General features: G+C 69.6%; 37 protein-coding genes (1 of these 37 running past the window's edge). 27 read left to right on the top strand and 10 right to left on the bottom strand.

The genetic code is table 11. The features are described from left to right. Together FMP39_RS12650 and FMP39_RS12655 are read left to right on the top strand one after the other, a co-directional pair. A protein-coding gene (locus FMP39_RS12650) for a hypothetical protein (RefSeq protein WP_228557940.1) crosses the window boundary here: on the top strand, positions 1-1,531 show its 3' portion. The gene continues 353 nt to the left of window position 1, outside the view; the window shows 1,531 of its 1,884 coding nt (coding positions 354-1,884); its start codon lies beyond the left edge, outside the window; it ends in the stop codon at positions 1,529-1,531. Between the two features lie 17 nt (positions 1,532-1,548). Then, positions 1,549-2,646: a hypothetical protein gene (locus tag FMP39_RS12655; RefSeq protein ID WP_141590159.1), complete on the top strand. Its 1,098-nt coding sequence runs from the start codon at positions 1,549-1,551 to the stop codon at positions 2,644-2,646. 22 nt (positions 2,647-2,668) lie between these two features. On the opposite strand, the gene FMP39_RS12660 is transcribed toward FMP39_RS12655, so the two are convergent. After that, complete coding sequence (locus tag FMP39_RS12660; protein WP_228557941.1) at positions 2,669-3,946, bottom strand: TldD/PmbA family protein; 1,278 nt, start codon at positions 3,944-3,946, stop codon at positions 2,669-2,671. 257 nt (positions 3,947-4,203) lie between these two features. Between FMP39_RS12660 and FMP39_RS12665 the strand changes: the two genes are divergently transcribed. The 4 genes from FMP39_RS12665 (at position 4,204) to FMP39_RS12680 (ending at position 7,216) form a co-directional block, all read left to right on the top strand. Beyond that, entirely contained in the window at positions 4,204-5,586 is a 1,383-nt protein-coding gene (locus tag FMP39_RS12665) for a metallopeptidase TldD-related protein (RefSeq protein ID WP_228557942.1), read from the top strand. A 168-nt stretch (positions 5,587-5,754) separates the two neighbouring features. Next, positions 5,755-6,399 carry a hypothetical protein gene (locus FMP39_RS12670; protein ID WP_090484184.1) on the top strand — a complete coding sequence of 215 codons (645 nt, stop codon included), beginning with the start codon at positions 5,755-5,757 and terminating at the stop codon, positions 6,397-6,399. 352 nt (positions 6,400-6,751) lie between these two features. Continuing rightward, positions 6,752-6,958: a cold-shock protein gene (locus tag FMP39_RS12675; protein WP_011551728.1), complete on the top strand. Its 207-nt coding sequence runs from the start codon at positions 6,752-6,754 to the stop codon at positions 6,956-6,958. Between the two features lie 75 nt (positions 6,959-7,033). Further along, positions 7,034-7,216 carry a hypothetical protein gene (locus tag FMP39_RS12680; protein ID WP_011551729.1) on the top strand — a complete coding sequence of 61 codons (183 nt, stop codon included), beginning with the start codon at positions 7,034-7,036 and terminating at the stop codon, positions 7,214-7,216. 138 nt (positions 7,217-7,354) lie between these two features. Here the strand turns inward: FMP39_RS12680 and FMP39_RS12685 are convergent, their stop codons facing one another. Beyond that, a complete protein-coding gene (locus FMP39_RS12685; RefSeq protein WP_141590188.1) occupies positions 7,355-7,999 on the bottom strand; it encodes a YafY family protein in 645 nt (214 codons plus the stop codon). A 138-nt stretch (positions 8,000-8,137) separates the two neighbouring features. On the opposite strand from FMP39_RS12685, the gene FMP39_RS12690 reads away from it, so the two are divergent. Then, the gene (locus tag FMP39_RS12690; protein ID WP_141590162.1) at positions 8,138-10,552 is read left to right on the top strand and encodes a DNA polymerase domain-containing protein; all 2,415 of its coding nucleotides are present in this window, start codon (positions 8,138-8,140) and stop codon (positions 10,550-10,552) included. Between the two features lie 16 nt (positions 10,553-10,568). On the opposite strand, the gene FMP39_RS12695 is transcribed toward FMP39_RS12690, so the two are convergent. Then, positions 10,569-11,462 carry a hypothetical protein gene (locus FMP39_RS12695; RefSeq protein WP_141590163.1) on the bottom strand — a complete coding sequence of 298 codons (894 nt, stop codon included), beginning with the start codon at positions 11,460-11,462 and terminating at the stop codon, positions 10,569-10,571. Then, complete coding sequence (locus tag FMP39_RS12700) at positions 11,459-11,677, bottom strand: hypothetical protein (RefSeq protein ID WP_002639318.1); 219 nt, start codon at positions 11,675-11,677, stop codon at positions 11,459-11,461. Before FMP39_RS12700 ends, FMP39_RS12695 begins: the two co-directional genes overlap by 4 nt. Before the next feature lie 278 nt (positions 11,678-11,955). On the opposite strand from FMP39_RS12700, the gene FMP39_RS12705 reads away from it, so the two are divergent. The 5 genes from FMP39_RS12705 to FMP39_RS12725 all read left to right on the top strand — a co-directional run bounded on the left by FMP39_RS12705 (position 11,956) and on the right by FMP39_RS12725 (position 16,924). Further along, positions 11,956-12,579 carry a hypothetical protein gene (locus FMP39_RS12705; RefSeq protein WP_228557943.1) on the top strand — a complete coding sequence of 208 codons (624 nt, stop codon included), beginning with the start codon at positions 11,956-11,958 and terminating at the stop codon, positions 12,577-12,579. Between the two features lie 127 nt (positions 12,580-12,706). Continuing rightward, the gene (locus tag FMP39_RS12710) at positions 12,707-14,143 is read left to right on the top strand and encodes a pitrilysin family protein (protein ID WP_141590165.1); all 1,437 of its coding nucleotides are present in this window, start codon (positions 12,707-12,709) and stop codon (positions 14,141-14,143) included. Between the two features lie 12 nt (positions 14,144-14,155). Then, the gene (locus FMP39_RS12715) at positions 14,156-15,577 is read left to right on the top strand and encodes a pitrilysin family protein (protein ID WP_141590166.1); all 1,422 of its coding nucleotides are present in this window, start codon (positions 14,156-14,158) and stop codon (positions 15,575-15,577) included. A gap of 143 nt (positions 15,578-15,720) precedes the next feature. Next, positions 15,721-16,332, top strand: a complete 612-nt coding sequence (locus FMP39_RS12720) for a hypothetical protein (protein ID WP_141590168.1) — start codon at positions 15,721-15,723, stop codon at positions 16,330-16,332. 43 nt (positions 16,333-16,375) lie between these two features. Then, positions 16,376-16,924 (top strand): SMI1/KNR4 family protein, encoded by a 549-nt coding sequence (locus tag FMP39_RS12725; RefSeq protein WP_141590169.1) that lies wholly within the window; start codon positions 16,376-16,378, stop codon positions 16,922-16,924. A 51-nt stretch (positions 16,925-16,975) separates the two neighbouring features. Here FMP39_RS12725 and FMP39_RS12730 read toward each other — a convergent pair whose 3' ends face one another. The 3 genes from FMP39_RS12730 to FMP39_RS12740 all read right to left on the bottom strand — a co-directional run bounded on the left by FMP39_RS12730 (position 16,976) and on the right by FMP39_RS12740 (position 21,942). Further along, a complete protein-coding gene (locus FMP39_RS12730) occupies positions 16,976-17,470 on the bottom strand; it encodes a hypothetical protein (protein ID WP_141590170.1) in 495 nt (164 codons plus the stop codon). Between the two features lie 629 nt (positions 17,471-18,099). Further along, complete coding sequence (locus tag FMP39_RS12735) at positions 18,100-19,983, bottom strand: glycosyl hydrolase family 18 protein (RefSeq protein WP_141590171.1); 1,884 nt, start codon at positions 19,981-19,983, stop codon at positions 18,100-18,102. A gap of 447 nt (positions 19,984-20,430) precedes the next feature. Continuing rightward, the gene (locus FMP39_RS12740; protein ID WP_141590172.1) at positions 20,431-21,942 is read right to left on the bottom strand and encodes a right-handed parallel beta-helix repeat-containing protein; all 1,512 of its coding nucleotides are present in this window, start codon (positions 21,940-21,942) and stop codon (positions 20,431-20,433) included. Between the two features lie 457 nt (positions 21,943-22,399). Between FMP39_RS12740 and FMP39_RS12745 the strand changes: the two genes are divergently transcribed. Continuing rightward, entirely contained in the window at positions 22,400-25,000 is a 2,601-nt protein-coding gene (locus FMP39_RS12745) for a right-handed parallel beta-helix repeat-containing protein (RefSeq protein WP_228557945.1), read from the top strand. A 147-nt stretch (positions 25,001-25,147) separates the two neighbouring features. Beyond that, positions 25,148-25,780 carry a GNAT family N-acetyltransferase gene (locus tag FMP39_RS12750; RefSeq protein ID WP_141590174.1) on the top strand — a complete coding sequence of 211 codons (633 nt, stop codon included), beginning with the start codon at positions 25,148-25,150 and terminating at the stop codon, positions 25,778-25,780. Positions 25,781-25,884: 104 nt separating this feature from the next. Here FMP39_RS12750 and FMP39_RS12755 read toward each other — a convergent pair whose 3' ends face one another. Beyond that, positions 25,885-27,852 carry an APC family permease gene (locus FMP39_RS12755; RefSeq protein ID WP_141590175.1) on the bottom strand — a complete coding sequence of 656 codons (1,968 nt, stop codon included), beginning with the start codon at positions 27,850-27,852 and terminating at the stop codon, positions 25,885-25,887. 126 nt (positions 27,853-27,978) lie between these two features. On the opposite strand from FMP39_RS12755, the gene FMP39_RS12760 reads away from it, so the two are divergent. Continuing rightward, positions 27,979-28,716: a TIGR04290 family methyltransferase gene (locus FMP39_RS12760; RefSeq protein ID WP_141590176.1), complete on the top strand. Its 738-nt coding sequence runs from the start codon at positions 27,979-27,981 to the stop codon at positions 28,714-28,716. Beyond that, a complete protein-coding gene (locus FMP39_RS12765) occupies positions 28,713-29,600 on the top strand; it encodes a glycosyl hydrolase (RefSeq protein ID WP_141590177.1) in 888 nt (295 codons plus the stop codon). The genes FMP39_RS12760 and FMP39_RS12765 overlap by 4 nt, the downstream gene beginning before the upstream one ends. A gap of 6 nt (positions 29,601-29,606) precedes the next feature. Here FMP39_RS12765 and FMP39_RS12770 read toward each other — a convergent pair whose 3' ends face one another. Both FMP39_RS12770 and FMP39_RS12775 read right to left on the bottom strand, forming a co-directional pair. Next, positions 29,607-31,370 carry a hypothetical protein gene (locus FMP39_RS12770; protein WP_141590178.1) on the bottom strand — a complete coding sequence of 588 codons (1,764 nt, stop codon included), beginning with the start codon at positions 31,368-31,370 and terminating at the stop codon, positions 29,607-29,609. Between the two features lie 3 nt (positions 31,371-31,373). Beyond that, the gene (locus FMP39_RS12775; protein ID WP_225888974.1) at positions 31,374-31,838 is read right to left on the bottom strand and encodes a dual specificity protein phosphatase family protein; all 465 of its coding nucleotides are present in this window, start codon (positions 31,836-31,838) and stop codon (positions 31,374-31,376) included. Between the two features lie 383 nt (positions 31,839-32,221). Here FMP39_RS12775 and FMP39_RS12780 point away from each other — a divergent pair, with 383 nt between their 5' ends. From FMP39_RS12780 to FMP39_RS12830, 11 genes are all read left to right on the top strand, one after another. Then, complete coding sequence (locus tag FMP39_RS12780) at positions 32,222-33,136, top strand: zinc-binding dehydrogenase (protein WP_228557946.1); 915 nt, start codon at positions 32,222-32,224, stop codon at positions 33,134-33,136. Further along, on the top strand, positions 33,133-34,131 hold the full coding sequence (locus FMP39_RS12785) for a Gfo/Idh/MocA family protein (RefSeq protein ID WP_228557947.1): 999 nt from the start codon (positions 33,133-33,135) through the stop codon (positions 34,129-34,131). The genes FMP39_RS12780 and FMP39_RS12785 overlap by 4 nt, the downstream gene beginning before the upstream one ends. A 95-nt stretch (positions 34,132-34,226) precedes the next feature. Continuing rightward, positions 34,227-36,020: an ABC transporter ATP-binding protein gene (locus FMP39_RS12790; protein WP_141590180.1), complete on the top strand. Its 1,794-nt coding sequence runs from the start codon at positions 34,227-34,229 to the stop codon at positions 36,018-36,020. A gap of 157 nt (positions 36,021-36,177) precedes the next feature. Then, positions 36,178-37,347 (top strand): NAD-dependent epimerase/dehydratase family protein, encoded by a 1,170-nt coding sequence (locus tag FMP39_RS12795; protein WP_305036068.1) that lies wholly within the window; start codon positions 36,178-36,180, stop codon positions 37,345-37,347. After that, on the top strand, positions 37,344-38,444 hold the full coding sequence (locus FMP39_RS12800) for an NAD-dependent epimerase/dehydratase family protein (RefSeq protein ID WP_141590181.1): 1,101 nt from the start codon (positions 37,344-37,346) through the stop codon (positions 38,442-38,444). The genes FMP39_RS12795 and FMP39_RS12800 overlap by 4 nt, the downstream gene beginning before the upstream one ends. After that, positions 38,425-39,570, top strand: coding sequence for a glycosyltransferase family 4 protein (locus FMP39_RS12805; RefSeq protein ID WP_228557948.1), 1,146 nt, complete (start codon positions 38,425-38,427; stop codon positions 39,568-39,570). Before FMP39_RS12800 ends, FMP39_RS12805 begins: the two co-directional genes overlap by 20 nt. A gap of 20 nt (positions 39,571-39,590) precedes the next feature. Further along, on the top strand, positions 39,591-40,730 hold the full coding sequence (locus tag FMP39_RS12810; protein ID WP_141590182.1) for a glycosyltransferase: 1,140 nt from the start codon (positions 39,591-39,593) through the stop codon (positions 40,728-40,730). After that, complete coding sequence (locus FMP39_RS12815; RefSeq protein ID WP_141590183.1) at positions 40,727-41,842, top strand: glycosyltransferase; 1,116 nt, start codon at positions 40,727-40,729, stop codon at positions 41,840-41,842. Before FMP39_RS12810 ends, FMP39_RS12815 begins: the two co-directional genes overlap by 4 nt. Positions 41,843-41,861: 19 nt before the next feature. Continuing rightward, positions 41,862-42,929 carry a glycosyltransferase gene (locus FMP39_RS12820; RefSeq protein ID WP_141590193.1) on the top strand — a complete coding sequence of 356 codons (1,068 nt, stop codon included), beginning with the start codon at positions 41,862-41,864 and terminating at the stop codon, positions 42,927-42,929. Positions 42,930-42,952: 23 nt separating this feature from the next. Further along, the gene (locus FMP39_RS12825) at positions 42,953-44,251 is read left to right on the top strand and encodes a UDP-glucose/GDP-mannose dehydrogenase family protein (RefSeq protein ID WP_141590184.1); all 1,299 of its coding nucleotides are present in this window, start codon (positions 42,953-42,955) and stop codon (positions 44,249-44,251) included. Between the two features lie 57 nt (positions 44,252-44,308). Then, positions 44,309-44,893, top strand: a 585-nt coding sequence (locus FMP39_RS12830; RefSeq protein WP_194858374.1) for a glycosyltransferase family 39 protein, incomplete at its 3' end; no start/stop codon positions are given.

The raw sequence follows: 44,893 nt of genomic DNA on the forward strand, positions 1-44,893 counted from the left end.
CGACGTCCACACCGACTTCAAGAACCAGCACGCCCCGTCCTTCTGGATGCGCAAGGAGTCGCGCTTCAAGGACCTGGACTGGTCGGGCGTGACGGTGGGCCGGGACGAGTGGACGAACGACTTCGACTCCACCTTCCAACGCGAGACGTACTACGAGAACGCCGCGTGGATGCGCTCGCTGGACGACACCTTCCTCATCGAGGTGCTCGACGCGGACGGCGCCGTGCGCACCTCCATCAACTACAGCCGCCGTGACTTCATGGGTGAGAGCGCCACCACGGGCCGCACGCGCGCCAGCTGGCTGGTGACGGACCTGGCGCGGCCTCGCTTCCCGGGAGACCCGGAGGTGAGCCTGCTGCCGGACGGCACCGAGCCCACCTACAAGACGATGGTGAAGGCGTCCTTCGCCGGCGCCACCAACCCGTTCAAGACGCTGACCATGCCGCAGCTCTCCGGCGAGGGACTCATCCGCGTCACCTGGAGCCAGCTGCCCCTCAAGCCCTTCCTCTTCCCCATCGTCTTCACCCCCGAGGCGGAGCGTCCGGCCACCTGCTACCGGCTGGATGAAAGCGGGCTGGCCACCGACGAACAGGTGCCTTGTGGCTTCGGCCTGACGCAGGCGGTGCGCGTCAACCGCCCGGCCAACGGCAGCTACTTCATGCCCGGTGACTCGGTGGACTTCATGGTGTCGCTGCGCGACGGGGACGGCAACGGCCTGCATCCGCGCAACCGGATGCCCAGCTACAACGAATACATGGGCGAGTCCTCCAACGGCCTCGCGTACTTCAACGAGGAGATGCTGCTGACCTACCGCGAGGCCAGCTCCTCGGAGTCCGGCTTCAAGGTGGTGGGCCCGCTGCAGGACCTGCAGGTGTCGCGCGGTTCCTACACGCTGCCGTACTTCTCCTTCCCGCTGTTCAGCGAGCCGCACTTCTACCTGCCGCCCGGCTCCAACCTGCTCGCGGGCGGCGGTGATGCCCAGCCGCCCACGCACTACTCGGTGACGCTGCCGCCGAACGCGAAGGCGGGCACCTACGCCATCATCCTCAAGGGGCACCGCACCTTCATGGGCGAGCGCCTCAACCGGCTGGACCCCTTCTTCTTCCAGGTGGGCCAGGCCCAGCCCACCACGTACCCGGGCCGCGTGGGCAACTGCCAGGTGTGCCACAACGGGGTGAACTCGCTCTCCAACGTGCACCACGGCATGTCCGTGGACCACGTGGAGGCGTGCAAGACGTGCCACATCGAGGAGGGTTACGGCTACCTGCCGGACATCATCCACCGCATCCACAACAGCTCGCGCAAGTACAACCAGAACAAGGGTGACTGCACCATGTGTCACCTGACGCGGGAGAGCACGCTGTGGCCCAGCCTGATGAGCTGCAATGGCTGCCACGTGGCGTCGCACGGCACGGAGTACTTCGACCTGCGCTTCGAGCCCATGCAGAACACGCCCAACGGCTACGGCAACTGCGCCGAGTCGTGCCACGTCACCACGCCGCCGGCCGAGCACATCCTCCCGCCTCGCTGAGCCCTCAGAGGAACGCCATGAAGGTTCGCTCTCTCATTGCCTCGACCCTGTCCGCCGCCGTGCTGAGCGCGTGCGCTGATAGCAGCGCACCGCCTCCGCCCAAGCTGGACGCCGAGGCGCCCTACACCGACCTGCCCGACCGGCGGGTGCCCGTCTCCGGCGTCATCTTCGATCCGGAGGCGATGTTCTATACCTTCGTCATGTGGCCGCCCGACCCGGAGGACCCGGATGCCGGGCCGCCGCTGCCGGCGCTGCTGTATGGCATGCCCACGGTGATGCGCGCGTCCGTATGGGGCGCGCAGGTCAGCATGGTGGGGCCCACCGGCGAGGTGGTCGACACCAGCGGCCCCGCGATGCCGCCCTGGGGCAACTTCCAGACGGAGGGCATTCCCTCCGACCCGACGGTGCCGTACCTCATCCGCGCCGAGCCTGCGCCCGGGCTCTCCGTGGGGGCCGCCGACATGTTCCCGGAGGAGGAGGGCCACGCGCCCATTCCTGCGGTGCCGTACTACGCCACCACCAGCCTGCGGCCCATCGCGGCCACCGGGACGCAGTGCCTCATCCAGTCGCCGGCCATCGTCGGCGAGGCGGGCGCGCTCGGCGCGCTGGCGCAGGTGATTTCCGAGGAGACGGGGACGTCCGTCTCCCCAGCCAGCCTGGCGGATGCCTCGTCGGGCCGCTCGGTGGCGCTGCTGTGGGTCTACTCGCCCAGCCCGGTGCTGGACGCGTTCCTGTTCCCCAGCGGTGACATCGCGGCGGAGACGACGGCGGGCACGCTGTACGCCATTGACTGGGCGCCGCCGGGCTCGTTCCCGGGCCAGACGGAGATGGGCTACTACGCCATCCCCGCCGGCATGAGCAGCCTGGGCTACTACGCCCTGGTGGTGCAGCCGGGCGCCCCGAGCGCGCTGACGGTGAGCTTCGTGGACACCCTGGAGGACGAGGAGGAGGGCCGGCCCTGGGAGGTGCCTCCCTTCTTCGTCGAGGGCCTGCCGCCGGGCGTGTCCTTCACGCGCCTGTTCGCCATGGAGGCCTCGCCGCCCGTGGAGGAGAACCCCTACGAAGAGCCCGCGCCGCCGCCGGACTTCGGCTTCCTCTGCTACCCGGAGGGGTGACGCACCCAGGCGCCCACGGCGCTCACCGCGAGGGCTCCACCGCGAGCCCCCGGAAGCGCACCGTGGGCTGCCCGAAGGACACCGGAAGCGGGCCGTGGTCCAGCTTCCGGCAGCCGCGCGTGGCGAAGAGGTTCTTCGTGTCCTCGCCCACCGCGTCGATGGCGGCCAGCGCCTCCAGCCCGTTGCCCCGGAGGATGCCGGGGCCCACGCGGCGCCCAGGCCGTCCGTTTCGAATCTCCCGCGCCTCCACGATGTAGAAGCTGAAGTCGCCCGACAGCAGGTCCATCTGCCGGGGCGTGAGGTGCTGCACCAGCAGCCCGTGCGGAATGTCCGCCATCAGCGCCTCCAGGTGGCCTTGGTGCGCGTCCACGCGCGTGTGGGCCATGCGAGGCAGGGGCGGGTGCCGGTAGCTGACGCGCCGCCCGTGTCCGTTGGGCACGCGGCCCAGCGCGGCGGCGCTGCGAGCATCCAGCAGAGGCGCGTCCACCCGGCCCTCGCGGATGAGTGTCACAGGGAGCGCGGCATGGCCTTCATCGTCCCAGGCGAAGCCGAGCGCGCCGTGGCCATCCGTCGGGTCGTCCGAGACACTGAGGTGCGCACCGGCCACCTGCTGCCCCAGTCGCCGCGCCAGGTATGAGCCGCCGCGCGCGACGACGTCTCCCTCCAGGGGATGTCCGCACACCTCGTGGAAGAAGCAGCCGGAGGCGGCGCCCGGTGGAAAGACGATGGGCAGCACGTCGCGGGGGCAGGGCACCATGGGGGTCGTGTCCCGCAGCTCCCGCGCCATGCGCTCCACGAGCGCTTCCAACGAGGCCAGCGCGGTGCGTGCCCCGGTGACGTCCGGCCAGGCGGCGCAGCGCCACAGCTCAGCCATGCCCGCGCCGGTGTCGTGGAAGGCCTTCACTTCGAGCAGGGCATGGCGCTGGTGGTCTTCTCGCTGGTGCGCGTCGCTGGCGGACAGCGTGCGCCGCTCCACTTCGCGCAGCAGCACGTCCAGGTGCTGGGCGCCCGCGGCCCGCGCTGTCGCCTCCAGTTGGCGGGCGAGCGACACCATGGCCTCCGTGTCGCTCGCGAGCCGGGGCTCGGCGTCGAGCAGGGGGCGGGCCTGGTGTGCCAGCGCCTCCGGCATGAGGCCGTGCTTCCATCGGGCGCCGGCCACCTGGGCCCACTGCCAGGTCATGCTGTCCGGGGTGAGCTGTCCCATGGACCAGCCCTGGTCGAGCACGGGGGGGATGACGCGGAGCCCGGAACGCTGATGGAGGACCTCGGTGACTTCGCGCCGCTCCACGAACCAATCCAAGCGAGTGTCCTCCGGCCGGGCACCACGCGGGCTGGCCGTGGCGGCGGTGACGCCCACCGTGAAACGGCGGGCACAGGTTCAGGAGCATACGCCAGACGGCGAGGCGGACCCATGCACGCGCCTGGATTGCGTGCACGCACGGACGGACGGTTGAACCACCGATACGGATTTCGCGCGACGACGTGGAGCGTCCCCACGGGAGGACGGAGACCGGTATCCTCGCGCGCAGTCCCAGCGTGTGTCGGCGGAGGCAGTGGATGCGGGGCGGTTCCGGTTCCGAGGAGGACAGTGGGGTGGCGGCATGCGCGGGCCTTCAGCCTCGCGAATGGCTGACGTCCGCTGGCGAAGCGCTGGAGGCCTTCACGCGGCACCACGCACCCTCGCAGGCCGAGCTGTTCCTCGCCGCGGAGCGCAGGCTGTCGTTCGAATACGACGCAGGGACGGGGCGCTCCATCGTCAACCAGGGGGAGACCCTGGATGCCATGGCGCGCGTGAGCTGGGACGCGCGACAGGGCCTGCTGACCGCGCCAGTGGGTGAGGCAGGCGCGCTGCCGCTGCTCCTGGAGCGCACCGCGCGACACGCCACTTCAGGACGTGCGAGTCCACTGCCAGCGCTGCCAGCTCAGAGCGATTCCCCGAGTGTCCCGAGTCCTCCTCCGCTCCAGCCAGAGCGAGCGGCGCGCCGGATGAAACACTTCATCGAGACCGCCGTGCCCCCTGGCAGCGTCGTGCAGGCCGCGCTGCTCACCCAGGTGTCCACGTGGCGCGCCCTGGTGCGCGCATGTGGCGCGCGCCGTGCTCGCACGGAATGGCGCGAGGAACTGTTCGTGCGCTGTGAGACGCCGCGCGGCGCCGTGGTGGATGCGGTGGCGTTTCCCGAAACGGTGGCGGACGACACGGTCATCATTCCGCTGCGCCATCGACTCGCGGAGGCTGTAGAGGCCCTCACGGGCCCCGCGGAGTCGCTGGACCGCGACCTCCCCCTGGTGCTGCGGCCTGCGGTGGCCGCGCCTCTCGCGGCGGGGCTCATCTGGTTGCTACGGGGCGACGTGGCCGCGGCCACGCCCGCGCTGGCCCGGGCCGTGGGGCGCAAGGTGTTCCCCTCGGTCCTGAGCGTGGTGGACGACCCGAACGACCCCACGGGCACGCGGCGCGTACCCATGGATGACGAAGGACTCTCCACAGACACGCTGTCGCTGGTCGACGCGGGCGTGCTGCGAGGCTTTCTTCACGCCTCCGACACCGCATCGCGGCTCGGTGCGCCGCTCAACGGGCGCGGCTTCCGCACCAGCATGTCACCACCCACGCCCGAAGCCGTGAATCCCTTCCTCGTGCCCGGTGCGACCGCCGTGCTCCCCGCGCACTACACGGAACTCGTCGCGCGCGTGGAGACCTTCACCACCATGCCGCGTCCCGGCACCGTCACGTTGGTGGCGGGCGGCTGGGAGGTACGCGACGGCCGTCGTGTGCGCCGCATCGCTCCGGTGGAACTGGAGCTCCCCGTGTTGGAGACCTTCCGCGCGCTGCGCGGCGTGGGGACGGACCTGACCTTCTTCCCCACCGCCGAGGGCTGTGGCACGCCGACGCTCGTCTTCCCGCCCCTGCTGTCGGGTGCCCAGGGAGGGCAGGCGGCCAGGTGATGTCCACGTCCCTGGGGACGGCGCGGGGCCAGCCAGGCGACGCGAGCCCGCCTGCCCTGCGAGCAGGACGCGCGCTGGCTCTGAATCCGGTGCATGCTGCGCGCACGACGCTGGGCTGCCGGTACGAGGCCCCCAGGCCCAGGGAGGCGGCGTCACGGGAGGACACGGATGTCGGGTCAGTCGCTGGCGGCGAAGATGCTGGAAGGGGCGAGGGAGTGGGCGAAGCGATTGCCGAATGCGCTCTCCAACGACATGGCGGTGGACGTGAGCCGCAGGCGGGTGCGCCTGTCGCATGCGCGCGTGGAGACCGTGGTGAGCCAGCTGCTGGCCCGGCTGAAGAACTTCGAGCTGCGGGAGTGGTCCTCGCGGGAGAACGTCTATGACATCCGCTTCTCCGTGCACGGCTGGAAGCTGCGCGTGGAGACGGCACTGGAGCGCGTGGAGCTGGCCTCCGGGCGCTACCGGCTGTGGTTGAAGACGCCGGGCGTGGTGGAGCTGGAGGAGTCCCGCACGGCTTCGTCGCTGATGATGGGCGTGCTTCGCGCGGGGGCGGGCCGGGCCGCGATGCGGGTGTTGGCGGAGCGGCTGCTGCCTCCCGGCATTCGTTGGGACGGTCAGGTGTTACAGGTGGAAGGGCCGTTGCCCGAAGAGGGCGTGCTGCCCGCCCGGCTGTTCGACTCGGCCTCCCTGGCCATGACCGCGGAGCATCAGTCCGAGGGCCTGTGGCTGGCCGCCGAGGCCTGGCCCGGGCTCATGGACCTGCTCCAGGTGGTGTTTGGCACGGAACTTCCGCGCACGCCCCCCGGCGCCTAGGGGGGCCAGGCCAGGAAGCCAGCGCCTGCCTGCTCCTCGTTCCGGGAGGGCGGGAGGCCAGTGGTGTCCAGGAATGTGCCCTCCAGGGCGCTCCCCAGGGGCCGCGGGCGCCCCCACATTGAAGGAACGTCCGGCGATGAAGGGGCGCCAGACGATTTTCGGGGCGTGGTGCCACGAGTCAAGGGGCTGGAATTCTTCGGTTCTACGCCACGTTTCCTTCACGCGGCGAACAGCCGGTGGAGATTCGGGGCCTTCCACATTCGACATTGGCCCCTCGACAGGCTAGAGGCTGCCTGTCTCGCTCTATGGGACGGGCTGCGGTCTCGCGCCGCACGCAGAAAGAAGAAGAAACATGGCAACTGGCACCGTGAAATGGTTCAACGACGCGAAGGGCTTTGGCTTTATCGCCCAGGACGACGGTGGGGCCGACGTGTTCTGCCACCACACCGCCATCCAGACGGATGGCTTCCGTACCCTGGCCGAAGGCCAGAAGGTGGAGTTCGAGACCCGGAAGGGCCCCAAGGGCCTCCAGGCCGAGAACGTCCGCGTCGTCGGCTGAGAGCTCAGGCTCAGCACCATCAGCCCGGTCTCCTCACTGCGAGGCCGGGCTTTTGTTTTCAGCGAGGGAGGCTCAATGCAAGGCAGATCCACGAAGCGCCAGAAAGAGCAGGCGCGCAAGCAGCACCAGCAGGAGAAGAACGCGAAGCGCGAGGAGCGCAAGAAGGTCAAGTCCGAGCGCGGGCCGCGTCAGCCGGGTGAGGTCGACCCCGATATCGCGGACATCATCCCCGGTCCCCAGCCGCCGCTGGAGATTTGAGCCCAGTATCGTGCCGCCTGGGCTTGCCACGCAGTCCGTGGTGCCCAGGGCAACCTTCCGGGACGGCGCCTCCGCCCCCGGAAGGACGCAGTAGCCACTTCCCCTCACGTCAACGCAGCCAGCGCTCCTGGGCGGCCTTCACGGTCCGGCGGCGCGCAGCACCTCGGCGCGGGTGATGTGGTCCAGGCGGAAGTGGCGGCGCTCCCCGGTGGTGAGGTCCTCCCCGTCGACGCGTGTCTCGTGCCGGTTCATGATGACGGACATCACCCGTATGTCGCGGACCGTCTCCAGGAAGTTGCTGTCGACGTAGGTGATGCGCAACGGCTGCTGCTCGAACCACGCCCGCTCCAATGCTTCCCGGACGGGCTTCTTGCTCGGCAGTGAGGGCACGCCAATGAACGCCAGCTCCCTCAGCCGGGTGAGCAGCTCGCGCTGGGCGGAGGTGGAGAGCGCCGCGCGCACCTTGTCCAGCGCCGACTCCAGCGTGCCCGCGAAGGGCATCAGCCGCATGTCGATGGCGAAGCGCCCCAGCGCGACGACGAGCGCCGCTTCGCGCGCGGTGAAGTTCACCGGCGGCAGGCTGTAGCTGCGATCCAACGCGTAGCCACCGCCACGGCCACGCTCGGCGGACACCGGCATCGACGAGGCGCGCAGCGAATCCAGGTCCCGGTAGATGGTTCGCACCGTGACGCCGAACCGCTCGGCGAGCACTTCCGCCGTGACACCGGTACGGCGGCCCCGGAGGTATTCGGCGAGGGCGAAGAGACGCTCGGTGCGCTGCATGGAGAGGAAACCTGACATACCACTGTCACACCCCTCCCTCAAGCTGGCGTGATGTCCCTGGAGCAACGTGCCTTGCATCCCACGCCGCGAGCGGCTTGCATCGCGCGCGTTCACGGCACTTCCGCCCGGAGGGACTCCATGGAGGACGAGTGGCTCTGGGGCTGGGACCCCACGCCGGGCATCGTCTCCGTGTGGGCGGAGCCCGACGGCCGCGCCTTCGTCTGGCGCCGCGTCCCGAAGACGGGGGAGCTGCTTCGCGAGGACGTGCGCTTCCGCCCGTGGCTGCTGCTCGCGTCCCTGGAGGACCTGGCGCACCTGGGGCCTCGGCTGCGTCCGGAGTCGGATGGCCCCGCGCGCTACCGGGTGACGTGGCAGGAGCTCGAAGGGCCCGGGGCGTTGCGCTACCTGGTCCGCGGAGATGACGGCCGCGCGCTCACCAGCGCGGTGCTGGAAGGCGCGTCACGCCGCCTGGGCCAGCCGGTGAGTCACCTGAAGGAGCTGGGCGCGAACACGGTGCTCGCGCTGCCTCCGGAGGAGCAGTACCTCACGATGTCGGGCCGCACGTATTTCCGCGACCTCGCCTTCGATGCGCTGCGCCGCATGCAGTTCGACCTGGAGACCACCGGGTTGGACCCGGCGCACCACCGCGTCTTCCTGGTGGCGCTGCGAGGCCCGGACGGCGCGACGGAGACACTCGAAGCCCAGGGGGATGACGACTCGGCGGAGGCGGACCTGCTCTACCACCTGGCGGAGCGCGTGCGCGCCTGGGACCCCGACGTCATCGAGAACCACAACCTGCACGGCTTCGACCTGCCGTTCCTCGCGCGGCGAGCCAGACACCTGGGCGTGTCCTTGGCGCTGGGCCGCGCGGGGGCACCGGGCTTGCGGCACCGTCCGTCCGCCAGGGGGGCCGCGCTGGGACGGCCCGTGCCCGGCGCGCCTCCGGATGCGATGCGCCGCGCGCGCTACACCGTGCCCGGCCGTGAGTTCATCGACACGCTGGACGCGGTGCTGCGGCATGACTTCTCCACGAGGGATTTGCCGGGCCATGGCCTCAAGGCCGTCGCGAAGCACCTGGGCCTGGCGGGGCCCGAGCGCGAGCACATCCCCGGTGCCCGCGTGTATGACGTCTTCCGCACGGACCCGGCGCGCGTGCGGCGCTATGCGCGTGATGACGTGACGGAGGCGGGCGGCCTCGCGAGGATGCTCGGGGGCGCGGCCTTCGCGCTCGCGCGCATGGCGCCCCGCCGCTACGAGCGACTGGCGGACGCGGGGCCGGCCACCGGCGTGTTGGACCCGCTGCTCGTCCGGGCCTATCTCCGGGAGGGCGCGGCGCTGCCCGCGCACCAGGAGGGGGACGGCACGTCACACAGCGGCGCGGCGCTCCACCTGTTCGCCACGGGCGTGGCCCGGCGCATCGTGAAGGCGGACGTCGCCAGCCTCTATCCCTCCCTGATGCGACAGTACCGGATTGGCCCCAAGCGGGACAGGCTGGGCGTGCTGCTGGCGTTGGTGGACCGCCTGGTGGACCAGCGGCTGGCGGCGAAGGGCAGGGCGCGTGCCGCGGCGCCTGGCTCGCAGGAGCGCTTCACGAACGAGGCGCTGTCGGCGGCGATGAAAATCGTCGTCAACTCCGCCTACGGCTATCTGGGCGCGGTGGGGCTCACGCGCTTCTCGGACGTGCACGCGGCCAACGAGGTGACGCGCCAGGGCCGCGAGGTGCTGGGCCTCCTCTGCCGGGAGCTGGCTCGCCGGGGCGTCACGCTGCTGGAGGCGGACACGGACGGCGTGTACTTCGCCGTCCCGGAGGACTGGCGGGAGGTCGACGAGCGCCGGGTCGTCTCGGAGGTCGCCGCGCTGCTCCCGCCCCGGGTGCAACTGGAGTTCGACGGGCGCTACGCCGCCATGCTGTCGCACGAACCGAAGAACTACGCGCTCCAGCCGTATGACGGACCGCTGGTGCTCCGGGGCGTGGCCTTCCGCTCCAGCCGCGCGGAGCCCTTCGGCGAGGCCTTCCTGCGCCGCGCGCTGCGCTGTCTCCTGGCGGGAGACATCCCGGGCGTGCGTGAGGTGTACGTCGCGACGGTGATGGCCCTGCGCCGCCGGGAGCTGCCCACGCCGGAGGTCTGCGCACACGTCCGCCTGACGAAGACGGGCGCCCAGTACCTCGCCCTCCGGCCCCGCCGGCGCGAGCTCCCCTACGAGGCCATGCTGGCCAGCGGCCGGAAGGAATGGCCTTTGGGTGAGCAGGTCCGCGTCTACCGTGCCGTGGGAGGCCGGGCGGGTCTGCTCCCCATTCCAGAGGCGGATGACCCGGGCACGGCGCGGCCCCTGTCACGCGAGGAGGACCCGCGCGACTACGACGTGGAGTACTACGTGCGGCTCCTGCGCGAGACGTTCGCCGCGCGGCTGGTGCGCGCGCTGACACCGGAGGACTTCCGGACGGTGTTCGACGACCCTGGCCAGCCCTCCCTCTTCGCGCCCTCGCTCGAGGACGCGAAGCCCATCCTCACGGTGCTGACGGAGCCGGCGGCCGCGCTGGAGGGGGCGTAGCCGCGCGCGGGACGGCTCAGGACACCCCGGCGTGCGTCTGGGCGGAGGATTCGGCCGCGGGGACCTGCTGCGGCGCCAGGGCGGTGCGCTGCAGCCAGCCCGCGAGCCCCAGGAGCACCAGGCCCGACGTGCGCAGCGTACGGAGCAGCTCCGCGTTTTGCGCCGCGTCTCCGGGCAGCAGGGGCCCCAGCCACACGCGGGCGTCGTAGAAGAGCCACATGGCGCCGGAGATGCCCATGGCCCACCACACCCAGGCCAGCCGTCCGCCGCGCAGCATGTACGCGACGCCCAGGATGGGGGCCACCAGCAGGATGGTCGTCATGTCGGCCAGCGTCGACGCCAGGCTGATGACGGCGGACATGGTGCTGATGGCGTCCGTGCCCAGGTGGCGGACCTCGGTGGCCAGCACGGGCACGCCCACGGCCAGCGCGGCCACGGCCGTTCCCACCCACAGCGCGTTGGAGCGGACGCTGGACGGCGGCTGGAGTCCGGACTGCCGGTACGTCATCGCCAGCAGGATGAGCGCGTACGTCGTGCTGACGTTCGCGAGCACGACGACGAGCATGCGGACGGGCAGCAGCGGTGACTGGGTGAAGGGCACGTCCGGCACCGCGTGGAGCCAGTAGCTGCGCAGCGCGGTGCTGACCAGCGACAGGAGCGCGCCCGCGGCCAGGCCGCCCCACACCTTGCGCAGGTAGTCGCCCTGGGCGAACGAACGGGCCGCCGCCAGCGTCCCGAGTACGGCCAGCACGCCGCTGCCCCAACCGGCGACGTCATGCACGAGCGAGAGCGAACGCGGCGCGTCCAGCGCGGAGGCCGCCGCGAAGGCGTGCGCCAACTGGAGCACGAGCACCGCGCCGAACCAGGGCACGATGCTTCCGGCCGCGCGGCCCGTCGACTGAGTGCTCATCGCAGCTTCTCCAAGGAGGCGGAAATCTCCGCCAGGATGACCTTCGCGTGCAGGGCGCCGATGAAGGTGTTCAGCATGGGTTTGAGGCCTTCGAGCAACTGCGGGAGGTCTTCTCGCTTGAGCTGCTCGGGGGGCCGCTTGAGCGTCCGAAGGGCGGCGGTCTGGATGGCCATCTTCGCGGTGAACCCGCCGAGGAGCGGTTCCAGGTGTCGCACGAGCGTGTCGTGCCAGCCGGCGGGGGAGGTCTGGGAGGTCGAAGGGAGAATCGCGCCACCTCCTGGTGGAAACCTGGAGCGTAGGCAGATTCCAGCCCGCACACGAGGGGCACACCCTGTCTGGCCATGCGGAATCCCTCTCGTTATGCAGGTTTTTCTTTGAGAACATGGAGCTGAGCCGGCCCCGGCGGGCGGGAGCTGCGGTGCTGACTGTTTTTCCCGGAGGTGACGCGCCGGGGGCGCCCCCTAGAATGCGCCGGCTCGTTCCGCGAGAACCCATGAACGCCCCACATCTTCGTGATGCCCCGCCGCCCTCCGTGACAGCCGTCCCCCGTCCGCATGCCGTTCGAGCACCCGCGCCGCGGAGGTACTGGGACTGGCTCAAGATGGGGCTGGGGGCCCTGGTGGCCCTGTGGGGGGCGAACCTCGTCTTCGTCGGCGCGCTGGGCGTGATGGTGGGCGCTGTGCAAAGCGTCTCTCCGGACGAGGGGAGGACGACCTCGGATGGCGTGGGCATCCTGCTGGTAGCGGCGGTGTTCGTCGCCGTGGGCCGCTTCGCGTGGAAGAAGGGGCTGTCTCCCTTCCGGGCCGCGCGCCGCCGCGAGCAGTTGCTGGGCTTCATCCGAGCGCAGACGCGCATCCGCGTCAGTGACGTGGCCTCGCAGCTCCGGTTCCCGGAGGAGGAGGTCGCGGCGATACTCACCACGCTCATCGCCCGTCACGAGGTGGACCTCGTCTACCTCGCCGACTCGCGCGTTTACCTCCACCGCGAAGCTTTGGAGCGGGGGAAGAATGTCGCCCGGCGTTGTCCTTCGTGTGATGCCCCCGTGAGCGCGGAGGCCGTCCAGCCGGGGGACAAGGTGGTTTGCTCCTACTGCTCCACGCCCTTCCTCGTGACGTAGGACAACAGACCTTCCCTTGCGGTGCGTTCGGGTTGCCGGGACACTGAATCTTTGGCAATCGGAAGGCGCACAGCGCCGTAGTGGCTCCGTCATTCGACGAGATGCCAGGTCATCCAGGGGAGGTCCGATGAGGAAAGTATTCGGAGCGGTAGCACTGGCCGCGTTCACCGGCTGCGCGACCACGCAGGAAGCCCAGAAGCCGGAGACACCGCCCGCCGTCGAAACGGCGAAGGTGGAAGCCCCCGCGGAACAGCCGAAGCTTCAGGTTCCCGTGGACTACTACAAGCTCGACAACGGCTTGAAGGTGGTCCTCTCGCGCGACAGCTCGGCGCCCAAGGCCGTCGTCGCCGTGTATTACAACATCGGCTTCCGCATCGAGCCGAAGGACCGCACCGGGTTCGCGCACCTGTTCGAGCACATGATGTTCCAGGGCTCGACGAACCTCGGGAAGATGGAGTTCATCCGCCTCATCCAGAAGAACGGCGGCGTGCTCAACGGCTCCACCCGCTTCGACTTCACCAACTACTTTGAAGTCATCCCCTCCAACGCGCTGGAGCCCATCCTCTGGGCCGAGGCCGACCGCATGCGCGGGCTCGACGTGACGGAGGAGAACCTGAAGAACCAGCAGGGCGTGGTGACGAACGAGGTGAAGGTCAACGTCCTCAACCAGCCTTATGGCGGCTTCCCGTGGCTGGACATGCCGCAGGTGGCGAACACCAACTGGTACAACGCCCATAACTTCTACGGCGACTTGAAGGACCTGGAGGCCGCCTCGCTGGAGGACGTGCGCGCCTTCTTCAAGACGTACTACGCGCCCAGCAACGCGGCGCTGGTCATCGTCGGTGACTTCGAGCCGGACCAGGTGAAGGGCTGGATTCAAAAGTACTTCGGGCCGCTGCCCACCGTGGCGCAGCCGTCGAAGCCGGACATCTCCGAGCCTCGCCAGACGAAGGAGAAGCGCCACGACAAGCAGGACAAGCTGGCGCAGCGTCCGGCGCTCGCGGTGGGCTACCACATGCCCGACGTGGGGACGCCCGAGTACTTCGCCATGGCGCTGGTCGACGAGGTCCTCCTGCGCGGCAACGACAGCGCGCTCTACCAGCAGCTCGTGCAGAAGAAGGGCCTGACGGGCGAGGTCTCCGGCGGGGTGAACCAGCTGGGCAACCACTGGAACTACAACGGCCCCATGCAGTGGACCGCGTACCTGTTCCATGACGCGGACACGACCACGGAAACCATCCTCGCGGAGTTCGACGGCGTGGTGGCGCAGCTGCAGAATCAGCCCATCGACGCGGCGACGCTGGAGCGGGCGCGGGTGAAGGCGCGCTCGCGGCTGTATGGCCAGCTGGAGGGCCTCTTCGGCTTCGGCCGCGCGGACCTGCTGGCGTCCTTCGCGCTCTTCTTCGACGACCCGGCGCGCATCAACCGGCTGGAGTCGGAGCTGATGAAGGTGACGCCGGAGCTCATCCAGAAGACGGCGAAGGAGTATCTGCGCCGTGAGAACCGCACCGTGCTGACGGTGACGCCCGCCGCGGCGACCGCCACCCAGACGCAGGCCCCCTGAGGACACGCACCCATGACCACGCACTCAATTCGCACCCGCCTTGTCGCGCCCGCGCTGATGGTGCTCGGGATGCTGTCCGCGCCTGCCTTCGCGGCCGCTCCCGCCCCGGCGTCCACCAGGGAAGCGCCTCCGGCCGCCGCCGCGCCCAAGCCCTTCAAGGTTCCCGTCCGCACGCAGTTCAAGCTCGACAACGGGCTGGAAGTCTCGCTGCTGCCCTATGGCGACATGCCGAAGGTCGCCATCCAGTTGGCCATCGACACCGGCAACATCCACGAGAAGGCCACGGAGACGTGGCTGGCGGACCTGACCGGCAAGCTGCTGTCGGAGGGCACCACGACCCGTTCCGCGGAGCAGATTGCCCAGGCGGCCGCGCAACTGGGTGGTTCGCTCAACATCGGCACGACGATGGACCAGACCTATGTTGGTCTGGAGGTACTCTCCGAGTCGGCGCCGGACGCCGTGGCCCTCATCGCGGACGTCATCCAGAACCCGGCCTTCCCGCCGGCGGAGGTCGAGCGCGTCAAGGGCGACCTCGTGCGGGAGATGGCCATCTACAAGAGCCGGCCGGGCACGCTCGCCGACGAGCGGCTGCTCCAGTCGCTCTACGGTGACCACCCGTATGGCCGCTACTTCCCGCCGGAGGCCCAGCTCAAGGGTTACACGCCGGAGGCCGTCCGCGCGCACTACGACGCCAACATCGGCGCGGCCCGGGCGCGGCTGTACGTCGTCGGCCGGTTCGAGCCGGCGCCGGTGGAGAAGGCCATCCGGGACGCGTTCACCGGCTGGAAGGCCGGCGCGGCACGGCTCAAGAACGTGCCCAAGCAGAAGGTGGCGAAGGCGGTCCAGTTCATCGACCGCCCCGGCTCGGTGCAGTCCACGGTGCGCGTGGCGGTGAAGGGCCTGCCGCCCTCCAGCCCGGACTACGTCAAGCAGACGGTGATGAACACGCTGCTCGGTGGCTACTTCAGCTCGCGCATCACCGCGAACATCCGCGAGGCGAAGGGCTACACGTATTCGCCCTACAGCGAGGTGTCCACGCACCTGGAGGACGCCTACTGGGTGCAGAACGCGGACGTGACGACGGCGGTCACCGGCGAGTCGTTGAAGGAGATCCTCAAGGAGGTGGCCACCCTGCGCAAGACGCCGCCGCCCGCGGACGAGCTGCGCGCTGTCCAGAGCTACCTGGCGGGCTCCTTCCTGCTCCAGAACGCGTCGCGCAACGGCATCATCTACCAGCTCCGCTTCGTGGACCTGCACGGCCTGCCGGATTCGTACTCGCAGAACTACGTGCAGGCGGTGATGGCCGTCACGCCGGAGCAGGTGCAGCAGCTGGCCGCGAAGATGCTGACACGTGAGGCGATGACCTTCATCGTCGTGGGCGACCAGAAGGTGGTGGCGCCGCAGCTGAAGGTCGTGTCCCCCGCGCTGAAGTAAGTCCCGGGAGGGCGGAGGCCACACCTGGGCCTCCGCCCTTCATGCATTCCTGGTCACGGAGCTGCGTCCCCTGCGAGCGCCCGGGCCGCCAACCCTGTCTGGAGCATTGAGCGTCCAGGTCCACCGTGCCTTGATACGCGGCCATGGCCCTGCTCAATGACTTGCTCAAGAAAGGCTCGCTCCACACGCCCTGCGGCACGGCGGCGCGGCGGGCTGCGCTCAAGGCGAAGCTGACGAACTCCGGCGCCACGGAGGTGGTGTCCAAAGACCTGAAGCTCTCCGAGGGCGATGACCGCGTCCTGGAAGCGTCACGCGTCGTGGTGAAGGGGAACCTCGTCCTGGAGGACCAGTCCCGGCTGCTCGTCGCGGGCGACCTGCTGGTGGAGGGCAGCATCATCCACGAGGGCTTCGACTACGCGCTGCTCTTCACGGGCGGCGCGCTCTCCGCGAAGAACCTGCTCTTTCACGGTGAACTGGTGTCGCTGGGCCCCATCACCGTGCAGCAGGTGGCGTGGACCTACTACAACGACTACTCGACCTACGCGGATTCTCTGAAGGCGAGAATCGTCGTGGCGGCTGACCGCTTCGACGCGGTGGATGACGTGCAGGCGGACCACCACTTCAATGGACACCCCAGTGACATTCGTGAGGCGCTGGCGAAGCAGCTGAGCGCGGACGTGGTGGACGCTGACGGCGACTGGTCCTACGAAGAAATCGCGAAGCACCTTCTTCGCGGGCGAGCCCTGCTTCGCTGAAGGGGCTTGGCGGGGCACACGGATTCGCTAGCGTGCGCGCATCATGGCCCATGCGTCGAATGAGAATGCGGTGGCGGAAGCAGTGAAGCGGCTCAAGTCCCTGGCGGAGGAGATCGAGGACATGAGCATCGAGTTCTCCACGCCCGTGACTGCCGACGAGGTGGCGCAGCTGGAGAAGAAGTTCAAACTGAAGCTGCCTCCCAGCTACGTGCACTTCATCAGCACCTACGGCACCTTCAAGGTGCTGCATGGTGGGCGGGAGCTCATCGGCATGGAGGAGCCGGGCTTCCTGCGCGCGGCGGCGCCGGACCCGTCGGACGCGGTCAACGGTGACGACCCGGAGGTGGAGGAGGCCATCAACCAGGCCCTGTTCTTCCAGCGCGCGGATGACGACGCGGTGGACAACTTCTGGTGCTTCAACCCGCGCGACGTCACGCCGGAAGGCGAGCTGGGCGTCGTCGGCTACTACCACGACGAGGCCTTCGACCTTTCCCCGCGCCTGGGAACGGAGGACGCCGAGCACTTCCGGGACTTCTCGGCGCACATCGTCAGGGTCATCGACGCGCTCATCGAGAACTTCGCGGAAGCGTAAGGCACGGCGGAAGCCCGTGCTGCTGCACGGGCTTCGTCGAGGCTTCGTGACTCAGAGGCAGTTGCCCAGACCGTCGTAGAGGGTGGTCTGGGTGCGCGGCAGCGTGGCGTAGAGCGGAGACGTGCCCGCGAGCGCCGTCAGGAACTCCTGAATCGTGGTGCGCGGGGCGACAGGCGCCTGGCAGGCCCAGGTCCGCGCATCCACCGTCACCGCGCCCGTCGCCGGGTCGACGTCCTCGTTGCTGGCGGCGAAGACCCAGACGCACTGGCCCATCCGGCCCGTCAGGGCATTCACGGAGCAGCGGAAGCGCAGCGACTCGATGTTGCTGTATTCGCCCTCGCAGAACGTGTCGCCGCAGATGTCATCGAAGTTCTGCTTCAGCGAGGCCCGGAGTTGGTACCACGCCTCGATGTCCGCCTCCGATGTCAGGTAGGAGGAGACGTCCACATACTGGCTGGTGACCGTGTCCCCGGATGCCAGGGCAGACATCGGCGCAAGAAAAGACAGACTCAGGGCGGCAATGGAAAGCGGGGAGGAGAGGGTCATGCGGCCTATTTAGTCCGTCCTCCACGTTTGCGAATCCACCCCCCATGGGCTGACACGGAGTTTTGACTGCACTCCGATAGGAATTCTCCATTCCTGGCACCCCGGCCGAGGCCCAGGCTTTGTGGGCCTGGGCCTCGGCCGGGGGAGGGCCGCCTCAGTCCTTCTTCAGCTGGAGGAGCTCCCAGCCGCCGTCCGGATGGAGATTCATCGGGTTCGCGGTGCCGACGTCGAGCGCCTTCTTGCCGCTCACCCGCGTGCGAACGCCGTCATTCATGTCGTTGCCCAAGCCCCTCAGCGATTCCGCCACCGCGCTCTTTCTGCCCCCATGTGCTGCCCTGGCGCTCGCGATGCCCGCTGTAGACAGTCTCGCCTCCATCGTGGGCAGCCATGAGCAATCGGGGTGCCGTTCCAAGGGTGTCGGTGGGAAGATTCGTGTCCCCGTCCCGGGGGCAGACGAGCACGGCGCTCGCGCCCCCGGGAACAGGTGTGATGGTGTCTCGTCAATGCCCGCGCGCGTCGGCAGTGGCCGTTGCTTCACACGGGGGGCGCTTTGACGCCCCAGGGAGGGCATTTCTTGCGGAGTCATGGGTCGCGCTGCGTGCACAGCGCGGTCCCTTGCCCTCTCCGGGTCATGGCAGGAAGGCGTTCTTCACCGCGTCGAGCAGCGGATTGGCGCCAGTCTGTGGGTCGGTGCATCCCTGGTTGATGGTCCAGATGATGGTGCCACCGTATCCGTTGTCATGGGCGAAGGCGCCCTTGGCGGCAATGGTTTGCGGTGAGTCATACGAAATCCACCGCACCGTGCCGTCCTCCACGGGGACGTCGAAGGTGACGTAGCTGGCCTTCGCCGCCTCGTCCCAGTGGTAGACGCCCGTCGCCGACAGCTGGAGAATCTTGCTGTATGTGAAGGAATTGTCGCTGCCCACGTAGTCGGACCAGTCCGTGTACGGCTGATACGGGCCGGTGATGTTCCGCCACGCCATGCCATAGAACGGGATGCCCATGCCCAGCTTGCTCTTGGGGATGCCCGCGTTGGCCCAGGCGCTGAGGCTGGAGGATACGGACGTGGGATGGTTGCCCGCCTCGCCTGTGAGCGCGGAGGTGTACCAGGACAGCCAGCCGCCCCAGGGGCCCGTCATCTCGTAGGTCATCACGTTCATCTGGTCCAGGTAGGGGACCAGGTTGGTGAACCACGGGTCCGCATCCTCGGGGAAGTTGCTGTTGACCCAGCCGATGGGCATGGTGAGCAGCATCTGCGGCCGGGCCGCGCGCAGCGCCTGTATCAGCGCGAGCAACGCCGGCTTGTCCGCCTGTTCCACCGGCTCCCAGTCGATATCCAGGCCGTCATAGCCAAAGGTATCCATCGCGTTGAGCAGGTTCTGGACGAACAGGGCGCGGTTCGCGTTGGACGCCGCACCCACCCAGCCGTCGTGCTCACCCGCGCCGCCCACCATGATGATGGCCTTGCGTCCGGCCGCGTGCGCCCGCGTGGACAGCGTCCGCGCGATGGCCGGGCCATTCGAGTTGTCGAACTGGGTGTTCACCGTCCCATCCGGATTGGGAGTGACGCGGCCGACGAGGATGTGCGTAAGCGCGGAGAAGTCCACCTTCTCCGGCGGGTACATGTCGGCGTTCCAGCCGGTGTAGTAGCCCGACACCCACGTGCCGCTCGGCGGGGGCGTGTTCGGGACGGTGACGGTGGCCACCGCCGACTTCGTGGGGTCGGCCTGGCTCGTCGCGACAACGTGGTAGGTGCCCGCGATGGCCGGAGCGGTGTACAGGCCCGCCGGCGTGACGGTGCCTCCCGCCGCGCCCTCCTGCACGGACCACGTCACCGCCGTGTTGGTGCTGCCCGTCACCGTGGCCGTGAAGGCCTGCGTCCCCCCGGCTGGAACCGTGGCGGAGGCGGGGGTGATGGCCACCTCCACGGGCGGAGGCGGCGCGGCCATGCCACGCACGCCCAGCTCGTCGAAGTAGAGCGTGGGCAGGCTCAGTCCCCGGCCTTCCTGGAGCGCCAGGCCCGTCAGCCGAGCCCCTTCCGGCGCCAGGAGGGAGATGGGAACGGTGCACGTCACCCAGGTGTTGGCGCGGATGCGGCCTCCGGTGCAGTACGGCCCCAGCTCGGTGCCAGGCGTGAAGGCGCCATTCACCACGGCCCGGGCCAGCACCACCGCGTTGTTGCCGCCCGTCCCGCCATGCACGCGCAGGGTGAGCGTCATGCCCGCGTTCGAGGTGATTGGCGATGTATTGAAATACAGCGCCTCCCAGGCGCGCATCGTCACGGAGATGGAGTAGCGCCCCGCCGCGACAGGGGAGGTGTTGGTGAGCGAGTGGGGGGCCCAGGAGTAGTCCTGCCACGGTGCTTCCATGGCATCGCGGTAGATCCAACTCGTCGTGACGGGGACCAGCTCGGGGGGCTCGCCTTCGTTCCCGTCAACCACTGCCGCGGGAGGCCTTGCCTCCGCCTGGGCGGCCCACGCCGCGCTGCCGCCAGAAGCCAGGACCATGGCCATCCATGAAACCAACCATACGACCAACCGGTTCATTCGCTTCTCCTGTCGAGGCCCGTCGGAATTCCACGCTCACTCGCGGTGAGCCGTGCTACACGGTCTCGCTGCCTGACTGAGATTGACGGGCCTTGAGCAACCTGGGGGAGGAGCCCTTCATGGCAAAGCCCTCCCCAAGGTCGCCTCAATCACTGTCAATGCGACAGTGGGGATTTATTTATCTGGGAGGTGTCCCGGACTTCGCATCCGGGCGCCGGACAGGCGCCTCGCGGGACCAGGAATGCGGTGACATTCCCTCAGTCGGCTCAGCGCAGCCACTGCTTTCGAACAGGGCCAGGCGCGGTCGCCTCGTTCCGGGATGTATTGATGGTGAGTTGTATTTGTATGTCTATTGCTGTCAGTGGCCCGGGTGGCCAGCGCGTAGGCACGCCTTCTGGCCACCCGGGCATCACGTCAGTGTTGCGGCTCCACCCGGAGGGCGCCGGCGGGCGGTGCCGCCGAGTCCAGCGGGATGAAGACCTGCTGCGTCTGGCCTTGTGTCCAGTCCGAATTCCAGACGAAGACGGTGACGCTGCCCGGCGTGGTGGCTCGGAAGTAGAAGCGGCCCTGGGCCTGGGGGTTCCCCAGGTCGAGCGTCGTCACCGTGGGGCCCGCACAGGCGGGGTCGGCGTAGAACTGGATGCCGGGGGAGGCCGGGCCTGCTGAGGTGATGTTGAAGCCCGTCATGGCGGGCACGGCCAGGTTCCCGCTCACGTCCTGGGTCTGGACAATGAGCGGGCCGGAGCAGAGGCCCACGGGGACCTGCCGAGGCGGATTACGGAAGGCGAGGCTTGCTACCGGACCCGCGAGCACATCCACGGCGAAGGTGGAGCCGGGGAGGGTGGCCGGGTCATACCCCGCGCCGGTGATGACGTTGGAGTGAATGACATTGCCCGTGCCCAGGTCGGAGATTCCGGCCTGGTAGACGTAACCATTCGTCACCCCGTCGAAGTGGAGCTCGTTGCCCACGACCTGGATGTTCGTCGGCACCGCCGGAGGGCTTTGATCCGCATTGCCCTGGGACAGGTAGACGCCGATGTCGTTGTTGAAAAGTTGGTTGTCATGGATGAGGACGTCCGTGGAAAACGGGCCCCCATACATCGGCCCTCCGTAGACAAGGATGCCGCTGGCGACACCCTCTCCGGTGTAGGAGTGCCCGGAGATGAGGTTGTTGACGATGTGTCCGGTGGCCCCGAGCCCGATCTGGATTCCGGACTGGGCGACGTTGCCGATGGGACCGGCGCCCACCAGCCGGTTGTTGGTGATGTCCACAAAGACATTGCCAACCGCCACGACGCCGGCCTTCTGGTATCCCAGCAGGAGGTTGTTCTGGACACCGACGTGTTGCGTCGGGCTCAACGGGGCCTGGTTGCGAATCAGGATGCCAGTGCCCTCCTGGCAGCCTCCGGTTCCGTCTCCCTGGCGGATGTTGAAAATCTGGGTGTTGATGACGGAGCCCGTCGCATTGTCGAACCGGATGCCGACGAGCGCGTCCTCCCCCGTGTCGCAGACGTCCGAGAGCTCATTCAACATGAGCCTGAGGTTCATGTAGAACGCGCTGCCGCCGCAGTTGCGCGCGATGGCGCCCTTGAAGCGGTCTCCCGGAGGGTCCAGCGCGATGATGAAGTGCCCTGCCCCATCCAGGACGTAGCCATCCGGAATGAGCAGGGTGGAGTAGGTGGCGCAGCTGCCCGCCAGCGTCAGAACGTTTCCGTTCTGGAAGACAGGGCAGGGAATGTACCCGCAGGTGAGGTCCTGGAAGCCCTCTAGGGGGGACTCCGTGCTCAGCGCTGCCGTGTGGAGGTCTTCACTGGGGCTGCTGTGGACCTCTTCGTGACTGGGTTCCTCGCCCGAGCACCCCACGACTGGCAGTGACAGGGTTCCAACCAGAAGGCTTCCGAAACATCGCCATCGATTTCGACTCATGAACGCTCCTCTCTCTGAGCGGCTGCTCAGTGAGAGGGACTCGATAGTGTGAAGTCGTGCAGCGTCATATGGACTCCACGGATGGTGATGGCGCTGGATGTGGACAGTCGCCGCTGCTCGGGTCCAGGTGAGATGTCCAGAAGGGGGTGGATGTGATGGGCGCGCGACGGAACGCGGGAGGGGCAAAGGTAGGATGGCTCCCCGGGAGCCACACTCCGGGCCAGGGCGTGGCGTTGGAAGCGGGGCCTGCGGACGGGCCGATCGAGCATGGGAGACAGGCCCTGGCAACGCTTGTCGCGGCGACGTCCGTGTCCACGTCGCGCAGTTGACGGGAGGGTGCCCCGCAGGGGGGCTCCCCGGAAGGTCGGCTGACGCGTTGCATGGGAGGCAGGGGCCTCGCGCCGCCGGGAGGCTCCCGGTAACGTTTCGAATTCCTTTCCCGCCGGAGGATGCCGTCATGACGTTCTTGGACACGCAGAACCCCTGGCGCCTCGCGGGCGTGTTGTTGCTGCTCGTCACCGCGGGGTGTCACCTGGAGGACCCGCAGCCCCTTCAACAGGAGCCCTCCGCGTCGGCGCGGGTGATGGTGGTGCTGCCGCGCACGCTGACGCCCGGGCCCGTCACGGAGGTCCGTGCCGCGCTCACGCCTGTGGAAGGAGAAGAAGCGGGCGCGGTGCTCTCCGGCGGCGACGGTCTGTGGCAGGGGCTGGTGCGGCGGATTGCCTCCGGACGAGCAGCTGAGGTGAGTGCGACCGTCCGAGGCGATGGCGGTGAGGTCCTGGCGCACATCGACGTCCCGAACGTGGTGATAGGCGCGCACCGGACGGCGCTGGTCGTCCTGGTCCCGCGAGCCCCCAGTTCCGGCGTGCCCGGAGCGCCTTTTATCGACGCGGTGGTGGGCTCGTTGGCGGAGGTCCGGCCCGAAGGGCAGGTGGCGCTGCGCGCGGTGGCAGAGGCCGCGTCCGGGGATGGGGCGCTCACGTATGCCTGGCGGGCCTCGGCTGGAAGCTTCAGCGACGCCAGCGCCGTGGCGCCCGTCTGGACGGCGCCAGAGGCGTCCGGCTTCGTGACCTTGACGCTCCAGGTGACGAACGCGGTGGGGCAGGGGGCCACGCTGGACTTTCCCGTGCGAGTGGCCCGGGACCATGGCTTCGGAGCGGACAGCGTGGCCGCCTTCAATCGCTGGCCGTTGATGGTGGAGCTGGGCTCCCTTCCTTCTGGCGAGGTCCCGTATGGCGACTCCCTGCAACTCCAGGCGGAAGGCTGGGACGAAGACGGAGACACGCTCACCTACGCATGGACGGCCAGTTGCGAAGGCACCTTCGATGACGCGAGCGCGCGGTCGCCTCGCTTCACGCCGTCCACGCCGCCCTCGGGGGCCTGTGGCGCGTGCCAGTTCCACGTCACGATGCGGGATGGCCGAGGCGGTGAGCACGTGGGCTCGGTCGCCGTGTGCGTGGTGCAGCGGCTGCCGCCCATCATCATCTCCACGGCTCAGTCGCGGACGGAGGCCGTGAGCGCGGAGCCCGTCCTGCTCCAGGCGGTGGCGGAGGATCCGCGCGGCGAGGCGCTCACCTTCCAGTGGTCCGCGAACACCGGCCTCCTGGGAACCGCCACCCAGGACGGGACGCGGAGCGAGGTGCCCTGGTCCGAGCTGTCCTGTGTCCCGGCGGGCGTGGAGCCTTCCGTGCGGCTCACCGTCACGAATGTCTCGGGGATGAGCGCGGCGCACGTGTTCCGGATTCGTTGGGATGACCGGCGCTGTGGGGCGTTTCCTCCCTGCTCCGCCCGGTGGGAGAACGGCCGCGTGACGTTGACGGCGGACTGCACGACGGAGGGCACGCTGTACATCCCGGACGGAGTCACCTTCGATGGCGCCGGGCACGTTGTGACTGCGGTGGACCCCGAGGGCGGCCACTTCCAGGGCGCCGTGCTCCGCAACCGGGGAGACACGGCCCATGTCCACGACGTGACGGTGGCGGCGCGCGGCCTGTCGGACCTGCCGTGTGATGCGGGCGAGGCCGGCTTGAGTGGCATCCGCTTCACCGGGGCGAGTGGTTCCATCACCGATAGCGAGGTGCGTGCGCTGCACCAGGGCGCGGGCGAGGGCGGCTGCCAGGAGGGCGTGGCCATCGAGGTACGAAACGCCCAGGACGCGTCCCACGTGGTCCAGGTGGAGGTCCTGCGCAACCACGCCGTGGGCTACCAGAAGGGGGGCATCGTGGCCTCGGGCCGGGTGGACGTGGCCGTGGAGGACAACGTGGTGGAGGGCGGCGGTCCGTCGGCCGTCATCGCCAGGAATGGCATCCAGTTGAGCTTCGGCGCCACGGGACAGGTGCTGGGCAACCGCGTCACCGGCAACATCTATACGGGGACCGGCTATGTGGCGGCCGGCATCCTCGTCGCGGGTGGGGCTTACTACGGCGGTCCGGTGTGCGAGGACGTCCTCATCCAGGGCAACACGCTGGAGGCGAACGACATTGGCATCGACCTGTCGCAAGCGGAGGCGGACGGTGGGCCGCTGGCGCAATCCTCACGGTTGCTCGTGGTGGAGAACACGTTGAGCCACGAGGTGGTAGCGAACGGCGTGCCGTACCAGGCGGCCATCTCGGACCTGGGCGGGGCCAACGTCATCAGCCGCAACCGCATCAGCGGCGCGGGCTATGCCAGGGAGACCCTGCCGGGCTCCACCTTCGACGTGGACGTGGTGGCGGACGCGGCGGCGCAGGTGGCCTTCCTGACGCCCCCGCAAGACGTGGCGGCGGGCGCGTGCTCCGAGGCGTTGGTGGTGCAGAGCCAGGACGCCATGGGCAATCTGTCCGCCCTGGCTTCGTCCCTGCTGGTGGTGGAGGCGCAGGGGAACGTTGGCGGGGTGACCTTCTTCCGGGACGCGGCGTGTGCGCAGGCCCTGGTGCCTCTGAATGGCAGCGGCGCCATGGCCCTGGAGGGACCGCAGCAGGAAGCGGTGTTCTATTTCCGCGCGGAACAGGCAGGGGCCCTGGAGGTGCGGGTGCGAGGCGACGGGGTGAGTGCCTCCCAGATGCACGTGGTGCGTTAGACGGGGTGGAGTGCGTCGAAGCATTGAATGAGCCATTGCCATGGCCGTCGCGTCGTCCGTGGCTCTGGGTCTGTCTTGCTTCGGTCTCTGTCGTAGACTCCGTGGGATGGAAGGGGCCAAAGTCACTTCTACTTCCACTGGTTCGTCATGACTCCGACTCCCTTTGGGCCTGCGTACACCCTCCAGACAGCACGAACGCTGCTCCGCTGCTGGTCACCCGCTGACGCCGCGCGTGCGCTCCGCGCCATCGACGCCAGCCTCGACCACCTGCGCCCTTGGTTGGACTGGGCGCGGCACTACCCCATCAGCGTGGAGCAGCAGGCCGCCGTCCTGCGGCGCTTTCGCGGAACCTTCGACCTGGGGCAGGACTTCACCTATGCCGTGTTCGACCGGGGAGGGACGGAGGTCCTGGGCGGCTGCGGGCTGCATCCTCGTGGTGTGGGCGAGGGGGGCCGGGAGATTGGGTATTGGATTGCCGCCCAGCACACCGGTCAGGGGCTCGCGACCGAAGTGGCGGCGGCGCTCGTCCGCGTCGCGTTCGAGCTGGATGGCCTGCGCCGGGTGGAGATTCACTGCGACCCGCTCAACGTGCCGAGCGTCGCGGTGGCCCGCAAGCTGGGCTTCACCCACGAAGGCACCTTGCGACAGCGCCTCCTGGCCGCTGACGGCTCGTGGCGCGACGTCATGATCTGGACCCTCCTGGCGGAGGACTACCGGGCCAGCCCCGCCGCCGCGAGCGATCTGGAAGCGTTCGACGTGCTGGGGCAGAAGCTGCTGTAGACCCTCTGCTCAGGGGGCCGGGTCCTCGCGCTCCGGCTCGCCTTCCAGCGCCATTCAACCGCGTGCCGCGTGTCGGATTCCAGGGCCGAGGGGACGGGGCTACGTCATTCCCACGGATGATGCGAGCACGCTGGGGAGCAGCACCCCGAACCTGGTCGTCCGCATGAAGAACCTCGTCTGAGGCGTCTCTTCCGGCTCGACGGCTCGCGCAGGTACCAGGGCGTGTTGATGACGACGATGTGGGGCCCTCCGCGAACCAGGAGCATCATCTTCAACAGCGTGGCGGTGTGACTGGGGATGATGAAGTGGTGCCAGCGGCGCTCGACGAGCTCTGGCACCAGCACCGCAATGAACCGGCCCGGATGCTCCGCGGCGAGCTTCCGGACGTAGCCCAGCAGCGGGTCCACGACCTGGCGGTAGGTCGGCACGAGCACGTCCAGTCGTGGCACCGGCCGTCCGGCCTTCCGAAGGGGCGCGGCCACCTGCCACTCCCAGCGCTGCACCAACTGCTCCTGGGCGTCCGGTTGTCCTCGGACCTGCACGGCATACACATCCGGGGACATGGACAGGGCCAGCCGCAGGCCCTTCTGCGCCACCCGGTCCAGGCGCCGGAGGGGTACCACCACCACGGGCGCGGCGAGCGGCTGCACGGGGATGGGGTGGGGCGTCTCGGTGGCGGCGTGGATGCGCTCGGCGTGGCGCCGGGAGGTCCGGAGCAGCGCGTAGGTCAGGGGAATGAAGACGACGGTCAGCCAGGCGCCCTCTTCGAACTTGGCCGTCGCCACCACGGTCAGCGCCAGGGCGGTGCAGGCCGCGCCCACGCCATTCACCCACTGGAACCGCCGCGTGCCGCGTCCGCTCATGCGCCGCCAGTGCATGACCATGCCGAGCTGGGACAGGGTGAAGGCGGACAGCGCCCCCACCGCGAACAGCGGGATGAGGTGGTCCGTCACGCCGTTGAACACCACCAGCAGCGCGGCGGCCAGCAGGGACAGGGTGATGATGCCCGTGGAATACACGAGGCGCTGGCCCACGTGGGCGAAGGCCGGAGGCAGGTTGCTGTCGAGCGCCAGCGCGCGGCACAGGCGGGGGAAGTCCGCGAAGCTCGTGTTGGCGGACAGGCAGAGCACGCAGACGATGGCCGCCAGCGTCACGTAGTAGAAGACGCCGCGCCCGGTGACGGCGGCCACGACCTGGGACAGCACGCTCTGGTAGCCGGCCTGGCCCGGCGCGGTCGCGCCAATGTCATAGGCGTGGCTCATCCACGCCACGCCGCAGAGGAGCATCACCAGGATGCTCACGATGCCCAGCAACGTCCGGCGCGCGTTGCGCACGCGGGGTTCGCGGAAGATGGGTACGCCGTTGCTGACGGCCTCGATGCCCGTCATCGCCGTGCAGCCGTTCGCGAAGGCATGCATCAACAGCCAGAGGCTCGCCATGGCCGTGCTCTCCGGGAGCCGGGGTGGGGCGACGACGGGCACGGGGCTGCCACCGGACGTGAGCACCTTCCAGATGCCGATGAGCAGGGTGATGCCCAGGCAGCCGACGAACAGGTAGGTGGGCAGCAGGAAGGCCGAGCCCGCGGTACGGACGCCTCGCAGGTTCACCACCATGATGAAGCCGAGCAGCGCCAGGCACAGGAGCAGGGTGTGGGGGAACAGGCTGGGGATGGCGGAGACGAGCGCGCCCACGCCGGCGGAAATGGCCACCGCGACGTTGAGCACGTAATCCAACGCCAGCGCGGAGGCCGCGAGCAGCGCGGGCTTCACGCCCAGGTTGGCGCGGGCCACGGAGAACGAGCCGCCGCCGTCGGGATACGCGGCGATGGTCTGCCGATAGGAGAACTGCACCACGAGCAGCAGCGCGACGATGATGCCGGTGAGCAGGCCGATGTACCGCGGCCCGGCGCTGCCCAGCACGAGCATGGCGGTGAGCGCAGCCTCGGGCCCGTAGGCCGCGGAGGCCAGCGCGTCCAGCCCGAGCACGGGGATACCTGTCAGCGGACCAATCCTCTCCTCTTCCGCTCGCTCGTTCGGAATGGGCCTGCCGAACAGGACCCGCCACAAGGACATGCCTGAAAGGTAGTGCCGCGTCTCCGGGGGCTTCGACAGGCGACGGGCCTTGCGCCCGGCCTTACTTGGAAAGTTCCTGCGTGCTGCGCACCCTCGTCATGGATTCCCCTGCATGACGGAGGCGCCATGACCCCGTCCGAGTTGACGGCCGAGCAGCTTCAACACCAGGTGCATTCGCTGGGTGACTGGTTCCACAACCTGGACCTGCATGGCGTGCAGACGGCGCCCCGGCATCCCCTGGGAGACTTCCCCGCCGTGTTCTGGCGGACCTTCCAGCGAGCCTTCCCCAGGGATTTGACGGGCAAGTCCGTGCTCGACATCGGCTGCAACGGGGGCTTCTACAGCATCGAGATGAAGCGGCGGGGCGCGGCCCGCGTGGTGGGCATCGACAGCGACGCGCGCTACCTGGCCCAGGCTCGTTTCGCCACCCAGGTGCTGGGGGTGGACGTGGAGCTGCATCAACTGGACGTGTACGAAGCGGGCGCGCTGGGCGAGAAGTTCGATGTCGTGCTCTTCATGGGCGTGCTCTACCACCTGCGCCATCCCTTGCTCGCGCTGGACCTGCTCCATGAGCACGTCGTGAGGGACCTGCTCTTCTTCCAGACGATGGAGCGGGGCAGCACCCAGGTGGGGCCAGTGGCGGCGGACTACCCCATCTCCGAGCACGCCATCTTCGACCGGCCGGACTTCCCGAAGCTGCACTTCATTGAACGCCGTTATGCCGGAGACCCCACCAACTGGTGGGTGCCCAATGCGGCGTGCACGGAGGCCATGCTCCGCTCCGCCGGCTTCGAATTGCTCGAGCGGCCCGCCCGGGAAATCTACCTGTGCCGACGCAGCACGCGCCCGGAGGTGCTCCAATGATTGAGGCGGTGAAGCTGTGGAATGAACCCAACAACATGTCGCACTGGGACTTCGGGCTGGATGCCGACTGGGCCATCTTCTCCCGGATGGTGCGGCTGGCGGGCGCCGCGGTGCGCGCGGAGAACCCCCGGCTGCCGCGCGTGCTGGGGGGGATGGCGCCCATCGACGTGTCCTTCCTGCGCCGCATGGAAGCGCAGGGCGCCCTGGATGAGGTGGACGTCGTCGCGGTGCATGGCTTCCCGCTCGACTGGAACCACTGGCAGCTCGACGAATGGCCCGAACGCCTGGCGGAGATTCGCGCCGTGTCACGTCTCCCTGTCTGGGTGACGGAGGTGGGGGTGTCCACCTTCGGCGCGGAGGAGGTGCAGGAGTTCGGCCTGCGTCGCACCGCCGAGCTCCTGCTGGACCAGGTGGACCGCGTGCACTGGTACAGCCTCTACGACCTGCCCAGGGCCTGGCCCGCGACGACACGCCACCGCGAGGCGGAGGGCTCGTCGTACTACCGGCACTTCTACATGGGGCTGCTGCGCGAGGACGGCACGCCCAAGCGGGCCATGCGCCACTTCGCGGACTACACGCCCCAGTTGGGCATCTGCCAGTGGTTCCACTTCGAGGACCACCGGCTGGATGACGCCGTGGCCTGGCTGCGGAAGATGGGCGTCCGCAAGCTGCGCACGGGCCTGAGCTGGGCGGACAGCCACCGGCCCGGCGCCGAGGCGTGGTTCGACCGGCAGATGCGCGCGCTCGACGGCTTCGACGTGACGCTGACGTACTGCTTCACTCCCGGCTCCCGGGGCCTCAAGGACCACCACACGAGTCCGCCCCAGCAGGTGGAGGAGTTCGCGGACTTCTGCGCGCGGATGACGCGCCGGTATGCGCAGTGACGCTCGTCAGGCGCGCAGCAGGGCGGCGTAGCGCTCCGCCGCGCGCCGCAAGCGGCTGGCTTCTTCGGGGGCTGTCTCCGCCAGCGCGGTGGCGGCCAGCAGGTGGTGGCCCAACTGGAAGGCCAGATAGCAGGGCCTGTAGAAAGCCCGCAGCCCTTCGCTGACGGGACGGCCACTGGCCCTCGCCACGTGCTCGGCGAGCCGCGCCTCCGCCTGGACGTCGAACCCCAGCTCCACCGCGGCGCCCACCACGTCCCAGGCCACGTCCTGGCAGCCAATCAGGTCATGACCGGCGTGGTGGTCCACCGCGTCCGCCTTGAGCAGCCGCCCGTCCGCCAGCACCAGCCACTCCCACGGCTGGAGCTTGTTGTCCGTCTCCACGTGGCGGACCTCCCGCGCGAGCGTGCCCAGGTGCCGGCTCCATCCATCGAACTCGCGGGCACAGCACGCCTCGCCCAGGACCCGCGCTGTGTTGTAGCGGGCCATGTCGAGCAGTGCGGCCACGGACGCGCCTCGCTCCAGCGCATCCACGGGAAAGTGCCGGGCCCGGAAGCCGAGGTAGCCGCCCACCTGGGCCTCCATCGCCTGGCGTCCGTACTCGGGCACCCGGGACAGCGGCCGTGCGTCCTCCATCCACCGTTGCACCAGGAAGCCGTGCCGCAGTCCCTCCACCGGTGGGGTGAAGCCCGCCTGGGCAAGCTGCCGGGCACGCAGCATCCGGTGTTCACCGAAACCTCCGAGGCCCGCGAACTTGAGGAGGAACACGCCGCGCGGCGTGGTGACCCGGTATTTGCGCCGCTCCTGTTGGACGTGCACCGGGGGCCATTCACGGGCGTCTGGAAACAGCAGACGCCGCCATGTCCCCGCGCCCAGGTCCTCCAGGTGGCTGTGCGCCTGGCCCGTGAGGTCCTCGCACCAACGGGCCAGGAGGCACCGGGCGTCTCCCGGCTGGAGGAACAGCGCATCGAACTCCGTCAGGTGCCGCCGCGCCTGGGCCCAGCGGGTCCGGTGCCGCTCGCTGGCCATGGGGCCGGGGGCGCCCGCGTGGCTGGGGAAGAAGCACAGCCTCCGCGCTGAAACGCCGTGGTCCTCCAGGAAGTCCGCTACCGCGCCAAAGGAGCTCCCTGACAGGCCGGGCCCTTCGTCCACGATGGCCACGTCCGTGTTCGCGGCGCGCGCCAGCAGCTCCCGCTCCAGTCCGGGCCCCAGGCTGCAGACGCGTTGGTACGGGTGCCCCGTGGGCCGGACGGTGAGGGGTGGCGGCGCCTTCATCGCGGCGGCCACGGCGCACGCCAGACTCGCGCCGATGCCTCGGATGCCCACCACCAGGGGCGGCGCTGGAGGATGCAGCGTCTTCGCGGCCTCCAGGTACTGCTCTGGATAGAGCGCGTGGTAGGCGTAGCCTTCGGGCACGGAGAGGCCAACGCGCTCCGGCAGCGGCAACCGGCCCAGCGCTTGGAATGGGGCCGCGGGGACGGGAGGCACGGACGCGAAGCCTGTCTCCCAGGAACGCTGGAGCGCCTGCGCGAGCACGAAGGGCAGCGCGACGCACGCCGCGCCGAGCGGCCCGGGGTCGTCGTGCCGCCGCTCCGCGAAGTCTTGGTCCAGGACGCCCTGCGCCAGCGAGCCGGAGTCGATGAACAGGGAGACCAGCGCGGCATGTCGGTCCAACCCCGGCGCCATCACCTCCCACTGCCGCAGGCGCGCATGGAGCGCCGACAGGAGCTCCCGGGGTGACGCGTGCTTCACGGCGCTCCCGTAGATGAGCATCCTTCAGCCCTGGCGCAGGTGGCGGTAGGCGATGGCCGCGAGCGCATCGAACCCGGGCACCTCCCAGGGCACCTCGCGTGATGCGCGCAGCGCTTGTGTGTACGCGATGAAGGCCGTGAGCTGCTCGGGGCTCGGTGACACGAGGTTCCGTCGGTCCTTGGCGAGCGACAGCGCCTCCAAGGGGGCCAGGCCACCCTCCACGAGGACGCACAGCGCCAGCAGCGCGCTGCGCCCGATGCCGTGCTCGCAGTGGATGAGCACCTTCTCCCGCCGCGCCAGCCGCGCGCGGACCCAGGCCACGCCGTCGTGAATCATGGGCAACCGGATGGCCTGCATGTCCTGCGTGGGCAGGTGGAGCAGGGTGATGCCGTGCTGGCGAAGCACCCGCTCGTCGTCGCAGTCCTCGACCCGCACGTCCACCACGGAGCGGATGCCAAGCTGTCCCGCGAGGTAGGCCGCGGCCTCCATGGGGTAGCGTCCGCCCACGGCGAGCGACGGTGTCACGGCGTCCAGGTTGAGCTCCCACTCCGGTGTCCTTCCCAGCACGGCTGCCTCCTCTTCGCCTGCGCCTTCGAGAAGGAAGATAGGTGTCCGCGCTCCCACGACGACGTCCGACGCGGCCGGGCAAGCGGCCCTTCCGCGCGTCGGGCCCCCGACACATGGTGTCCAGGCTGGCGGCGCTCGAACGAAGCGGGCGTTGGCGGGGCCACGGCCGCCCCGCATGCGCCAAAAGGGCGGGTTGTCCTGGCCTCGCTGGCGGCACAGAACGCGGAGTGGGACAGGGACGGGAGGACGCGATGTCGGACGGAATGATGAGGGCCGCGGTAGTCACGGGCCCTGGGGGGACACGGGTGGACCGCATCGCCCGGCCCGAGCCCGGCCCTGGCGCCATACGCGTGCGGCTGGAGGGCTGTGGCGTGTGCGGCTCCAACCTGCCCACCTGGGAGGGCCGTGACTGGTTCCGCTATCCGATGAAGCCCGGGACGCCCGGACACGAGGGCTGGGGCGTGGTGGACGCCGTGGGAGACGGGGTGACGGACCTTCGCGTGGGAGACCGGGTGGCCACGCTCTCCTCGGCGGCCTTCGCGGAGTACGACGTGGTGGAGGCGTCGTCCGCCGTGGTGCTTCCACCCTCGCTCGCGGGCAAGCCGTTTCCGGGAGAGCCGCTGGGCTGCGCCATGAACATCTTCCGTCGCGGCGACATCCAGGCGGGGCAGACGGTGGCCATCATCGGCATCGGCTTCCTGGGCGCGGTGGTGACACGGCTCGCGGCGAACGCGGGCGCGCGGGTCCTCGCCATCTCCCGGCGTCCCTTCTCGCTGGAGTTGGCGCGGGCCTATGGCGCCGCCGAGTGCATCCCCATGGATGACCACGGCCGCATCATCGACCGCGTGAAGGCCCTCACCGACGGTGCCTTCTGCGACCGCGTCATCGAGGCCGTGGGCTCGCAGTGGCCGCTCGACCTCGCGGGCGAACTCACGCGGGAGCGGGGCCGGCTCGTCATCGCGGGCTACCACCAGGACGGGCCCCGGCAGGTGAACATGCAGTTGTGGAACTGGCGCGGCCTGGATGTCATCAACGCGCACGAACGCGACCCGCGCGTCTACGTGGAGGGCATCCGGCTCGCCGTGGACGCCGTCGCCTCCGGCGCGCTGGACCCCTTTCCCCTCTTCACCCACCAGTTCCGCTTGGAGGAACTCGACCGCGCCTTCGACGCCCTGCGCTCCCGGCCGGACGGCTTCCTCAAGGCCCTGGTCACGCCATGAGCGCTCCCGTGATGCGGCGCCCCCGGCTGGGCTTTCTCGGCGTGGGCTGGATTGGACGCCATCGGATGCAGGCCCTGGTGAAAGAGGCCCAGGTGGACGTCATCGGCGTGGCGGACCCTTCGGAGGCCGCCGCCGAGGCCGCGCGGGCGCTCGCGCCGGGGTGTGAGCGGGTGGACTCCCTGGACGCGCTGCTCGCGCTCTCACCCGACGGCGTCGTCATCGCCACGCCCAGCGCTGTTCACGCGGAGCAGTCCATCCAGGCGTTGGAGCGCGGCGTGGCCGTGTTCTGCCAGAAGCCGCTGGGCCGCACGGCCCACGAAGTCCGGCGCGTGGTGGAGGCGGCCCGGAGGTCGGACGTGCTGCTCGGCGTGGACTTCAGCTACCGCTACGCGGAAGGGCTGCGCAGGGTCCGAGCGCACCACCAGTCGGGCGCGCTGGGGCACGTGCATGCGGTGAACCTCGTCTTCCACAATGCCTACGGCCCGGACAAGCCGTGGTTCTACGACGCGGCGCTCGCCGGGGGCGGCTGCGTCATGGACCTGGGCATCCACCTGGTGGACCTGGCGCTGTGGGTGCTCGACTTCCCCGCCGTCCGCCGGGTGAGCAGCCAGCGCTTCGCCCAGGGACGGCCGCTGCGTGGCCGGGAGGAGGGCGTGGAAGACTACGCCGCCGCCCTGCTGGAGTTGGAAGGAGGCACCGCCGTCCAGCTCGCCTGCTCCTGGAAGCTGTCGGCGGGCTGCGACGCGGTGATTGAAGCGTCGTTCTATGGGACGGAAGGGGGCGTGTCGTTCCGCAACGTGAATGGCTCGTTCTACGACTTCACGGCGGACGCCTTCCGGGGCACCGGGCGTGAGCGGCTCGCCGACCCGCCAGATGGCTGGGGCGGACGGGCCGCCGTGGACTGGGCCACACGCCTGGCCCAAGGAAAGCGCTTCACGCCGGAGAACGAGCAGCTCATCCAGGTCGCGGAGACGCTCGACAGACTCTACGTCTGAGAGCGTTCGCATGCCCGTCTCCCGAGATGCGGAGGCATCGGGCTCTGTCTGGACGGTGGAAGGTGTGGGACTGAAACACCGTTCCTCGCCTGACCATGCAGACCCCTCCCGTCTCACGCGGCGCGATGTGGCGAGCGCTGGGCTACTTGCGGCCCTACCGTCGCACCATTGTCTTCATCCTGCTCCTCGTCCTGACCTCCGCGAGCCTGAGCGCCCTGGAGCCCCTGGTCCTCAAGAGCATCTTCGACCAACTGGGCAGCGAAGACGCCACGAAGCCGGTGCTGATGGGCGTGGGGTTGCTGGTGCTCATGGGGCTCGCGCGTGAAGGGTTGGGCGCCGCGTCCAACTGGCTCACCTGGCGCACCCGCATCCAGGTGCACTTCGCCCTCAACGAGGCCACCGTGTCGCGGCTGCACCGGCTGCCGCTGAGCTTTCACCGGCAGGAGGGCGTGGGCGCGCTGATGACGCGGATGGACCGCGGGCTCCAGGGCTTCGTGGGCGCCATCACCGAGCTCACCTTCAACGTCATCCCCGCGGCGGTGTACCTGTGCATCGCGGTGGGCGTCATGCTCCAGCTCGACTGGCGGCTGGCATTGCTGGCCCTGGCCTTCGCGCCGCTGCCGGTGCTCATCGCCCGGCGCGCCGCGCCCGTGCAGGCCCGGCGCGAGGAGTCGCTGCTGGAGCGGTGGACGCAAATCTACGCCCGCTTCAACGAGGTGCTCTCCGGCATCATCACCGTGAAGAGCTTCGCCATGGAGGAGCGGGAGAAGCAGCGCTTCCTGCATGGCGTGCGTGACGCCAATACCGTCGTCACCCGGGGTGTGGCGTTCGACTCGGCGGTGACGGCGGGGCAGAACACTACCGTGCTCGTCGCGCGCGTGGCGTCCATCTGCATGGGCGGCCTCCTGGTGATGAAGGGGCAGCTCACCGTCGGTACCCTGGTGGCCTTCCTGGGCTACATCGGCGGACTCTTCGGCCCCGTGCAGGGACTCAGCGGCGTGTACAAGACGCTGCGGACGGCCTCGGTGTCCATCCGCCAGGTGTTCTCCATCCTCGACGCGCAGGACTCGCTGGGCGACGCGCCAGACGCGCACGAAATCACGCACATGCGCGGTGACGTGACGTTCGAGGACGTCCACTTCGCCTATCCCTCCGGCGCGGGCCGGCCGCTCATCAACGGCATCTCCCTGGACGTCCGGCGTGGGGAGACGGTGGCCCTGGTGGGCCCCAGCGGCGCGGGCAAGACGACGCTGATGAGCCTGCTGTGCCGCTTCTATGACCCGGACCAGGGCGTCGTGCGCGTTGACGGAAGCGACATCCGGACGCTCAAGCAGTTGTCGCTGCGGCGCAACATCGGCGTGGTGCTCCAGGACGCGCTGCTCTTCAACGAAAGCGTGCGGGGGAACATCGCTTATGGGCGGCCCCAGGCCACGGACGCGGAAATCGAGGCCGCCGCGCGCGCGGCCCACGCACACGAATTCATCCTGGGACTTCCTCAGGGCTACGACACCCTGGTGGGGGAGCGCGGCAACCGGTTGTCCGCGGGCGAGCGGCAGCGTATCGCCATTGCCCGCTCGCTCCTGACAGACCCGCCCATCCTCATCCTCGACGAACCCACCAGCGCGCTCGACGCGGAGAGCGAGGCATTGGTGCAGGACGCACTGGGTGAGCTGATGAAGGGCCGCACCACCTTCGCCATCGCGCACCGGCTCTCCACGGTGGTGAACGCAGACCGCATCCTGGTGCTCAAGGATGGCCGCATCATCGAGGAGGGCTCGCATGCGGAGCTGATGCGCCGTGACGGCTACTACGCGTCGCTGGTGCGCAAGCAGACGCGCGGCCTGCTCCCGGAATTGCCCCCTTCACCCCTGACGCCCGTGGCCGCGTAGGGCTCGTCGCCTCGGCGGCCCATGTGCGGCCGTGATGGGGCCGCTCCCCTGAGCGCCAGCTCGAATGATGCTGGGGCGCGTGCAGGCGCCTGACCGGGATGAACGTCGGTAGCAGATGGCTAGCACCAACAGGTGCGGTGGCTACCTTCATCAATGCATGGCGGTGGTGATGAACATCGACTGCCTGCGTGCGCCGGGGGGCGACATGAGGCAAAGACAGATTCTCATCACGGGCGGCGCGGGCTTCATTGGCTCACATCTGGCGGACGCGCTGCTGGCGCGCGGCCACCGCGTGAGGGTCCTGGATGCGCTGGTGCCCCAGGTCCACGGTGAAGCGCGACGACGCCCGGAGTACCTGTCCACCGATGTGGAGTTGGTGGTGGGCGACGTGCGTGACGGGGAGGTGGTCCGACAGTCCCTGGCGGGCGTTGACGCCGTCTACCACTTCGCCGCGGCGGTGGGCGTGGGCCAGAGCATGTACGAGGTGGCCCACTACACGGCGGTGAACAACCTGGGCACCTCCGTGTTGATGGAAGCGCTCATCGAGCGTCCGATTGAACGGCTGGTCGTGGCCTCCAGCATGAGTGTCTATGGGGAGGGACTGTCGCGCGCGCCAGATGGCCGGCGCATCCCCGGCGGGCAAAGGCCACTGGAGCAACTGGCGGATGGGAAGTGGGAGCTGGAAGGCCCCGGAGGCGAAGCCCTCACGCCCGTGCCGACGCCGGAGTCCAAGCCGCCAGAGCTCTCCTCCGTGTATGCGCTGTCGAAGTTCGACCAGGAGCGGCTGTGTCTCATCCTGGGCCGCGCCTACGGCATCCCCACCGTGGCGCTGCGGTTCTTCAACGTCTACGGGCCCCGGCAGGCGCTCTCCAATCCCTATACCGGCGTGCTCGCCATCTTCGGCGCGCGGTTGCTCAATGGAAGTCCGCCACTCGTCTTCGAGGACGGCCTGCAGCAGCGGGACTTCGTCCACGTGCGTGACGTAGCGAACGCCTGCGCGCTGGCGCTCGACGCGCGGGGGGCGGACGCGCATGTCATCAACGTGGGCAGTGGACAGTCCATCACCGTGAAGGAAGTGGCCCTGGCGCTCGCGGAGGTGATGGGCCGCCCCGGCCTCCGCCCCGCGGTGACGGGTCGCTATCGCATGGGCGACATCCGTCACTGCTTCGCGGACATCTCCCTGGCGCGTGACCTGCTGGGTTACGCACCCCAGGTCTCCTTCCACGACGGGCTCAGGGAACTGTCGTCGTGGCTCGAAGACCAGGTGGCGACGGACCGCGTGGCGGAGGCGCGCGCGGAACTCGAGGCGCGAGGGCTGACCGTATGAGCGCGGCGGAACCTTGGGAGGTGGAAGAGGACAGGACGGTCATCTTCGGCGGGGCCGGCTTCATCGGCTCCAACCTGGCGGACCACTACCTGTCCGCGGGGCGGACCGTGCGCGTTGTCGACAACCTGACGCGCCCCGGTGTGGTGCACAACCTGCGTTGGCTCCAGGCCCGGCATGGCGCCCGGCTGGAGGTGATGACTGCGGACGTACGGGACGCCTATGCGGTGAAGCAGGCCGTCATCGGCGCCAGCCATGTCTTCCACTTCGCGGCCCAGGTGGCGGTCACCACCAGCCTGGAGACGCCCGTCACCGACTTCGAGGTCAACGCGGGCGGCACCTTGAACGTGCTGGAGGCGCTGCGTGCCATGGAGCGGCCCGCGTCGCTCGTCTTCACCTCCACCAACAAGGTCTACGGTGGCATGCCGGGCGTGGAGCTCGTCCAGAAGCCCAGCCGCTACGAGCCTCGGGACGCGGGCCTGCGCGGTCACGGCGTGGGGGAGGCCTGCCCGCTGGACTTCGAGAGCCCCTATGGCTGCTCCAAGGGCGCGGCGGACCAGTACGTGCTCGACTACGCGCGGGCCTACGGGCTGAGGACGGTGGTGTTCCGGATGAGCTGCATCTACGGCCCCCGGCAGTTCGGCACCGAGGACCAGGGCTGGGTGGCGCACTTCCTCTTGCGCATGCTCGAAGGCCAGCCCCTCACGCTCTACGGGGATGGCAAGCAGGTGCGGGACATCCTCGACGTGGGCGACCTGGTGCGCGCGCTCGGCCTGGCGCAGCAGCACATCGGACGGCTCAAGGGGCAGGCCTTCAACATCGGCGGCGGCCCGTCGCGGACGGTGAGCCTGCTGGAGCTGCTGGGCCTCATCTCGCAGCGCACCGGCCTGCGTCCCGCGCTCCAGTTCGAGGATTGGCGGACGGGGGACCAGCGCTACTACGTCTCCGACACCCGGAAGTTCCAGGCCGCCACGGGGTGGGCGCCCCAGGTGGGAATCGCCGAGGGCGTGGACCGGCTCCACGACTGGCTGCGGACCCTGATGCATGAGCGGCCGGTGGCGTCGTGGCGGGGAGGGGCGCGTGAAGTCTACGCAGGCTAGAGGGCGCGCCGTCCGCCGTGTGTTGATGACCACCGACACGGTGGGAGGCGTGTGGACCTACGCGCTGGAGCTCTGCCGGGCCTTCGCCGACGCGGGCGTCCAGGTGGAGCTGGCGACCCTGGGCGAGCCCGTGACGGTGCCGCAGGCGGGTGAAGCCGCGGCTGTCCCGGGGCTGCGCCTCCACGAGAGCACCTATCGCCTGGAGTGGATGGACGCGCCCTGGAAGGACGTGCGCGCGTCCGGGGAATGGCTGCTGGCGCTGGAGGAGGTGTTGGCGCCCGACGTCATCCACCTCAATGGCTATGCCCATGGCGCGCTGCCCTGGCGGGCACCTTCGGTGGTGGTGGCCCACTCGTGCGTCCTGTCCTGGTGGGAGGCGGTCCTTCGGGAGCCCGCGCCGGCGCGATATGCGCGCTACCGGCGGGAGGTTCAGCGTGGCCTGCGCGCCGTGGACCGCGTGGTGGCGCCCAGCGCGGCGATGCTCGGCGCGCTCGAACGGCACTATGGACCGTTGTTGCCGCCCACCTGCGTCATCCCGAACGCGCGCCGGGCCGACTCCTTCACCGCGGCGCCCAAGGAGCTGTTCGTCCTCGCGGCGGGCCGCTTGTGGGACGAGGCCAAGAACCTGTCGGCGCTGGAGGCGGTGGCGCCCCGGCTGGCCTGCCCCGTGCGCGTGGCGGGCGAGCTGCGACACCCGGGGAGCGGGAAGGTGGCACGGGCTCGGAACACCGAGCCGCTGGGCCCCCTCTCCCCGGAAGCACTCGCCGCCTGGATGGCTCGCGCCGCCATCTACGCCATGCCGGTGCGCTACGAGCCCTTTGGCCTGTCCGCGCTGGAAGCCGCGCTCTCCGGCTGTGCCCTGGTGCTGGGCGACATTCCCAGCCTCCGAGAGGTGTGGGGGGACGCGGCGGTGTTCGTTCACCCGGAGGACCTGGATGGGTTGACCCGCGCGCTGCGAGGACTCCTCGAGGATGGGGCCCATCGGAAGCGCATGGCCGCGAAAGCGCGTGCCCGCGCGCTGACCTGGAACCCACGCCGCATGGCGGAGGACTACCTGCGGCTCTACGCGACGCTCCGGGCGTGGCCGGTCCGTCACCCGGCCGGGCTCGCGCTGGGCGCGCCTTGAGGATGGAAGGGGCACCGCGCATGCGCATCGTCGTCTTCTGCCACTCGCTTCTGTCGGACTGGAACCACGGCAATGCGCACTTCCTGCGCGGCGTGGTGACGGAGCTGGCCCTGCGCGGCCACGACGTCCGCGTCTTCGAGCCTGAGGACGCCTGGAGCCTGCGCAACCTCCTGCAGGAGCGAGAGGGCCCGGCGATGCTGGAGGAAGTACGACGCGTCTACCCGCATGTGCGGCCCGAGCGATACGACCTGGCGACGCTGGACCTGGACCGGGCCCTGGAAGGGGCACAGCTCGTCCTCGTCCACGAGTGGAACCCGCCAGCGTTGGTGCGCCGCCTGGGCGAGCGTCGCCAGGTGAGCGATGCCTTCCGCCTGCTCTTCCATGACACGCACCACCGGGGCGTGAGCGCTCGGGAGGAGATGGCCCGCTACGAACTGGCCCACTATGACGGCGTGCTCGCCTTTGGCGGCGTCCTCCAGCGGCTCTACCTGGAGCAGGGCTGGGCTCGGCGCGCGTGGACGTGGCACGAGGCCGCGGACACGCGTGTGTTCCACCCTCGGCCCGAGGTGTCGCCGGAAGATGACGTCGTCTGGATTGGCAACTGGGGTGACGAGGAGCGCACCGCGGAGCTGCATGAGTTCCTGCTCGGCCCGGCACAAACGCTGGGCTTGAAGGCGCGGGTGCACGGGGTGCGTTACCCGGACGCGGCGCGAGCGGCGCTGGCGCGCGCGGGCATCACCTACGCGGGGTGGCTGACCAACCACCGGGTGCCCGAGGCCTTCGCCAGGGCGCGCGTGACGGTCCACGTTCCCCGGCGGCCCTACGCCACGTCCCTGCCGGGCATCCCCACCATCCGTCCGTTCGAGGCGCTAGCCTGTGGCATTCCGCTGGTGAGCGCGCCGTGGCGCGACGTGGAAGGCCTCTTCACACCGGGAAGCGACTACCTGGTCGCGGACACCGGCGCGCGGATGCGCGACCACCTGCGAGCGCTGCTGGCGGACGCGGACTTACGCCGTGCGCTCGCCGAGCAGGGGCGCCGCACGGTGCTGGCCCGCCACACGTGCGCGCACCGGGTGGACGAATTGCTGCGCATCCACGCGTCACTGGTGCCCCAGGCCACGCAGGCGGGGGCGTTGTCACGGGGGAGGGTCACCGCATGAGCAGGGGACTTCGCATCGCATTCTTCGGTTCCAGCCTCGTCTCGGCCTACTGGAACGGCGCGGCCACCTACTACCGCGGCCTCATCCGCGCGCTGCATTCGCGAGGGCACCGGGTGACCTTCTACGAACCCGATGCCTTCGGGCGACAGCAGCACCGCGACATGGCGGACCCGAACTGGGCGCGCGTGGTCGTCTACACCGAGCAGGGAACGGCCGACGTGGAGCGGTGCCTGGAGGAGGCGCGCCACGCGGACGTGGTGGTGAAGGCCAGCGGCGTGGGCGTGTTCGATGCGCTGCTGGAGGCCCGTGTGCTCGACCTGAAGCGCCCGGGCACCCAGGTCGTGTTCTGGGACGTGGACGCGCCCGCCACGCTGGAGCGGCTGGAGCATCATCCGGATGACCCGTTCCGCGCGCTCGTGCCCCGGTATGACCACGTCTTCACCTACGGCGGGGGCGAGCCGGTGGTGTCCGCCTACCGGGCGCTGGGCGCGCGCCAGTGCGTCCCCATCTACAATGCGCTGGACCCCTCCACGCACCACCCGGCGCCGATGGAGGCCCGCTTCACGGGGGACCTGGCCTTCCTAGGCAACCGGCTGCCGGACCGCGAAGCCCGCGTGGAGGCCTTCTTCCTGAAGGCCGCGGAGCACTTGCCCGGCGCGCGCTTCCTGCTGGGTGGCAGCGGCTGGGAGGCGCGCCCCTTGCCTTCCAACGTGACGCGCCTGGGGCACGTCTACACGCACGAACACAATGCGCTGAACTGCTCGGCGCGCGCGGTGCTCAACATCCACCGCGACAGCATGGCGCGCTTCGGCTTCTCTCCCGCCACGCGGGTCTTCGAGGCGGCCGGCGCGGGGGCATGCCTCATCACCGATGCTTTCCTGGGCGTGGAGCTCTTCCTGGAGCCTGGACGCGAGGTGCTCGTGGCCCGCTCCGGGGAGGAGGTGGCCGAGCACGTCCGCCGGCTGACGGACGCGGAGGCCCGGCGCATCGGTCAGGCCGCGCTCCGGCGCGTGCTGGCCGGACACACGTACCTGCATCGCGTCTCCCAGGTGGAGGCGGCCCTGGGGCTTCGGACCGGGTCCGCCACCACGACGCGGGAGTGCGTCGCATGAGGAAGGGGAGGGCGTGCGAATGAAGGTTGTCATCCTCGGCCTGTCCATCACCTCCAGCTGGGGCAACGGCCATGCGACCACCTATCGCGGGCTGGTGCGTGGGCTGGTGCGGCGCGGGCACGACGTGTGGTTCCTCGAACGGGACGTCCCTTGGTACGCCGCCAACCGGGACCTGCCGAACCCGCCGCACGGACGCACCGAGCTGTACGCCAGCCTGGACGACCTGGCCGAGCGCTTCACGACACTCGTGCGTGAGGCGGACCTGGTCATGGTGGGCTCCTACGTCCCGCAGGGCGTGGAGGCAGGCGCGTGGGTGCAGCGGACCGCGCGGGGCGTCACCGCCTTCTATGACATCGACACGCCGGTGACGCTCGCGCGGCTGGCGCGAGGCGCCTGTGAGTACCTGCGGCCGGAGCTGGTGCCGGGCTACCGGCTCTATCTGTCCTTCACGGGCGGCCCCACGCTGGAGCGCATCGAACGGGAGCTGGGTTCGCCCGCCGCGCGGCCGCTCTACTGCAGTTGTGACCCAGAGCTGCACGTCCCGGCGCCGTGCGAGCCGCGCTGGGAGCTGGGCTACCTGGGGACCTACAGCGAGGACCGCCAGCCGGTGCTGGAGCGGCTGATGCTGGACGCCGCGCGGGCGTGGCCCGAGGGGCGCTTCGCCGTGGCGGGCCCCCAGTATCCCGAAGGCCTCCGCTGGCCGGCGAACGTCACGCGTGTGGAGCACCTGGCGCCCCCGGAGCACCCGGCCTTCTACAACGCCCAGCGCTACACCCTGAACGTCACGCGCGCGGACATGGTGCGTGCGGGCCATTCGCCCAGTGTGCGCCTCTTCGAGGCCGCCGCCTGCGGCGTGCCCGTCATCAGTGACGACTGGGCGGGCCTGGAGACCTTCTTCGAGCCGGGGAGGGAGCTCTTCGTCACGCGCTCCGGCGCGGAGACCTTGCGCTACCTCCGGGAAGTCCCCGAGCGGGAACGTCAGGCCATGGGGCAGCGAGCGCGGCGGCGCGTACTGGCGGAGCACACCGCGGAGCACCGGGCGCGGACGTTGGAGGACTACGTCCTGGAGGCGGAGCGAGGGGGCTAGCGAAGCCTGGGAGAGACAGCACCATGCGGATCGCCATCATCGGAACGGGGTATGTGGGGCTCGTAGCGGGGACCTGCTTCGCGGAGTCAGGGCATGACGTCACCTGCGTGGACCTGGACGCGCGGAAGGTGGAGGCGCTGCGGCGCGGGGAGATTCCGCTCTACGAGCCAGGGCTGGAGGAGCTGGTCCGGCGCAACGTCGCCGCACAGCGCCTCCGCTTCACCGAACACCTGCCGGAGGCGGTGTCGCCGGCACAGGTGGTGTTCATCGCGGTGGGCACGCCCCAGTCGGAGCGGGGAGACGCCGACCTCCAGCACGTGCTCGTCGCCGCGGAACAGATTGGCCGGTCCCTGCGCCACTACACCGTCATCGTGAACAAGAGCACCGTTCCCGTCGGGACGTCGGACCGGGTGCGGTCCGCGGTGGCGCGCACCACCGACGTGGCCTTCGACGTCGTGTCCAACCCGGAGTTCCTCAAGGAAGGCGCCGCGCTGGACGACTTCCTCAAGCCGGACCGGGTCGTCATCGGCACCACGTCCGAGCGGGCCCGGAAGCTGATGGGCGACCTCTATGCCCCCTTCGTGCGGACGGAGAACCCCATCCTCTTCATGGACCCCCACTCCGCGGAGCTCACCAAGTACGCGGCCAACGCCATGCTGGCCACGCGCATCTCGTTCATGAATGACATGGCCCTGCTGTGCGAGCGCGTGGGCGCCAACGTGGACCTGGTGCGCAAGGGCATGGGCGCGGACCGCCGCATCGGCTATGCGTTCCTCTATCCGGGCATCGGCTATGGCGGCAGCTGCTTCCCCAAGGACGTGCGGGCGTTGATGTCCACCGCGCGTGAAGTGGGCCTGGAGCTGGACCTGCTGCGGGCCGTGGAGTCCACCAACACCCGGCAGAAGCGCTGTCTGCTCGGCAAGGCGTTGAAGTTCTACGGCAGCCTCGCTGACCACACCTTCGCCGTGTGGGGCCTGGCCTTCAAGCCGAAGACGGATGACATGCGGGAGGCGCCCTCCGTGGAGCTCATCGAAGGGTTGCTTGGCAAGGGCGCGCGCGTGCAATGCCATGACCCGGTGGCCAGCTCCGTGGCCCGGCAGTACTTCGGTGACCGGGTGGCGTACGCGCCCACCTGCTACGAGGCCGCCGAGGGCGCGGATGGCATCTTCCTCGTCACGGAATGGAACGAGTTTCGCCGCCCGGACCTCAAGCGGCTCCGGACACTGATGCGCCGCCCCATCATCTTCGACGGACGCAACGTGCTCGACCCTCGGCTCGCCCGGAGCGAGGGCTTCACCTACATCGGCATCGGGCGCGGCTGACGCACGGCCCCGGGTGGCTCTGGCGGGCTTGGGGTGCTATCCCCGCGCATCGCCCCGATGAGCACCGACGCCCCAACTGTCGCCGCGCCCCCCGATGTCTTTCAAAAGCGTCTCGATGGACTGCTCATCGGGGCGCTCGTCGTCTGGGGATTGGCCCAACTGGCGCCCCACCTGGCGCATCCGGCCATCTACATCTGGGACGAGGCGATGCACCAGGCCGCCGCGCGCGGCACGCACGACACCTTCTTCACGCCGCACATCTACAAGGACCCGGTCTTCCCCGCGGACCCGCGCCACTGGTGGGCCGCGCACGTGTGGATGCACAAGCCCACGGGGCCCTTCTGGTTCGGCGCGCTGATGATGCACGTGGTGGGCGTGACGCCGCTGGCGTTGCGGCTGGCCTCGCTCCTGGGGCACCTGGCCGCGGCGGTGTCCATCTACCTCATCGCGCGCAGGCCCGCCGGGCGCTTCTGGGCCGTGCTGGGGGCGGCGGGCTTCCTCGCCATGCCCTTTGGCTGGCAGCTCGTCCAGGGGCGCATCTTCGGCGATGTGACGGATTGCACCCTGACGGGCTGCAACGCCGTCGCGGTGGCGCTCCTGTTCCACGCCACGCGCCAGGACTCCTGGCGGTGGGGGCTGGCG

It is taken from the genome of Myxococcus sp. AB056 (assembly GCF_006547365.1).
GTDB lineage: Bacteria > Myxococcota > Myxococcia > Myxococcales > Myxococcaceae > Myxococcus > Myxococcus virescens.

Bases quoted from the DNA above. Each gene is read 5' to 3' on its own strand.
- FMP39_RS12815 (WP_141590183.1), top strand. From the start codon at position 40,727: ATGAGCAGGGGACTTCGCATCGCATTCTTCGGTTCCAGCCTCGTCTCG.
- FMP39_RS12740 (WP_141590172.1), bottom strand. From the start codon at position 21,942: ATGAGTCGAAATCGATGGCGATGTTTCGGAAGCCTTCTGGTTGGAACC.
- FMP39_RS12680 (WP_011551729.1), top strand. From the start codon at position 7,034: ATGCAAGGCAGATCCACGAAGCGCCAGAAAGAGCAGGCGCGCAAGCAG.
- FMP39_RS12705 (WP_228557943.1), top strand. From the start codon at position 11,956: ATGAACGCCCCACATCTTCGTGATGCCCCGCCGCCCTCCGTGACAGCC.
- FMP39_RS12710 (WP_141590165.1), top strand. From the start codon at position 12,707: ATGAGGAAAGTATTCGGAGCGGTAGCACTGGCCGCGTTCACCGGCTGC.
- FMP39_RS12730 (WP_141590170.1), bottom strand. From the start codon at position 17,470: ATGACCCTCTCCTCCCCGCTTTCCATTGCCGCCCTGAGTCTGTCTTTT.
- FMP39_RS12685 (WP_141590188.1), bottom strand. From the start codon at position 7,999: ATGCAGCGCACCGAGCGTCTCTTCGCCCTCGCCGAATACCTCCGGGGC.
- FMP39_RS12765 (WP_141590177.1), top strand. From the start codon at position 28,713: ATGATTGAGGCGGTGAAGCTGTGGAATGAACCCAACAACATGTCGCAC.
- FMP39_RS12790 (WP_141590180.1), top strand. From the start codon at position 34,227: ATGCAGACCCCTCCCGTCTCACGCGGCGCGATGTGGCGAGCGCTGGGC.
- FMP39_RS12820 (WP_141590193.1), top strand. From the start codon at position 41,862: ATGAAGGTTGTCATCCTCGGCCTGTCCATCACCTCCAGCTGGGGCAAC.
- FMP39_RS12695 (WP_141590163.1), bottom strand. From the start codon at position 11,462: ATGAGCACTCAGTCGACGGGCCGCGCGGCCGGAAGCATCGTGCCCTGG.
- FMP39_RS12675 (WP_011551728.1), top strand. From the start codon at position 6,752: ATGGCAACTGGCACCGTGAAATGGTTCAACGACGCGAAGGGCTTTGGC.
- FMP39_RS12810 (WP_141590182.1), top strand. From the start codon at position 39,591: ATGCGCATCGTCGTCTTCTGCCACTCGCTTCTGTCGGACTGGAACCAC.
- FMP39_RS12665 (WP_228557942.1), top strand. From the start codon at position 4,204: ATGCGGGGCGGTTCCGGTTCCGAGGAGGACAGTGGGGTGGCGGCATGC.
- FMP39_RS12745 (WP_228557945.1), top strand. From the start codon at position 22,400: ATGACGTTCTTGGACACGCAGAACCCCTGGCGCCTCGCGGGCGTGTTG.
- FMP39_RS12755 (WP_141590175.1), bottom strand. From the start codon at position 27,852: ATGTCCTTGTGGCGGGTCCTGTTCGGCAGGCCCATTCCGAACGAGCGA.
- FMP39_RS12785 (WP_228557947.1), top strand. From the start codon at position 33,133: ATGAGCGCTCCCGTGATGCGGCGCCCCCGGCTGGGCTTTCTCGGCGTG.
- FMP39_RS12735 (WP_141590171.1), bottom strand. From the start codon at position 19,983: ATGGCCATGGTCCTGGCTTCTGGCGGCAGCGCGGCGTGGGCCGCCCAG.
- FMP39_RS12670 (WP_090484184.1), top strand. From the start codon at position 5,755: ATGTCGGGTCAGTCGCTGGCGGCGAAGATGCTGGAAGGGGCGAGGGAG.
- FMP39_RS12715 (WP_141590166.1), top strand. From the start codon at position 14,156: ATGACCACGCACTCAATTCGCACCCGCCTTGTCGCGCCCGCGCTGATG.
- FMP39_RS12750 (WP_141590174.1), top strand. From the start codon at position 25,148: ATGACTCCGACTCCCTTTGGGCCTGCGTACACCCTCCAGACAGCACGA.
- FMP39_RS12775 (WP_225888974.1), bottom strand. From the start codon at position 31,838: ATGGAGGCCGCGGCCTACCTCGCGGGACAGCTTGGCATCCGCTCCGTG.
- FMP39_RS12690 (WP_141590162.1), top strand. From the start codon at position 8,138: ATGGAGGACGAGTGGCTCTGGGGCTGGGACCCCACGCCGGGCATCGTC.
- FMP39_RS12825 (WP_141590184.1), top strand. From the start codon at position 42,953: ATGCGGATCGCCATCATCGGAACGGGGTATGTGGGGCTCGTAGCGGGG.
- FMP39_RS12760 (WP_141590176.1), top strand. From the start codon at position 27,979: ATGACCCCGTCCGAGTTGACGGCCGAGCAGCTTCAACACCAGGTGCAT.
- FMP39_RS12800 (WP_141590181.1), top strand. From the start codon at position 37,344: ATGAGCGCGGCGGAACCTTGGGAGGTGGAAGAGGACAGGACGGTCATC.
- FMP39_RS12720 (WP_141590168.1), top strand. From the start codon at position 15,721: ATGGCCCTGCTCAATGACTTGCTCAAGAAAGGCTCGCTCCACACGCCC.
- FMP39_RS12725 (WP_141590169.1), top strand. From the start codon at position 16,376: ATGGCCCATGCGTCGAATGAGAATGCGGTGGCGGAAGCAGTGAAGCGG.
- FMP39_RS12795 (WP_305036068.1), top strand. From the start codon at position 36,178: ATGGCGGTGGTGATGAACATCGACTGCCTGCGTGCGCCGGGGGGCGAC.
- FMP39_RS12655 (WP_141590159.1), top strand. From the start codon at position 1,549: ATGAAGGTTCGCTCTCTCATTGCCTCGACCCTGTCCGCCGCCGTGCTG.
- FMP39_RS12770 (WP_141590178.1), bottom strand. From the start codon at position 31,370: ATGCTCATCTACGGGAGCGCCGTGAAGCACGCGTCACCCCGGGAGCTC.